Source organism: Coprococcus sp. BIOML-A2 (assembly GCF_009875795.1).
Taxonomy (GTDB): Bacteria; Bacillota; Clostridia; order Lachnospirales; family Lachnospiraceae; genus Coprococcus; species Coprococcus aceti.
Map to the genome: position 1 here is coordinate 230,686 of NZ_WWSI01000003.1, position 57,671 is coordinate 288,356.

General features: G+C 42.3%; 45 protein-coding genes (1 of these 45 running past the window's edge). 3 read left to right on the forward strand and 42 right to left on the reverse strand.

Annotation, left to right across the window (positions count from 1 at the left end):
• The 6 genes from GT575_RS08000 to GT575_RS08025 form a co-directional block, all read right to left on the reverse strand.
• Positions 1 to 82, reverse strand: the start of a protein-coding gene (locus GT575_RS08000; protein WP_161171836.1) for an EAL domain-containing protein. 3,455 nt of this gene lie to the left of the window's left edge; the window shows 82 of its 3,537 coding nt (coding positions 1-82); its start codon is at positions 80 to 82; its stop codon lies beyond the left edge, outside the window.
• 43 nt (positions 83 to 125) lie between these two features.
• The gene (locus GT575_RS08005; RefSeq protein ID WP_442872223.1) at positions 126 to 1,028 is read right to left on the reverse strand and encodes a dihydroorotate dehydrogenase; all 903 of its coding nucleotides are present in this window, start codon (positions 1,026 to 1,028) and stop codon (positions 126 to 128) included.
• Positions 1,029 to 1,039: 11 nt separating this feature from the next.
• Positions 1,040 to 1,804, reverse strand: coding sequence for a dihydroorotate dehydrogenase electron transfer subunit (locus GT575_RS08010; RefSeq protein ID WP_161171838.1), 765 nt, complete (start codon positions 1,802 to 1,804; stop codon positions 1,040 to 1,042).
• A gap of 74 nt (positions 1,805 to 1,878) precedes the next feature.
• Positions 1,879 to 2,805 (reverse strand): orotidine-5'-phosphate decarboxylase, encoded by a 927-nt coding sequence (gene pyrF / locus GT575_RS08015; protein WP_161171839.1) that lies wholly within the window; start codon positions 2,803 to 2,805, stop codon positions 1,879 to 1,881.
• A 30-nt stretch (positions 2,806 to 2,835) separates the two neighbouring features.
• Positions 2,836 to 3,699: a chorismate mutase gene (locus GT575_RS08020; RefSeq protein WP_161171840.1), complete on the reverse strand. Its 864-nt coding sequence runs from the start codon at positions 3,697 to 3,699 to the stop codon at positions 2,836 to 2,838.
• 100 nt (positions 3,700 to 3,799) lie between these two features.
• Complete coding sequence (locus tag GT575_RS08025) at positions 3,800 to 4,351, reverse strand: VanZ family protein (RefSeq protein ID WP_055273512.1); 552 nt, start codon at positions 4,349 to 4,351, stop codon at positions 3,800 to 3,802.
• A 161-nt stretch (positions 4,352 to 4,512) separates the two neighbouring features.
• On the opposite strand from GT575_RS08025, the gene GT575_RS08030 reads away from it, so the two are divergent.
• The gene (locus tag GT575_RS08030; protein ID WP_161171841.1) at positions 4,513 to 5,508 is read left to right on the forward strand and encodes a DUF6709 family protein; all 996 of its coding nucleotides are present in this window, start codon (positions 4,513 to 4,515) and stop codon (positions 5,506 to 5,508) included.
• Positions 5,509 to 5,635: 127 nt separating this feature from the next.
• Here GT575_RS08030 and GT575_RS08035 read toward each other — a convergent pair whose 3' ends face one another.
• Together GT575_RS08035 and GT575_RS08040 are read right to left on the reverse strand one after the other, a co-directional pair.
• Positions 5,636 to 6,226 carry an NADH peroxidase gene (locus tag GT575_RS08035; RefSeq protein WP_015534780.1) on the reverse strand — a complete coding sequence of 197 codons (591 nt, stop codon included), beginning with the start codon at positions 6,224 to 6,226 and terminating at the stop codon, positions 5,636 to 5,638.
• A gap of 342 nt (positions 6,227 to 6,568) precedes the next feature.
• Positions 6,569 to 8,398: a GGDEF domain-containing phosphodiesterase gene (locus GT575_RS08040; RefSeq protein ID WP_055224154.1), complete on the reverse strand. Its 1,830-nt coding sequence runs from the start codon at positions 8,396 to 8,398 to the stop codon at positions 6,569 to 6,571.
• 214 nt (positions 8,399 to 8,612) lie between these two features.
• Here GT575_RS08040 and GT575_RS08045 point away from each other — a divergent pair, with 214 nt between their 5' ends.
• Entirely contained in the window at positions 8,613 to 10,058 is a 1,446-nt protein-coding gene (locus GT575_RS08045; protein ID WP_055280024.1) for a sodium:proton antiporter, read from the forward strand.
• 18 nt (positions 10,059 to 10,076) lie between these two features.
• A complete protein-coding gene (locus GT575_RS08050) occupies positions 10,077 to 10,694 on the forward strand; it encodes a TerD family protein (protein WP_055280025.1) in 618 nt (205 codons plus the stop codon).
• A gap of 89 nt (positions 10,695 to 10,783) precedes the next feature.
• On the opposite strand, the gene GT575_RS08055 is transcribed toward GT575_RS08050, so the two are convergent.
• The 34 genes from GT575_RS08055 to GT575_RS08225 all read right to left on the reverse strand — a co-directional run bounded on the left by GT575_RS08055 (position 10,784) and on the right by GT575_RS08225 (position 57,612).
• Complete coding sequence (locus GT575_RS08055; protein WP_055280026.1) at positions 10,784 to 12,376, reverse strand: DUF4153 domain-containing protein; 1,593 nt, start codon at positions 12,374 to 12,376, stop codon at positions 10,784 to 10,786.
• Between the two features lie 230 nt (positions 12,377 to 12,606).
• The gene (locus GT575_RS08060) at positions 12,607 to 14,427 is read right to left on the reverse strand and encodes a hypothetical protein (protein WP_015534782.1); all 1,821 of its coding nucleotides are present in this window, start codon (positions 14,425 to 14,427) and stop codon (positions 12,607 to 12,609) included.
• Positions 14,428 to 14,455: 28 nt separating this feature from the next.
• A complete protein-coding gene (locus tag GT575_RS08065) occupies positions 14,456 to 15,388 on the reverse strand; it encodes a GTP-binding protein (RefSeq protein WP_015534783.1) in 933 nt (310 codons plus the stop codon).
• Positions 15,389 to 15,417: 29 nt separating this feature from the next.
• Positions 15,418 to 15,711 (reverse strand): acylphosphatase, encoded by a 294-nt coding sequence (locus tag GT575_RS08070; protein ID WP_015534784.1) that lies wholly within the window; start codon positions 15,709 to 15,711, stop codon positions 15,418 to 15,420.
• 51 nt (positions 15,712 to 15,762) lie between these two features.
• Positions 15,763 to 17,052, reverse strand: coding sequence for a dihydroorotase (locus GT575_RS08075; protein WP_055224160.1), 1,290 nt, complete (start codon positions 17,050 to 17,052; stop codon positions 15,763 to 15,765).
• 30 nt (positions 17,053 to 17,082) lie between these two features.
• Complete coding sequence (locus tag GT575_RS08080; protein ID WP_055280029.1) at positions 17,083 to 18,264, reverse strand: PrsW family intramembrane metalloprotease; 1,182 nt, start codon at positions 18,262 to 18,264, stop codon at positions 17,083 to 17,085.
• 208 nt (positions 18,265 to 18,472) lie between these two features.
• Complete coding sequence (locus tag GT575_RS08085) at positions 18,473 to 19,417, reverse strand: DUF4097 family beta strand repeat-containing protein (RefSeq protein WP_161171842.1); 945 nt, start codon at positions 19,415 to 19,417, stop codon at positions 18,473 to 18,475.
• 2 nt (positions 19,418 to 19,419) lie between these two features.
• Positions 19,420 to 20,013 carry a DUF1700 domain-containing protein gene (locus GT575_RS08090; RefSeq protein ID WP_015534789.1) on the reverse strand — a complete coding sequence of 198 codons (594 nt, stop codon included), beginning with the start codon at positions 20,011 to 20,013 and terminating at the stop codon, positions 19,420 to 19,422.
• Positions 19,991 to 20,326: a PadR family transcriptional regulator gene (locus tag GT575_RS08095; RefSeq protein ID WP_022216808.1), complete on the reverse strand. Its 336-nt coding sequence runs from the start codon at positions 20,324 to 20,326 to the stop codon at positions 19,991 to 19,993. The genes GT575_RS08090 and GT575_RS08095 overlap by 23 nt, the downstream gene beginning before the upstream one ends.
• A 234-nt stretch (positions 20,327 to 20,560) precedes the next feature.
• Entirely contained in the window at positions 20,561 to 21,433 is an 873-nt protein-coding gene (locus GT575_RS08100) for an aldose 1-epimerase family protein (protein WP_015534791.1), read from the reverse strand.
• 135 nt (positions 21,434 to 21,568) lie between these two features.
• Positions 21,569 to 21,793, reverse strand: a complete 225-nt coding sequence (locus GT575_RS08105) for a beta-galactosidase (RefSeq protein ID WP_070097446.1) — start codon at positions 21,791 to 21,793, stop codon at positions 21,569 to 21,571.
• Positions 21,794 to 21,799: 6 nt separating this feature from the next.
• Entirely contained in the window at positions 21,800 to 22,714 is a 915-nt protein-coding gene (gene nadA, locus GT575_RS08110; protein ID WP_015534792.1) for a quinolinate synthase NadA, read from the reverse strand.
• 25 nt (positions 22,715 to 22,739) lie between these two features.
• The gene (locus GT575_RS08115) at positions 22,740 to 23,264 is read right to left on the reverse strand and encodes a transcription repressor NadR (RefSeq protein WP_156327928.1); all 525 of its coding nucleotides are present in this window, start codon (positions 23,262 to 23,264) and stop codon (positions 22,740 to 22,742) included.
• A gap of 1 nt (position 23,265) precedes the next feature.
• Entirely contained in the window at positions 23,266 to 24,120 is an 855-nt protein-coding gene (gene nadC, locus GT575_RS08120; protein WP_161171843.1) for a carboxylating nicotinate-nucleotide diphosphorylase, read from the reverse strand.
• A 2-nt stretch (positions 24,121 to 24,122) separates the two neighbouring features.
• A complete protein-coding gene (locus GT575_RS08125; protein ID WP_161171844.1) occupies positions 24,123 to 25,403 on the reverse strand; it encodes an L-aspartate oxidase in 1,281 nt (426 codons plus the stop codon).
• Between the two features lie 150 nt (positions 25,404 to 25,553).
• On the reverse strand, positions 25,554 to 26,336 hold the full coding sequence (locus GT575_RS08130; RefSeq protein ID WP_161171845.1) for an AlkZ-related protein: 783 nt from the start codon (positions 26,334 to 26,336) through the stop codon (positions 25,554 to 25,556).
• Between the two features lie 8 nt (positions 26,337 to 26,344).
• Complete coding sequence (locus GT575_RS08135; RefSeq protein ID WP_015534796.1) at positions 26,345 to 26,755, reverse strand: peptide deformylase; 411 nt, start codon at positions 26,753 to 26,755, stop codon at positions 26,345 to 26,347.
• Between the two features lie 20 nt (positions 26,756 to 26,775).
• Entirely contained in the window at positions 26,776 to 27,969 is a 1,194-nt protein-coding gene (locus tag GT575_RS08140; protein WP_161171846.1) for a class I SAM-dependent methyltransferase, read from the reverse strand.
• Between the two features lie 66 nt (positions 27,970 to 28,035).
• Positions 28,036 to 28,485, reverse strand: coding sequence for a YaiI/YqxD family protein (locus tag GT575_RS08145; protein WP_055224173.1), 450 nt, complete (start codon positions 28,483 to 28,485; stop codon positions 28,036 to 28,038).
• A 26-nt stretch (positions 28,486 to 28,511) separates the two neighbouring features.
• On the reverse strand, positions 28,512 to 28,718 hold the full coding sequence (locus tag GT575_RS08150; RefSeq protein ID WP_004853874.1) for a YdbC family protein: 207 nt from the start codon (positions 28,716 to 28,718) through the stop codon (positions 28,512 to 28,514).
• Between the two features lie 333 nt (positions 28,719 to 29,051).
• Positions 29,052 to 29,351, reverse strand: a complete 300-nt coding sequence (cas2, locus tag GT575_RS15550; RefSeq protein ID WP_334296678.1) for a CRISPR-associated endonuclease Cas2 — start codon at positions 29,349 to 29,351, stop codon at positions 29,052 to 29,054.
• 8 nt (positions 29,352 to 29,359) lie between these two features.
• Positions 29,360 to 30,322 (reverse strand): type V CRISPR-associated endonuclease Cas1, encoded by a 963-nt coding sequence (cas1, locus tag GT575_RS08160; protein WP_161171847.1) that lies wholly within the window; start codon positions 30,320 to 30,322, stop codon positions 29,360 to 29,362.
• Between the two features lie 2 nt (positions 30,323 to 30,324).
• Positions 30,325 to 30,891: a type V CRISPR-associated protein Cas4 gene (gene cas4, locus GT575_RS08165; protein WP_161171848.1), complete on the reverse strand. Its 567-nt coding sequence runs from the start codon at positions 30,889 to 30,891 to the stop codon at positions 30,325 to 30,327.
• A 3-nt stretch (positions 30,892 to 30,894) separates the two neighbouring features.
• Positions 30,895 to 34,758, reverse strand: coding sequence for a type V CRISPR-associated protein Cas12a/Cpf1 (cas12a, locus tag GT575_RS08170; protein WP_161171849.1), 3,864 nt, complete (start codon positions 34,756 to 34,758; stop codon positions 30,895 to 30,897).
• Between the two features lie 413 nt (positions 34,759 to 35,171).
• Positions 35,172 to 35,462, reverse strand: coding sequence for a hypothetical protein (locus GT575_RS08175; protein WP_161171850.1), 291 nt, complete (start codon positions 35,460 to 35,462; stop codon positions 35,172 to 35,174).
• Between the two features lie 136 nt (positions 35,463 to 35,598).
• On the reverse strand, positions 35,599 to 36,330 hold the full coding sequence (locus GT575_RS08180) for a nuclease-related domain-containing protein (RefSeq protein ID WP_161171851.1): 732 nt from the start codon (positions 36,328 to 36,330) through the stop codon (positions 35,599 to 35,601).
• A gap of 5 nt (positions 36,331 to 36,335) precedes the next feature.
• Positions 36,336 to 38,636, reverse strand: a complete 2,301-nt coding sequence (locus GT575_RS08185) for a hypothetical protein (RefSeq protein ID WP_161171852.1) — start codon at positions 38,634 to 38,636, stop codon at positions 36,336 to 36,338.
• A 32-nt stretch (positions 38,637 to 38,668) separates the two neighbouring features.
• Complete coding sequence (locus GT575_RS08190; RefSeq protein WP_161171853.1) at positions 38,669 to 41,884, reverse strand: type I restriction endonuclease subunit R; 3,216 nt, start codon at positions 41,882 to 41,884, stop codon at positions 38,669 to 38,671.
• On the reverse strand, positions 41,866 to 42,867 hold the full coding sequence (locus GT575_RS08195; protein ID WP_161171854.1) for a DUF4238 domain-containing protein: 1,002 nt from the start codon (positions 42,865 to 42,867) through the stop codon (positions 41,866 to 41,868). The genes GT575_RS08190 and GT575_RS08195 overlap by 19 nt, the downstream gene beginning before the upstream one ends.
• A 3-nt stretch (positions 42,868 to 42,870) precedes the next feature.
• Positions 42,871 to 44,724 (reverse strand): restriction endonuclease subunit S, encoded by a 1,854-nt coding sequence (locus GT575_RS14920; protein WP_192935006.1) that lies wholly within the window; start codon positions 44,722 to 44,724, stop codon positions 42,871 to 42,873.
• Entirely contained in the window at positions 44,721 to 46,289 is a 1,569-nt protein-coding gene (locus GT575_RS08210) for a type I restriction-modification system subunit M (RefSeq protein WP_161171855.1), read from the reverse strand. Before GT575_RS08210 ends, GT575_RS14920 begins: the two co-directional genes overlap by 4 nt.
• A 30-nt stretch (positions 46,290 to 46,319) precedes the next feature.
• Positions 46,320 to 46,673, reverse strand: a complete 354-nt coding sequence (locus GT575_RS08215; RefSeq protein WP_055224198.1) for a hypothetical protein — start codon at positions 46,671 to 46,673, stop codon at positions 46,320 to 46,322.
• Positions 46,674 to 47,007: 334 nt separating this feature from the next.
• Entirely contained in the window at positions 47,008 to 49,152 is a 2,145-nt protein-coding gene (locus tag GT575_RS08220) for an ATP-dependent helicase (protein ID WP_161171856.1), read from the reverse strand.
• A 156-nt stretch (positions 49,153 to 49,308) separates the two neighbouring features.
• Positions 49,309 to 57,612, reverse strand: a complete 8,304-nt coding sequence (locus GT575_RS08225) for a leucine-rich repeat protein (protein ID WP_161171857.1) — start codon at positions 57,610 to 57,612, stop codon at positions 49,309 to 49,311.
• Positions 57,613 to 57,671 lie beyond the last annotated feature (59 nt).

Sequence of the window (57,671 nt, forward strand, 5' to 3'; positions counted from 1 at the left end):
GCTCTTCATTTCTGCCAAGTGCCTCATCCAGTTCCATGCGGAGTTTTTGTGCATATTTTTCAATATCTATGTTATCTTCCATAACCCAACACCCCTTAAAACTCTTACAGAAGACTTATATCGTTCTATTTTACACAGCCTATCAGCTCATGGATATCGCTGATGGAATTCTTCTTCATATACTCCTCAATACCCTTTATGATCTCCACTGTCGCATAAGGAGTGTGGAAGTTCGCCGTTCCAACTGCCACCGCACTTGCGCCGACCATGATCATCTCAAGGGCATCCTCCGTGGTAGCCACACCGCCCATTCCGATGATAGGAAGCTTTATTGCATTTGCCACCTGGTATACCATTCTGACTGCTATCGGATGGATAGCAGGGCCTGACACACCTGCAGTCTTATTCGCCACTGCAAATGTTCTTCTGTTAACATCTATCTTCATACCTGTCAGTGTATTGATGAGTGATACCGCATCAGCACCGCCAGCCTCTGCAGCTCTGGCCATCTCTGTTATGTCTGTGACATTCGGACTCAGCTTCATGATGATAGGCTGCTTTGCCGCTGCCTTGACTGCCTTTGTTATATCGTAGAGCGCATCCGGCTGCTGGCCAAATGCGATTCCGCCCTCTTTTACATTCGGACATGACACGTTGATCTCAAGCAGATCCACATCACAATCGCCAAGCTTCTCAACGCAGTCAACATAGTCCTCCTTGGACTTTCCACACACGTTTACGATGATCTTTGTATCATAATCCCTGAGGAATGGTATATCTCTCTTCTTGAACACATCGATTCCAGGATTCTGAAGTCCTATGGCGTTCATCATGCCGCCGTAAGTCTCAGCTATACGTGGAGTTGGATTGCCCGGCCATGGAATATTTGCCACCCCCTTGGTGGTCACTGCTCCGAGCTGTGACAGATCCACGAACTCACTGTACTCCATACCTGATCCAAATGTTCCTGACGCCACCGTTATAGGATTCTTGAGGGTAACTCCCGCTATATCAACTGACATATTGATCTTATCTGACATTACAGCTCCACCTCCTCAGCATAGAATACAGGGCCATCCTTGCATATTCTCCTATTGTGCACCTGTGAGTGCTCATCTATCTCCTTTGTCTTGCATACGCAGGCAAGACATGCGCCCACGCCGCACGCCATCTTCTCCTCCATGGATATCTGGCACTCGATGCCCTTCTCCATGGCGTATGCCTTGATTCCCCGAAGCATAGGAGTAGGGCCACACGCATATATGACAGCGCCGTCCACGCCGTATTCCTTTATGGCATCTATTACGTTGCCCTTCACACCGTGCTGTCCATCCTCAGATGACATATACACCTGTGCGTATGGCTCAAATTCCTCGTTCAGGAATATCTCATCCATGTAGCCGAGCACGACTGACTTCTCACAGTCCAGCTCCTTTGCAAGCTGTAACATAGGTGGGATTCCTATTCCACCGCCTATAAGTATTGCCTTCTTATCCGACTTCATGAATCCGTTGCCAAGAGGCCCCAATATATCGACCGTATCTCCAGCCGCAAGCTGTGAAAATTCCTTTGTTCCAAATCCAACCACTCTGTATACAAGGCGGAGTGTTCCCGCCTCCCTGTCTATTCCGCAGAGGCTGATAGGTCTCGGGAGCATCTTGCTGCCATCATGAGTGTACACAGACACAAACTGTCCTGCTATAGCCTGTGCAGCTATCTCAGGTGCCTCAAGCACCAGACTGTATACATCTGTGGCAAGAGTCTCCTGACTGACCACCTTTGCTGTCATCTTAAGTTTGCCCATAGTCTTCCTCCATCATCATTCTATTATCAGTGTACGGCGGACAAGCCCGGCTCGCCGCACACATTCCGGCTTAATTACGCATCAAGTGCGCCGTTGATATCCTCTATCATGTCAACTACTGCCTGTCTTGAGGCATCTGCATAGTTCTCAGCACCAAACTTTGCATACTTGTCCTGCTTGTAAGCAGCTATGATTCCTCTTGATGAGTTGACGATCGCACCGAGTCTGTCCTCATTGAAGTAGTGTACAAGGTCTGCAGCCTTACCCCCCTGTGCTCCGTAACCCGGAACAAGGATAAATGACTTTGGCATAACTTTTCTCAGCACCTTGCCCATCTCAGGGTATGTGGCACCGACAACAGCTCCAACCGCTGAATATCCTGATTCACCTACAACATCGCTGCCCCATTTGTCAACCATATCTCCGACTATCTCATAGAGTGGACGTCCATCCACAAGTCTGTCCTGGAACTCACCTGATGATGGATTGGATGTCTTGACGAGAACGAATATACCCTTGTTCTCCTCCTTGCACACATCCACAAATGGCTTGATTCCGTCTGTTCCAAGATACGGGTTTACTGTGATGAAATCCTCATCAAATCCAGCATATGTCTTGCTTCCCACCTGTACCTTTCCGATATGACCAACCGCATATGCTGTTGATGTTGAACCTATATCGCCTCTTTTTATATCTCCGATAACGACAAGTCCCTTCTCCTTGCAATAGTCAACTGTCTTCTTGAATGCCTTGAGTCCCTCGATTCCGAACTGCTCATACATGGCTATCTGTGGCTTAACTGCAGGTATAAGATCATATGTAGCGTCAACTATTCCCTTGTTGAACTGCCATATAGCCTCACCAGCGCCCTCAAGTGTCTCGCCATACTCTGCAAATGCAGCTTTCTGGATATGCTCCGGTACATAGTTGAGCATTGGATCAAGTCCAACTACTATAGGTGCATTTGTCTTCTTGATATTCTTTACTAACTTGTCTATCATGATATTTTCTCCTTAAAAATTATTTTTTCTCTAAACCTGTTCCTCGTCACAGGCATAGCTTCCGAGGATCGTAAACTCCTCCGTCTCGTTCATGAGCTGGAACACTAAAGCCTGTATATCCTTCTTCAGTAAATTGGCAGACAGCTCCACATAGAATCTGTAATTCCAATGCTCCTGCCTGTTTGGCGCCGAGTGTATCTCTGTGAGGTTCACCCCGTAATCAGAGATCATGGACAGTATGCTGCTGAGACTTCCGCTCTTATTCTTACATACGAACATCACCTTCAGCCTGTTGTGGTTCTCCTCCACTATGAGGTGGTCTGCAAATGTGACAACCTTCTTGTTGTGTCCATTCTCATTTACAATGTTACATCTGTATATATACAGCTTGTTGTTGGTGAGCACCTCGTGAAGCGCATCCGAAACTCCGTAGCTTATGTCCTCAAGTATTCCCATTCCGGCGTCTACCTTGCCAGTCTTTATGAGCTCATACACCTCATCGTATGAGTCCACCGCAATGACCTTGTCCCTCGAGCATCCCTGACAAATGTACAGCTCCGGCTTTATCATCGCCACCGCATCTATGTCAGGCTCCTTCACATCATACTCCACATCTAGGCAGTTCCTGAGCTCCAGAGTCCTTCCATACTGGTACTTTCTGCTTATCTCCATGATTCTCTTGATAAGCGCCGTGTACTCCATCTTGATGTTATCATCCACATCCCCTGTGAGATTGGATATGATGGCCTCCTCGCGGTCTGGCTTATATATGTCATCCTCGGTCTCTGCCTTGACCTGAGCAACATTGTCCGCAAGAACCATTCTCTCCTTGAAGAGCTGCTTGATCTCCTTGTCGACCCGGTCTATGTTCTTTCTAACATCTGCTAATGTCATTCTGCATCCTCCAGTCAGCATCGGTAATGTGATGCTCATAGTCTTTTTTAATATACCATCTGCCCCACTCTAATTCAAGGCTGCCAATACTAAATGCGCTCTAAAAAGGCCACAGGAAAAGGAACATAACCGCTGCCACCAGCACTATCCCTATCACAAAGCCCATTATTATCCTTCCCCTTGTGCTCTTTGATCCCCATATAATAAGAAGAGCTGCCAATGCGCCGCACATATCTATAAGCACATCCGTGCCCCTGCCTGCCCTGTCAGCGACAAAGAGCTGATGAATCTCATCGGAGCACGCATAGACAAATGTTATCACAACTGACCATATATACACGCCAGCCGAAGTCATCCTTCCGCCGGCCTTTCTGACCGCCAGGGCCAGCAGAGCCAGAAGGATTCCATATTCCGTCATGTGTGCACCCTTTCTGACCATGATCTCCACCACTCCCGTCATCCTGTCAACCACGGGCGCGGAATCATTTCTCACCTTCTGGAACAAACCCACTATAAAGTCTGTCATGGGGTTGCTCACCGCCGACGAGTCATCTCCTGTTCTGGACGACATGTAAAATATGAATATCATCCACAGCACTGCCGGAATTATATATATGTACTTTTTCTCATTCTTTTTTGTTTTCTTTGCCATAAAATCACCACCATGAATGAGTATACCATAAAAAATGTCTAATTTTTTTTGATTTTGCCTTTTTTACTTGAAATATTAGTTTTTTACCTGTACTGTAGAAAAGTGAGGTATGGAAGTGGTTATGTATAATTCATAACAAATAAAAAAAGTGAGGTAACATTATGGCAAGAACAAGAAAAAAGGGGAATCCCATCGTATCAGCAGTTGTTTTCGGTATATTCGGAATAGTTCTTTTATTCCTGGGTATACGAACATTTATCGGTTTACACGGAAAGCTTCTAAACGTTACTACATGTGACGAATCGGAAGTTAAACCGGGAGTGTATGTGGAGGGAACACTCACCTACGGATACGGAGCTTACATTGAGAAGACTACAACGTACAATCACACGGTCACCAAGACCGACGGATACTACTATCTCGTTGATATCTGCGACAAGAATGAAGACGGCTCAAAAAGAGACACAGCCAAGTGGATCGGAATATCGATCTCCAAGAGTGATGACGCCAAATTTGACGCGATCTCATCTGCTGACGATGCAGAACCAATCTACATAACAGGAGTCATCCGCAAGAACAGCGACAAGGTGCAGGGCTTCCTTGACGACTACATCACCAAGTATGTCGACGCATACGCACAATATTATGGATACACTCCTACAAGTGAGGACTATGCGACCGCAAAGGCAGAAGCTTTTCCTTACTATATAGAGATGGTTGACTCTTCAGATTACATATTCAAGCTTGTCCTCGGAGCTGTATTCCTACTGGCAGCAGTGATCATGATCCTGAAGGCAACAAGAAGCAAGAACACCATCAGCGCATCTGCACAGCCAGCAGGCACAGGTTACTATGACGGTACAGGCGATTTCAACGGCGTGTACACTCCGGGCAGCACAGGCAGCCCAAATAACGGCAACTATACACAGCAGTATGGCAGTACAGACAGTGGCAGCTATACACAGCAGTACGGCACTACAAACAGTGGCAGCTACGGCACTGCAGAACAGACACAGGCACCGCAGACGTCTTACAGTGATCCGTTCTACTCACAGCAGCCGGCAGCTTCAGAGCAGGATGCCCACGCATCTAATCCTTATACAACAACAAGCTCAACTACATCTTCCTCTTCCTTCAGTCTCAAGAAAGATGAGTAACAATTAAATAGCACACATAAATCTAAAAAAGGTATATACGGATCGCAGCCTGACTGCTTTCCGCATATACCTTTTTTAGATTTATGTGTAAGACTGACTATCCTTATGAATAATCTTTACCTTCTTCTTACTTACCGAAGTATCTGTCAAGAAGTCCCTTGAGAGCCTTGCCGTGTCTTGCCTCGTCTCTTGCCATCTCATGAACTGTATCATGGATCGCATCCAGATTGTTCTTCTTAGCGCACTTTGCAAGATCTACCTTTCCTGCTGTTGCACCGAACTCGCAGTCAACTCTCCATGCAAGATTCTTCTCTGTTGAAGCTGTCATGTTCTGCTCAAGGTCTGATCCAAGCATCTCTGCGAACTTAGCTGCATGCTCAGCCTCCTCGTACGCTGCCTTCTCCCAGTAGAGACCGATCTCAGGATAGCCCTCGCGATGTGCTACACGAGCCATGCAGAGATACATTCCAACCTCTGAGCACTCTCCCTCGAAGTTAGCCTTGAGCTGCTCGTAGATATACTTCTTGTCCTCATCGCTGATCTCTGGATTGTTCTTAACTGTCTCAGCATATACGCCAAACTCATGCTCTGCTGCAAGTGTGAGCTCTCCCTCTACCTTCTTGAACTTATCTGCTCCTGCGTGACAGATAGGACACTCTGCTGGTGCCTGCTCTCCCTCATAGATATAACCGCATACTGTACATACAAACTTTGCCATAACTTAATTCTCCTTTTCTCTTTTAAATAATCTAATCAATATCCATCATTGATTGTTAAAATATATTCTGTCTTCTTTGTTGATGTTTATTTATCAACTATGTCTTATTATACCTATTTTTTGATCAAAGTCAACCCCTATTGGGAATGATTCTTAATTATTTTTTTAGTAGGTTGTTGATTATATATACAAGACTTGTAAATTATATACATTACATTATTGGGATTACATCCTGTTAAGGTCCAATATAAATAGAAAAAGAGGATCGATACATTCATATATCAATCCTCTTATACTCTTCTGTATATTCTCTATATGTCGCTATATAGCATCACTATCCGGCTAGCTCTGTCCCAGCATTATCTTCTTGAGAAGATATTCATATCCCGTGATAGGTATAGGCTTGCTGTAGTAATAACCCTGAATGTAGTGGCATCCCCACTCTCTCAGGTATTCCTTCTGCTCAAATGTCTCAACACCCTCCGCAAGACTTCTGATTCCCAGATGCCTTGACATGGCAAGGATATCCTGTGTCATGAGCATGTCCTTGTTGTTCGGCTCGCCGGTGGCTATTCCGTCAATAAAGCTCTTGTCTATCTTGATTATATCCAGCGGCATATCCTTAAGAAGTGCCATACTGGAGTATCCTGTTCCAAAATCGTCCATGGATATCTTGAAGCCCTCAGCCTTCAGATCCTTGAGCACCTTTATCAGATACTGCACGTCAGCGAAATCTGCACTCTCAGTTATCTCAAAGTCTATAAGCGAGTGATCCACTCCGTATTCATCGACTATATCACACAGTATATATATAAGATCCGGTCTCGATATCTGGTGTCTCGAGAGGTTACAGGATATCGGGTAGAGCGGGTAGCCAAGCTCCTTCCACTCCTTGAACTTCTTGCACACCTGTCTCAGCACATATCTGTCTATGATGTCTATAGTTCCGTCAGTCTCAAACTGCGGCACGAAATACTTCGGCAAGAGAATATCTCCGCCCTTGTAGAACCATCTTATCAGAGCCTCAGCACCGGTCAGGGTGTCGTTCTGTGGATTGTACTTCGGCTGAAGATATACCATGAGATCCTCATTCTCTATGGCATCCGGAAGCTCCAGCTTGTACTGCTGTGCCATGATGTATTCCTTCTTCATCTCCGATGTGTATATCTTTATCTCATTTACATTGGTCTTGATACACTGGAGGTGTGCCATCTGCGCCATGTCCTCAATGCGCATTGACATGCTGAGTTTCTCGAATTCATCATAGAATACGATACCACAGCTATAGAATATCTTATACTTCCTGTTCGACGGAAGCTGTCCTATCTCCTCAAAGAATGTATATAGCCGGTTCATTATCTCATCCTCCGGCATATACTTTATAATCATGGCAAAATCGTCACTCTCACACTTTGCAGAGTACAATATCCAGTCCTGCTTGGTCATAGCGTCACATATATATCTGAACAGATCCTTCGCCACCTCACGACCCATAACGTTGTTGATGAGCCTGAAGCCCTTTATGTCGAATCTGGCAAATATAAACTGATCCAGTCCTATATATTCACACTGCTCAAGCTTCTCCTTGAGCCATGTCCAGTTGTAATGTCCGGTGGCAGGCTCCCTGTATGCTATCTCATAGAGATCTCTCTTACTCATGTTGTCAAGAGTCAGCATCTCCTCCGTCTTGGTCTTCTTGGACCATACCGGAATCTCCACGCACAGACTGTCTGCGCTCTCCATGTAACATATATATGGAAGCTTGTGGTTAGAAACAATGTGCAGCTTCTCCGTCTCTATATACAACTTGGCATATGAATACGCCATGGTCATGAGTCTCGGTATATCCTCTATCAGAGATATATCAAATCCCTTTATATCCACAACGTCGAATCCCGGAACCGTGATGCTCACACAGTTCTGAGGAACCACCTCCATATCACTGTATCCTATCTCCACTCCTCCACACAAACGCGAATATCCGGCGTCCATCATCTTCTCAGGCATATAAAACAAAGCCCTGTTTGCCAGCGGCCTGTATATGTTGCTAAAGCACTTGTACCAGTCATAGCCATTCTCCTGACAAAAATCGTCAAATCCCTCTGACTCTCTGGACCTCAGCACGTAAAGTTTTCTCTTTGGTTTGTATGCCTTTGACCATTGATGTTCCATAATATATCAATTACCTCTGTTCTGCCCTAAGGCCATAGTATTGCATTTTTCAACCTTTTTCATTCTATCACAGATCCATCATTTGGGCTATACTTATTATTTTTTTGTTCTGGAAAATAAATGGTTAAGTTTCGATTTTTTTCGTTGAATTTTTACCATATATTTGTTAGCATAGATAAGGTTTTTCAATTATAATTAATAGGAGGCAAAAACGATGAAAAACAGGTTATTTCTAGGTCTCGGCACAGTCATCTCAGTTCTTGGGCTGTCACAGGTAAGTGCCCTGGCGGCAGACAGCGAATCCGGTACTGAAACACTCGGTGCTACGCTTCCACTTACATGGTGTATACCATTTGTGTGTATGCTTCTGTGCATAGCTGTTATGCCCCTTATCGCCGGTGAGTGGTGGGAAAAGCACAAACAGTGGGCTGTTGCAGGCTGGTCTCTTTTATTTTTAATTCCATTTGCCATATTCCATGGCTTTGGTACGATGGGCGAACAATTGCTCGAGGTAATGATCGGTGACTATCTCACCTTCATTGTATTGCTTTTTGCCCTGTTCTGTGTGGCAGGCAATATATCTCTTGAAGGCGACCTGGTGGGAACACCGAAACTCAATGTTCTGCTTCTACTGATAGGTACTCTGCTGTCAAGCTGGATCGGTACTACCGGTGCAAGTATGCTGATGATCAGACCTATCATAAAGGCAAATAAATGGAGACGAAGAAAGGTTCAGATCATTGTATTCTTCATCTTCCTCGTTTCAAATATTGGTGGCTGTCTCACCCCTGTCGGTGATCCCCCACTTCTGATGGGATTCATGAATGGTGTTGACTTCTTCTGGAGTCTCAGACTTGCAAAGGTCATGGTTGTCAATCTCATCATCCTGCTGACTGTATTCTTCTTTCTCGACACAAGAGCATACAAGAAGGATATCGCAGACGGCAGACAGAAGCCGGTATTCGATGCAGATACGAAAAAGCCAGTCAAACTTAAAGGTGCTCACAACATTATATTCCTTATAATGATCGTAGGTGCAGTTATACTCAGCGGAGTTCTTCCTATGAAGTTCCCTGCATTTGCAAAGGGTATCAATTTCTGTGAGGGCGTAACACTCTCATGGGCTGCTATCATCGAGATTGTGATCATGCTAGCAGCGGCTTTCCTCTCATTCAAGACAACGAGCAAGAAAGTCCGTAAGGCCAACAACTTTACATGGGATGCTATACAGGAGGTTGCCATACTGTTCATAGGTATATTCATCACTATGATCCCTGCACTCCTGATCCTCAAGGCACGTGGTTCTGAGCTCGGACTTACACATCCGGCACAGTTCTTCTGGACGACAGGACTTTTATCAAGCTTCCTTGACAATACACCTACCTACCTTGTATTCTTCACCACCGCTGCTTCAAGTGGATTTACAGAGGGTATAAGCACTGCTATGGGTGTAGTTCCTCAGGTCATGCTGATGGCTATCTCCTGCGGTGCCGTATTCATGGGAGCCAACACTTATATAGGAAACGCACCTAACTTTATGGTACGTTCAATAGCCGAAGAAAATGGTATCAAGATGCCTTCATTTGTAGGCTACCTCGTATGGTCAGTTTCTATTCTTGTACCTACATTCTTCATAGACACATTATTATTCTTCTTGTAATCTAAGGGGGTTTTTAATATGAACGAATATGTTGTAAAAGGTGATAATAAACTTACGGTCGGCATTGGCTGGGATGCCAAGAAGGTCGACCTCAAGAAAAAGATTAAGATTGCCATAGACAATATCATGAGCGCTACATCCGAGGACACATATGACCTCAACCTTGCAGCGATCGTTGAGCACAATGACGGCTCTGATCCCGAACTGGTATTCTGGGGTCACAAGTACAGCAGAAGCGATTCTGTAGTCCTGAAGGGCGATGACAGAACAGGACAGAAGGAAGGTATCGACGAGGAGATGCGCATCTACCTCGACAGAGGTGCGAACGTTGGAAGGATCATCCTCTTCCTCTACATCTACAACGGCAACCTTCACAAGCAATGCCTGGCAGAGGTGGACAACGTATTTGCACTGATCAAATGTAAGCATACCGAAAAGGTATATGTACGTGAGGACGCAATATTCAAGGCATGTGAGGATGCCAAGCACAACAACTGCTATGTATTCGGTGAAGTTCTCCACAACGGAGACGAGTGGGTTGTAAGAGAGAGATCCCAGTTCCTCCCATACGACAAGTCCGAGGATATATTTGAGTATTACACATCAAGACATTATGTTCCTGAAGATGACGACTAATATTTAACATGGCGAAAAGCCCCAGTCTCCGGTTTATTTGCACCGGAGACTGGGGCTTTCTTTATTATGATCTATAATTCTATATTACACTACTTTATATAATCCTCTATAGTCTTTGAAGCTCTGTATCTGGAGAAGTTAAAGCTTCTGATATAGCCCTTGTCATCATTCTCCTCAAGCATCTTCTCAAGCCTCTCTCCCACCGTGTCGTCTCTCCAGTAGTAGGTGTCCTCGCTATATTTCGACATCACTTCCTCCATGACCATTTCGGGCGTAATGTCTTTTGTCCTGAAATAATCGATCAGATATGGAACTCCGTCATTACCTATATCCATCACATACTCAAGATCTATCTTCTTTCCACTGTGCGCCTGACTGATATTGTACCTCGTTATCACTGCGCCAGGTCTGATAAATGCATACAGCGTGAACATCACCAAAACCGTCATAAATATGTATCTAAACAGCGGCATATTTCTCCAGAACAGGCTTATGATAACACCGAGCATCACTATAGACGTGACTATCAGCGCCCATATGGTATTTATTCTGAGGTATGTAAGATCATATTCCGCAATGTACATGGACAGCCTCACAGCTGATGAGGCAATCATTATATATGTACATATGCACATCATGAGCAGTGACACGTTGAGCACCAGACTCTTTCTGAATATAGCACTAAATATCAGCACCATACACACATTTACAACCGCTACAAAGAGCAGCTGGAAGAAGCCCTGTCTTGCATACTCTGCGTATGTCATATCGTCCGGAAGTCCTGCACTGTTCATGAACAGATACACTATCTGAACAACGGCAAATATCAGATAAAAAGCTGTGAGCACTATCGTTATAGTTATACCTGTCACTGCATTGTACTGCCCCTCCTTCGGAGCATTTGCACCGAGATCTCTGCGGCCCGCCTTGACAATAAATCCATATACAAACAGGAATATCACAGCGGCAAACAGAACTATCTTCACTATATCCCACGAGAAGAACAGTTTGCCAAATATGTCCTTTATGACCTTTGCAAACACAGGATCTGCCGAAGACAGCAGATTGAGCACGATCACCAGTATCGGAAGTGCTATCACACATCCAAGAAGTATGTACATCAGCTTGGAATTTCTCTTTTTGCCGGTTATCTCACGCTCCGCCTTTCTATCGGCAAATGGCATGTTTACATACCCTATCGATCCAAAGAACATCTCGAAAAATGAGAATATTCCCTTGAATATCCCATGCTTTTCAGTGTCATTGAAGTATGTCATAACCGCATACATCTCTGTAACGATTATTCCCACATTACATCCAAATATGATATATCCCTCGTCTGTGAGACTCAGGGCAACCGACATCATGAACACAAGAATATAATATGGGATCAGTATACTCTGTTTCGACAACGCAGCTCCAGTGGTCATGGCCTCACGGTCTGCACCAATGTTCTTCTCATATCGTACCATGCATGTACTGATAAACACTATTGATACTATCGAAAGCACAGCCGACAATATACTCGACCAGTTGCTGTACAGACATGCCGCACATATGATCGCATATACCAGTACCGGAATACCAAACATCCTGAATCTGTTCGGAGACACCGCAGGATTTCTCCTCTGCGGCGGTCTGGCATTCATATTCATATAACCCTGAGGTGGCGGCGGGGGCATCCCCGGGCCTCCATTCATGTTCATATACCCTTGCGGTGGTGGCGGGGGCATCCCCGGGCCTCCATTCATGTTCATATACCCTTGCGGTGGCGGCGGGGGCATTCCCGGGCCTCCATTCATGTTCATATACCCTTGCGGCGGGGGCATCCCCGGGCCTCCATTCATTCCATTGTTAATATTCTGTTCGTTCATCCCAAACCCTCCATTTTTTCACCTTGAACCACTTTGAGCTACTCTACAAGTGCCATCTCATCAAGCCCCACGATCCTGTCCATACACACCGGTGCTGTCAGCCTGTAGGCAAAACTTGCAGACTCGAACAGGCAGTATAATTTGCCATTATACGAATATATCTGCTCCAGCTTCTGCGGGAGCTTAACCACCTGTCTCGGTGTCTCTGTTCCGTAATTCACACTGGACAGCTTGCCTGTATCTGTATCGTATACCTCTATCCTGGATTCATCTATACCATAGGATATAGAGAATATTATCTCATTTTTGTACACCTGAAGCCCCTGCACCCTTCCTGGTATATAGAAAGCCTCGTCCTCCTCCGAGGATATGGCGGTGCCGCCATTTACGATCTCGTAGCTGGCTGCCATGCTGTAGCTGTTCTTATCCTTTCGCCAGTAGCCCGCATATATATGTCCGTCATATATCGTGATAAATGACGTTGCAGGGAACATGACGCTACATGTGTTTCTGTATTTTATCGGCTTTCCCTGAGCCACATCGTATTTCTCTATGGAGTCCAGCGTAAGACATGATATGGATGCCTTCCTGCTCCTGTCCTCATCCTCATCGATCATGTACGAGGAAACCCACAGCACATTATTCTTCGTATCATACGCAAGTCCTCCGGCATGTGTCGTGTCCTTGAGAACCAGTGTTTTAATATATTGCCCGGTCTGTGTATCAAGAACAAATATCACAGATTTGTGTTTCTTCGTCTTGCAGTAAGCACTGACAAATGTATACTCCTTCGTAACTGCCAGCCCCTGTGGCGTCATGGACGTGCAGTTCTCTATCTTCCTCGACTCACTGCCTATCGTATCAGCATACGCAAGTCCCGGAATGATCATCATGCCATAATCGGTATCCCTGTTCTGGGCATACATACCCATATGATAGAATTCCGGTTCAGTCGACATCTCCCATATCTGCGAAAAATTCGACTTGTTGTCAACCGCATAGGTGCTGGTTCCGGAATCATTTCCCGATATCTCGAAGTTTCTGCAGTACACTCCGCCATACAGCCATATCACGCAGATTCCCCCGACATAGCACCATGCAAATATCTTCACAAGTATCCTTCTCGACTGGACCGTCGACAAAAGTGCCGCCATGACCATCTGACTGATAATCGTTATAAGCATCATGGCATTTGTCAGCATATCTCCATGGCTGACTATCTGAAGCGGTACGCCTATCATCATAATCCAGTAGGCCTTCTGTTTCACCTTAATTCTTATTACACCATTCCAGCCTTCCCGCTTCATGCCCCACACCTGCAGTGACTGCCATACAACCACAAGGCCATATACGATGCACGCCACAAGCAGAAGCTGCCTGAGCACAGCAACAGCCGTTATCTCAAGGGCCTCACCATTTCTGTAAAATGCCATATAGTACACACCCTGTGCGAGCTGCCATATCCTCCACGCCATCATGGCGAACATCGCAAGCGCTGCAACAAATGCAAATGTGTTGGTAGCAGTTCTTCGTCTGACACCCTCACGATGTTCCTTCATCTGTTTGCGCAGACGTTTCTTTGCCCTTCCCAGCTCCTTTATGTGCTTTTTACACTTTCTGATCCTTCTGCGTTTATAGAACAGCACCTTGTACGGTGCGCGTCTGTTCTTCAGCTCTTCATATTCTTCCCTAAGTCTGTCATACCGTTCCGACTCCTCATGAAGATCCGTTCTGGTCGCCCTGAGTGCAGAACGACACATAACGTATCCCTCAAGATCTATCTGTGCCTGTTCTTTCAGCTTTTCAGCCTGAAGTTGAAGCTTCTCTTCTCTGTTCAATTTCTTAGCCCTGTCTGTCATGAAAATCCGCTCCTGTCCATCAGCCTCTTTACTCAAAGTACCGTTTTATTTTGTCCTCCACCAAATTCGAACCGATCACAATTATGATCTCCTGCCCGTTCTCTATAGGTCTCACCTCGGTCTTTTTTACCGTGGCGTTGAGCTCTATCCATCCGGTGTCATTTACAGGGAGAAAACCCTTGATTCTAAAGACATCTCCGCATTCCTTATCCGCAAATATATCCCTGACTATCGTCTCAAGCCGCTCCTGAGGCATGACCTTATTCATGATATATACCGAGTTAAACACATCACTTTGTTTGAACCATAATTTTACATAGTCGTTTAATTTGTATCCGGTTGACATAAAACCTTCAAAGTCATCATCCGTGAAATCATCCCAGTTCTTCTCCAGAACATCATCGCCGAACTGACGCTTACACTGGAATTCGGTGAGCACTTCATTGATATATTCTATTGTGCTCCTCTTCTCATCCTCCGATGCATCCTGAACCTTGCTCATCACCAGAGTTCCACAGTTCGCAACCTCAGACGCAAGCACATATCTGGACTGTCTGCTCATGTCCCGGTCAAGTCCGGCATCGACTATGGAAATGATGCTTCCCACCTCATACCATCTGTCAAGTGGCTCCTCGTGGAGGACGTCAAAGAATTCATCCACATCAAATATTCCGGACGGCTCAACAATGACTCTGTCATAGCCGCTCATCCCCATAGCTATGAGCTTTGTCTTGAACCTTCTCTTGTGACAGTCCTCGCCGCAGCCACCTGCCACCATCTCAGCATGACAGTTCTCGCCCATCACATCCTGAAGAAGCATCATGTCCACGTTGACTGCACCATAATCATTTTCAAGGATTCCGACATTATATCCTTTGCCAACAAGGTAGCTCACATACTTCTTAATAAATGTCGTCTTGCCTGAGCCCAGAAAGCCCGTTATCAAATCTATCTTTACCATATGTCCACTCTCCTTATTATCTACGCGCGTTACCAGCTTGATCTCACATGAAATCCGCTGTCATTCTCCAGAGGTATCTCCCTGACATCCATATCCTCTATAAATATATATCTGTCATTTCTGAGAACTGCTATCACCTTGTCTATAGCCTCAGGCAGCCCCTGAGCCTCCATCTCAACAGAATCATCATATCTGTTGCACACCCAGCCGGTGACTCCGTACATGGATGCAGCATAGCTCGCCCTGTATCTGAAGCCAACTCCCTGCACTCTTCCTCTGAATGTATAATGTCGTCTTATCTTGTCCATATCTATATGTCCCATCTCTGTTATGATCTTCTCATATCTTACATTTTATATCCTGCTGCCCGCATCTTACACATCATGTTCAGCATCGTACTTTTCTGCGTCATACACGATATTTCCGCCACAGATTGTATAGTGAACCTTTCCCGGGAGAGTCCATCCGGCAAATGGACTGTTGGATGCCTTTGACGCAAAACTGTTCACTGTCCACTGTTCATTCTCGCCAAATATGACTATATCCGCAGGAGCTCCCTCTGCTATCTTGCCCGGTTCCATGCGGTAAAATTCTGCAGGATTCCTGCTCATTAGTTCCATGAGCTTCATGAGTGAGATATATCCAGGCTGTACAAGGGAATATATTCCAAGGGCAAGAGATGTCTCAAGCCCTGTTATTCCACTTGGCGCCTTGTCAAGCGGTCTCGCCTTCTCCTCACTGCTGTGCGGGGCGTGATCCGTCACTATCATATCTATTGTGCCATCCTGTATTCCCTCTATGATCTGTCTTCTGTCTTTCTCGGTTCTGAGTGGAGGATTCATACGCGCCATGGTTCCGTACTTCAGCACAGCATCCTCTATAAGGGTGAAATGATGTGGAGTTGCCTCCGCATGTACGTCCGCTCCAAGCTTCTTTGCAGTTCTCACTATATCCACGGAATTGCCTGAGCTTATATGCTGTATGCACACTGATGCACCTGTGTGAAGTGCAAGGACGCAGTCCCTTGCAACCATAATATCCTCCGCTGTGCGGGATGCACCGCCGTATCCAAGCTTTTCTGATACTTTTCCCTGATTCACTCCCGGCTGTACAATGAACAGCGGATCCTCTTCATGAAGACTCACCGGAAGATCAAGATCCCTTGCCTTCTCCATAGCCTCAAGAAGAAGCTTCTCATCCATGATTGGGATTCCGTCATCGGTAAATCCTGCTGCACCTGCAGCCGCAAGACTGTCCATGTCCACGAGTTCCTTGCCAGCAAGACCCTTTGTGACTGTGGCTGTCTGAACTACATGTATTCCGGTCTTTGCACCTTTATCCTGTATATACTTGAGAGTCTCAAGGTTATCCACCGCCGGCTTTGTATTCGCCATACATACCACCATCGTGAAGCCTCCTCTTGCAGCGGCGGCGGCACCTGTCTCGATGTCTTCCTTGTACGTAAATCCCGGATCGCGGAAGTGTACATGTGTGTCTACCAGTCCCGGTGCAACTACAAGTCCATCTGCATCGATGACCTCCGCACCCTCTGCCTCCAGATCGTATCCTGTCTTAACTATATGATTGCCGTCGATGAGCACATCCATGACCTCGTCTGTATGGGTGACCGGATCAATGACTCTTCCATTCTTTATCAATAACATTTGCCTGTTCTCCTCTATATAAATATTTTATTACTGTCTGTATGTGTTCTGCGGATCATACTGTGACGACTGACCGTAATGTGGCGGCTGACCGTAGCCGCTATACTGATTATTCTGCTGTGACTGCCGGCCATACTGGGTCTGCTGGCTGTAGCCATTCTGCTGATCGTACCGCTGTGGCTGACCATAGCCACTTGACGGCTGATTGTACTGTCCTGGCTGTTGAGTATAGCTGCCCGGCTGGTTGTACTGCCCCGGCCGCTGACCGTAACCATTCTGCTGACCATACCGAGGCTGCTGGCCATAGCCACTCTGCTGACCATACCGAGGCTGCCGGCCATAGCCACTCTGCTGATTATTGTACTGATCCGTCTGGCCGTATGCATTTGGCTGGAAGGTGTTCTGCCGCTTGCCATATACATTTGGCTGATTGTACTGCATGTTCTGTCCGTACATATTTGGCTGATTATATCCACACATAGGTATATATCTGAAGTTATACGGATTCACCCATATAGGATTTACCGCTATGATATGATCGTTCTTTGCCGCATGGGATATGAGCAGGAACATCAGAACCACCGACAGGATCAGAACCAGTATGCACAGGATCACGCTGGTGTCATCAATCGACAGCACAAAATCATACAGTCCGTGTATTCCCATGGCGCTAAAATACGCTATCAGCATATTGCCTGCGGCACCCTCGCCCTTGTTCGCATTCTCTCTCGCCTTTGAGTAGAAATATCCCATGATAACGCCGCATGAGCAGTGAAGTGGGATTGCTGTCACAGCCCTCAGGATTCCGAGTCCTATTCCACCCTGGAATACATACAGGATATTCTCCAGTGTTGCAAATCCGAGCGACGAGCACACGCCATATATAACGCCGTCATAGCTGTGGTCAAAGTTCTTATTTTTCCATGTAAGTATTAACATTCCAAGAAATTTGCCCAGTTCCTCGATCATCGCCACTATAAAGAAGCAGTTGACCAGCTCATAAACCGCCGTTCCGGATTCCAATCCCATGTAGTATAACAATACGCCCCCAACCAGCTCCACGACTACTGCCGGTATCGTGCTGACAGCTCCCAGAACCGCAAGCCATACTAGCAGGCTCATTGGATCCCTGCTATTCTTATTTCTTCTGACTACAAATAACAGCAGTAACACCGAAGGTAATACTGCAAGTCTCAATGCAAATGCACTCATCCTTTACTCTCCCTGATATTTTCTTCCGTATAAATATATATACATATTAAAGATACCATTTTTAGCGTGAATCCACAATAAGCAGAGGCCTTTACCGACATTTTATTTCATTAATTAACTTTAATTTAGCCTAAATACAACTCAAGGCAGGTCATTCCATTTCAGAAGACCTGCCTTGAACCAATTTTCAAATGTATTCAGTTACGACTTACTGTGTGACATCAATATCTCCGCTACTAGTCTCGATATTGCACTTTTCATCTGCTCCCTCAACCGAGTCCGGTACATTTACATCACCGCTGGATGTCTTTGTATTGTATTCATACTTCATTTCTGAGCCAATACCGATCGATACATCACCACTGGTTGTCACGACATTGATCTCAGAAGCATCACAGTCTCTAATCATTACGTCACCACTTGACGCACGACCGTTTATACGTTTTGCCTTTATACTGCCAGATGTGATATTGCCACTGGAGGTCTTCAGATCAATATTATCCATCACCACATCACTTAGACTTACATCACCACTGTTTGCTGATATTCTTGTATCCTTTGACGATACACTGTCAAACTTAATGTCACCACTGCTGGTCGCCACTGTCAGAGCATCTGCATTTACCCCCTTTACGATCACATCGCCGCTGGCGGCCTCTATATCGATATTGCCTATTGCCAGATAATATTCCATATCCACGTCACCGCTGCTGGTCACGATCTTCAAATCATCGTACTCCGTGCCGGCCAGATACACCGTCACGGACGGCCATGCTCCAGAGTACATACCAATGGAAATGTTAAATGCCTCGTTTCTACTGTCATCTGCGGTTATCCTGAGCACGCCATCTGATATATCTACATGATGTGTCAGATTCTCGCAGTCATAATACTCCACATAACTTGTATCTCCACTCGCCTTCTTCACGGCAACATCCACATCTGATGCGCTTTTTACATCAATTGCAGTGAATTTATCTTTTATATCAACAGTCTTCTTTACGTAATTAACCGGCTCCGATGTCATGTGTGCCAGATTCACAGTCACATTTGGCCATCTGAATCCATTTACAGCAAGTGCTGAGATCACAGTGATAATGCCTGCCACGATCATGACCGATGCAACAATAACTGCTTTCTTTGTTCTACTCATGACTATTTCTCCTTTACAAACATTCTCTTTATTCCATTCACACTGGCCTTGCAGACCTTAAATATACCAACCGTAACAGGCTTAACCGATACAACAAACAATATCGCTATACCAACTCCTATGAGTGCTGCTCCGAGCATGAGAACTGCTGTGTAAGGGCTGTGGGCCACGAACAGAGGTATGGTACATATCAATCCGCCTATTCCCGCCACCACAAAGCTGAGCACCACCGCATAGAATGATATAAGAAGTGCAAATGCAACTATCCAAAGTGTGAGCAACAATACCGCCGCTGTAATGAGAAGTGGTATCCACACCGGAGAACCAAGTACTATGAGTACGACCTCCCATGCCTTGAGCTCGTGCTTTGGCTTGATCTTCTCCTTCACAAGCTTTGTAAGCGGCATATCTTCAAGTATCTGCTCCACTGCTGCATCAGGTGATCCCATATCTGCCACAGCCTCCTCCTCGGAAAGGCCGTCCTCCACGCGGTCATCTATCATCTCGCTATAGTAATCCATAAACCTGTTCACATCATCAGCCGGCATCGCACTGATCCTGCTTCTTATCGACTCAAGATATTCCTGTTTGTTCATCTCTGACTTCCTCCTTCACAATAAATCTGTATATGGATTCCAGTTCCTTCCACTCTTCCTTGAACTCTTCTATCCTAGCTCTTCCGGCATCCGTAATATGATAATACTTTCTGAGTCTTCCGTTGTGCTCCACGGAATGAACCGTGAGCAGCGCTCCCGCCTCAAGTCTTCTGAGGATAGGATAGAGTGTGGACTCTGATATCGTCACATACGGCTTCATATCTTTGATGATCTGATATCCATAGGAATCCTCGTCCTTGATGGCCGCAAGCACACACACATCGAGCATCCCTCTCTTCAATTGTATATCCATCGCTATACCTCCTTACGCAGTATACTATACGTCACATAGTATTATATGTCAAGTAGTATTTTCAGCACTCTACAAAAAGGAACAACAATGGAGTCAGGCACCTTTTACATAGGTTTTACATTAATGTATATGAAACATAACAAGCAGGGCGGGACATCTCACCAATGGGATGTCCCGCCCTGCTTACAAATTATATTCTGCTATATCTTAATCTGACACATGATATGTTTTCCATTATAGTATGTCGATGACATACTCCTTGCTGAACGAATGGCCAGCCTCAAGACTGTTTGAATACTCACGGTCCGCCAGATCTCCGTCATATCCCTCGCGGTCACACCTGCCAAACCAAGGCTCTATGCAGACAAATGGCGCATGTTTCTTTGCAGGAGACCATATGCCTATCTGCGGCACATCAAATCTCAACTGCAAAACCGGCGCATCAGATGAGTTCCTTAATGTAATCGTATTTATACCCTTACCATCCATGATCAGGGCATCCTCATCAAACATCTCATCACGCAGCTTTAAGACTCCATCTGTCAGTCTGTGCGTAACTGTTCTATCTCCAAGAACTCCATTTGCTGTCAAAAGACCACATTCAATCTCGTTCTTACCTGTGTGCATATCCAGAGAATAACCGCCGATGCCTCCCTCACATGCAAATGCAGGATGGGCACCGATAGAAAAATGAATCGTGTCAGTTCCCTCATTCACAACGGTCCACATAACATGTACAGATGAACCTTCAAGTCTGTATCCTATACAAAGACTGAAATCAAACGGATAGCTCTTCTGCCATGTATCATTCTTCTCAAGCACAAACAGCAGTGTATCACCAGTCTGGCCACCCACTACAAACTCGCTGTCCCTTGCAAATCCGTGCTGAGGTATATTCTCATAAACCACCCCGTTATGTCTGTAACGCTGTCCTTCAAGCTTTCCCACAAATGGAAACAGCACAGGAGAAACTCTTCCCCAATACTCAGCATCACCGCACCACATGTATTCTCTGTCTGTCTCGATACTCTTCAGGCTCACAAGCTCAGCGCCGTGAGTATTCACCTTTATAGCGATCTTATCATTTTTTAATTCAACAATACCCATCATGTCCTCCTATACTCCAGCCAGTCTGGCTGATCATAATTTGCAAATAATATTATACACTTTTATAACATTATAACACAGGTACAAAAAAATACGGTCGCTTAATGAACTAATAAGCAACCGTATTTTATATAATTAAGCAATAGTCGCTGTCGGGGTTCCAAGTATCACATGAAGCCCCTTCTCCTTTGCCTTGCTGATGACATGATCGAAGAACGAAAAGTCATACTGCCCCTCCGTCTTCTCCATGATATGCCATGCAAACTCCGCTATACGGATGACATTGCATCCAAGCTCTACGATATTGTCCATATCCTCATCGATCATGGATATGTCCCACTGCTCTGGATAATAATCCACACCTCGTTATCCAAGCGCGATCATTCTGTTGATGCAGCGGGAAGCTCCCTCCATCACCTCATCAGAAAGGACTATCTCTTCGCCACCTGTGCCCTTTAATACATTCAATATGTCAACCAGGGTAGTAAGCTTCATATTATGGCACATCAGCTTTGAAGAAATTGGATAGAACATTTTGTCAGGGCACTCATACTGAAGATGCTCCACAATACTGTGCTCTGTACCGATGATAAATTCTTTTTTCTCTGACTTTCTGGCATATGCCATAATTCCTGTGGTTGAACCTACATAATCAGCCTCTGCAACTACATCCGGCCTGCACTCAGGATGGACAAGAAGTTCCGCATGTGGATGTAACTCTTTTGCCTTCAAAGCATCATCTAGGGTAACCGCAAGATGTCTAGGACATCCGCCGTTAAAAAATGCAAATTCCTTTTCCGGCATCTGCTTTTGAACATAGTTTCCAAGATTCGGATCTGGAATAAAAAGAATCTTGTCATTATCAAGCTTGCTGCAGATCTGCACTGCTGATGAGGATGTCACACATACATCACAGGCAGTTTTCAATTCAGATGTCGTATTTATATAGGCGACAACCGCATATCCCGGATACTTCTTCTTCATCTCATCCAGCGTTTCAAGGTTCATCTGCTCAGCCATCGGACATCCGGCTTCAGGATTAGGCAGGTACACATTCTTATCAGGGGACAATATCTTACATGTCTCCGCCATAAAACGCACACCACACATTATTATATTTTTGCGGGAATCCTTGCTCGCCTCTACGCTAAGTCCATATGAATCTCCCATATAATCTGCAACTTCAAGAATCTCATGTCCCTGATAAGCATGTGCCAGTATGCAGAAATCTTTCTCTTTCTTCAGTCTGATTATCTCTTCCTGTATCTCTTTTATCGTCATTTTATTCTCTCCAAATCATTTTGTATTATTTCTCCCACTCCTGCCACGGAACAAGGAAGCCTGTCTCATCGAGCTTCTGCTCTATGTTGTCCAGGATCTCTTCACTTGGAGCCTCTATCAGATGGTAATGATATCCGTTCGTAGCATTTCCAAGCAGGGACGACTGGCTGTTTTCCAATTTTTTCATAAATTTTGCCACGTCGTATCTGGAAGCAATATTCATCTTTGCAGTAACACGATTGTACACCGTATGACTTATACTTACATTCTTTACAACACCGCCATAATCAACTATGATCGTGAGTTCTTCCTCAGTCCTGTCATAACCGTGTTTTACTTTAAACTCTCTCTGACATTTTGATTCATTCTTGTATATATAACCCCTGTTAGTTGCAATTATGCCATCATCAGCCGCCCTGATCACTGCAATATCCTGCACTATTATCTGTCTGCTGACTTCAAATTCTGACGCAAGCTTATTTGCCGGAACAGGGACATCTGAATTCTTCACAATGTCAAGTATCCTTTCCCTTCTCTCTTTTGCCTTCACTTTATCCCTCCGCATGAAGATTTTTCATCGATATATCCATTATAGGTGAGCTATGTGTAAGCGCACCGCTTGATATATAATCCACTCCCAATGATATCAGGCTCTCTATGTTCTCTTTTGTAACATTGCCTGAACATTCTGTCTCCGCACGTCCATCGATCAAATCAATCGCAGCCCTCATCTGATCCGTTGTCATATTGTCAAGCATAATGATATCGGCTCCCGCTTCAACAGCCTCTTTTACCTGATCCTGTGTCTCAACTTCAACCTCTATCTTGCGAACAAATGGTGCATACTCCTTTGCCATTCTCACTGCATTGGTTATACTTCCCGCAGCGCCTATATGATTATCCTTAAGTAATACTCCATCCGACAAATTGTATCTGTGATTGCTGCCTCCGCCGACTCTGACTGCATACTTCTCAAATATACGGCAATTAGGCGTGGTCTTTCTGGTATCCAGCAGAGTAGTCTTGCTTCCTTTAAGAAGTTCTGCAACCTCATGGGTATATGTAGCTATACCACTCATACGCTGCAGGTAATTAAGCGCAACCCTCTCTCCAGAGAGAAGAACCCTGATATCACCAGTCACAATTCCCATAAGCTGGCCAGCCTTCACCTCATCGCCATCTTTGCAGAAGAACTCAACCTCAGTGCTGTCATCTAAGAGTGTAAATACTCTTGCATATACATCAAGTCCTGCAATGATTCCATCCTGCTTGCATATCAGGTCTACTTTTCCTTTCTGTGCCTTTGGCATCACCGCATTTGTGGATACATCCTCACTTGTGATATCCTCCTGTAAAGCCATCATTATAAGCTTGTCCGCATTCAATTTCATTGTTATCTGATTCATTCTCAGCCTCTTCTTTCCGTTTCTGTCAAAACTATATTCTTATATTCTCTAAACAAACCATCTATATCTTCATATTCAGACAGATCTATATTCTCTTCTCCGCAGCCTCTGTGCTCTCTGCTGAACATGATATCATCTGCCGCTCTCTGTGCAAATACAAGCGACTCAAGTAACGAATTGCTTGCCAGTCTGTTTCTGCCATGCACTCCATTACATCCAGCTTCTCCTACCGCATACAATCCTTCCATGGATGTCCTTCCGGCGAGATCTGCCTTCACTCCGCCCATGTGGTAATGCTGAGCCGGCACAACCGGTATCGGTTCAACAAGCACATCATATCCTTCATCCTTGCACTGCTTGTATATATGTGGAAAATGCTGCAAGATCACATCTCTTCCAAGCGGTCTCAGATCTTCCCACACATGCTCCGTTCCATCTATCTCCATCTGTTTCCATATTGCATGGCTGACTACATCACGAGGCTGCAGTTCATCTGTAAACCTTTCGCCCGCCTTGTTTAGAAGCCATGCGCCTTCGCCTCTCACAGATTCAGATATCAGAAACCTTCTTCCTTTATTCCGGCTAAACAGTGTCGTCGGGTGAATCTGTACATAATTCAGATTCTCTACCTCTACACCATGTTTTAAGGCAATTGCTATGGCATCACCTGTTATATGGGCAAAATTCGTTGAGTTCTTATATATACCTCCGATTCCACCACACGCCAATACAACATTGTTGGATCTAAGTATGCTTATATTCTTGGCCTCATCAGCTATAACCACTCCACCACAGGCATTGTCATTGCAGATGATGTCGAGCATAGTCGTATACTCATATATCTCGATATTAGATTTCTTCTTTGCACATTCCAGCAAAGTGGATGTAATCTCTTTGCCGGTAATATCCTCGTGGAACAATATTCTGGGCTGGCTATGAGCTCCCTCCTTGGTGAAGGCAAGCTTTCCGCTCTCATCTCTCTCAAATCTGACTCCAAGCCTTATCAATTCTCTGATAACAAGATTCGATGATCTGATCATAAGATCGACTGTCTTTTTATTGTTCTCATAATGGCCGGCTCTCATGGTGTCTTCAAAATAATCTTCGTAATCTTCCTCACCCCGCAGCATACATATGCCGCCCTGGGCCAAAAAAGAGTCGGACTCATCAGCCCGCCTTTTTGTGATAATACAGACCTTTTTTGTCTCTGGAAAATTCAACGCACAGAACAAACCTGCAGCGCCAGTTCCCACAATAATAACATCATATACAGTGTTCATCATTTCTCCTCTTCAAGTAGGCATCATATTATTCTTTATAACCTGACTTGCATATAAACATAACATATGTAAACACATATGTAAAGATATATGTAATGTTATGTGTAAACTTTTGATGTAAAGTTTTGAATTGGAGTTTTCTGTACACCGTCTCTACTTTAAGACTTTCTTTATCTGTTTCTCTGTAGCTATCGGGTAAATATCATCCATATGCTTCACTATCCTCTTCCACGATTCCTCAGGACTCTCACCATATGCGGACGTCACATGATCATATCCCCACAGCTTCTCCGGCATGGAATACACAGCCACATTCCAGCCGTATTCCGCCCCCCTTTTGTTCACCCGCTTTCTAAAATCGCATGCACACAGATAAGTCTGCATCTGAAGCTGTGTCATCGTACCCTCAAAGCCCTTCTCACCGTCCTTGCCAAATCCGGCAAGTTTCTTGATATCAAATGAGAACAGCGCTGTATCATACATACTCTCCAGTTTTTCTGCTGCAAATTCCGCATCGCTCTCCTCATCTATCCTGTCATCCATGAACAGATCCATGATCTTCTTCTGTCTGAATGATGCAAGCTCATCATCCCATCTGGCATCGAAATCATATCCAGCTCTTCTATAATTTGCAAAATACGGGAACCATTTCTTTGAGATAAATCCCGCCTTATTGTGGAAAAATTTGCCGTATGCGATATCGCCTCTTCTGGCTATGATCTCGCGCCACACCCAAGGATCCCTCTGCGCATCCTCACTCCACCAGTATTTCTCCGTGGTTCGCTCTTCCACCGAAAATCCAGGTATCTCATTCCGGAAAAGAGGCAGAAATCCCACTTTCTCTATATATCCGATAAGTTCATCCACCGTGTGCAGGCACTCCGGATCATCCTCCGAAACTCCATACATGATCCATGTTCCGTCTTTTGATTCCATAAACTCTCCTAAATTATTCGCCCCTCAAGGTGATCCATCTCATGGAGCACTATCTGGGCTATATATCCGTTGAACTTCATACGCTTTTTTGCAAATGATGCATCCTGAAACTCTACTTCTATGTCTCTATACCTTGTCACCTTTCTCGTGCCGTCCAGAGACAGACATCCCTCCTCTGTCTCGTAAGCCCCCGACTTTGACAGGAGTACCGGATTCAGCATGACAACATTGGCAAATCCCATACTGACGATGATTATCCTCTTCTTATATCCGATCATGTTGCCCGCCATGCCGACGCACCTCGCCTGATTTGCCGCTAATGTGTCCTGCATATCTGCTATGATCCCCGCATCCATAGTCGTCATCGGAGATGACTTCTGGCTGAGAAACATCTGATCTCTTACTATCTGTTTTACCATGGTCTATTACCTTTCCTTATCTACTCACCATTCTTCACGTACAGGAATAATTTCGACTTGAGCAGCTTCTTCGGCGTCGCCGAGATCTCGCATATCTCCTCGTATATGCGGTTGCACACGATAAAATACGCAGCCAGGGCAGTCAGCACATTCTTCTGATTTGCGCTCTGGAAATTGTACTTTCCCGTCTTCTCATTCTTCTCGCTTCTGGCATGTTTTACCAGGTTATAGTCATTCCACCAATCCGCGATCCTGCCATCCACAAATGCGCTGAACGGCTTCAACTCGATATCTTCAAATGTGTCTATCGTCCTCACTGCGTCAAGCCTGATAGCCGGGAATTTCCTAAGCACAGGAGTAAGCCTGTCATGTATATTGTACTTCTTCCTGTAATCGTCCTCCTCTACCATCTTGCAATATATCTCAATCAGAGAATCAATATTGCTGCAGATGTTCAAGAACATATTTATGTATCTGCTTGAAAATGTCGGGAAGTTGCTCTTGTGAATGTCCACATACTCCGAACTGATCCTGACATCCTTCTCAATGATCTGGTATTGCTTCCAGAAAATGTTCAGAAATTCCTTCTCGGTTATGACAACTCTGGTCTTCTTCACCAGAACATTTACCCACAAATGTCCCTGACCTATCCTGTCAAGCCTGACATCCTGACTCGTCCATACATCCTCAAGCGATGCGCCTGAAACCAACGCCACCATATCGCAAACCCGGGCCTCAGTATAATTGGCAAATGTCCTTCCATCATCCCGCGTCCGTTCACTCTTGCCGTACTTCCACGAAGCATACAATACCCCGCCGACCCTGAGCGCCTTCATAGCCTTCTCAAGGATCTTGTGCATATCGCTCTTGGCAACATGGAGCAGCGAAGCACATGCCCACACAGCATCAAATTCATTTTCGTAATTCATGTCCTCAATGCGCTTATGTACAGCCTCTTTTCCCGTCAGCTCCTGAGTTTTCCTGCACATAGCCTCAGACGCATCCAGAGATACGACATCATATCCCTTGTCCAGAAAATATTTGCTGTCACGGCCACTGCCGCAGCCAAGATCAAGAATCCTGCTGCCCGGCTTGAGATGTTCCTCAAAGCGCTTGTAAATGTCCGACATGTCTGCATTTCTGGTTACCTCTGAATATCTGTCAGCATGTGTGTTGTAGTATTCTATTGTTCTATTTGTGTTTTTATCATCCATTAAAATCTGACCTCTTCCGGTTCGTTGGTGGTGAGGTTTCGAATCCCCCTCCACCTTCATATGTATCTACAGATTATTTGCCTTTCGCAGCAGCTTCTCAAATGACTCCGCAAATCTCTGGTCATCCTCTTCTGTCCTCTTCCTCGGCCCTTTGATATGATTCCTGCTCGATGCCCTTCTCGCCTTTTTATTCAAATGTCTCTCCATAAGCATCTGATCGATATTCTCATTTGTATACCACTTTCCCGATTGGTGTATCGCAAATGAACCTTTTCCCAGTGCCATCGCAGCCACGCCATAATCCTGAGTAACAACTATATCACCTCTATGACAAATGCTTATCAGCTTGTAATCCACAGCATCCGCTCCGGCACCGACCACGATAACCTCGCTGTAATCAGATGTGAGGACATGGTTCGTATCGCATAAAAGCGTTACCGGGATGTTGTATTTTGTTGCTATGTCTTCAACTATATCAACCACCGGACACGCGTCAGCATCAACAAATATCTTCATTGACCTAGTCCTTTCTCGTGCTGTCTCTACAGCAACGACTTTAATTTAGACGCCTCCTCTTCTGTAAGTGTCACACCCTTACCCATCTTCTCATGCTCCGGTGCCCACTCTCTGATATCATACTTTGGTGTGCCACCGTTCCACGATATCTTATTAAGTTCCTTAGTCCATCCCTTTGCACTTTCCGAGATTACTCCTATGTGCTCCACTATTTCGTATTTAAAATCTGCCATTTTCTATGTATCTCCTTTATCATTTAAAGATAAAGCCCGTCACAACTCTTTGTTTGATGTGATGGGCCGTTGTTAATCATTATATCTGTTTTTATGAGGCTTTTCAATGATGCTATCTACAACAGTAGAAATTATTTAAGGTTACTCAACTTTCGTTACATAGTGATGGAAACCTGATCTACAACAGTAGAAATTATTTAAGGTTACTCAACTCCAAATTGGTGTTTGTGCACAATTTTTTTGTTTTATAACCACTATATACAGTCTTTGTTTGTTATGTTCATATCTGTTGAGTAACCCCTTAATTTTTTCTCAGAAAGACTGAGGTTTGCATTACTGAATAACTATAAAATTCTTCTCGTCATTCTTGGCATAACCAAATCTTAACACCTCACAACTCGATGACATCTTAAATATAATGACACTGTCCTCTTGTGTGAAGTTTTTTTCAAATCTATTAGTTATATCAGTAACTATGTTATCTATTATACGCTGACTGTTATCAATTTCAAATACTGAATATTGTAATCTATGTCCAAACCTAGATAAATATTTGGAAAATTTTGTTCTCAATTTATCATCTGATATATCATAACTCACAACGATCATATATACGTCTCCCCTGTTGAACATTATCACTTCTAATGTAATTCAAAAGTCGGTAATTGTTCCACACTTTTCCTTTTCATAAAAAATCTATAGTACCTTTGTATATATAAGAAGATATCATCCTTATAATCAAGTATTGCCGCCATGATAAACTGTATATACGACGCATTGTTTTTCATTTTCAAACACCATCTGGTACCATACAATTCAAAATCATCCATTTTACATTGACCTAGATTTATCGCCTTTCTTATTGCATAATCCACGATTGGTCTCATTGGTTCCATTAAATCACATACCAGTGATTTTCTCATATAAAAACACCTGTGAAAAACTCCATAATATGTGTCAAATCCATATACCTGAAGCATCGCATCTACGACATTAAAAAGCATAGTATATCCAATATCTAGTGTAACATTTAAGTAATCACTCTTTATACGAGGTTTTCTGCCATTCCAGGATACATTATCAAACATTCTTGGGAAATATACTTTTGCAGCATTTCCCTCTATTCCCATAACACACAAATAATCCATATCACTATCCAAGGAATTGGCAAGATTATCCAATATTGATATTCCTTCATTTAGATAATCATTCCTATTTCTTATCTTCTTTAAGGCCACAGATTGATTTGCTATCTTGTTCTTTTCAATCATCGTACCTATTTTCTTGCCGTTATACTTATATTGATTTGTTCTTAACAGCGTATTACCCTCCATTCTGGCTCCCATAACTTCATAAACCTTAAAGCTTGTAGTCATTAGGCATATTGAAAACCCGAATTTCTTACTTCGCTGTATAAGCCCACTAGTTATAGATACATTTCCAACTATGCAAAGCATGAATAGTCTGTAACAAGTGGACTGATATTTTATCTTGCCATTTTTATCTTTTACTACAATGTTATCATTGGAAAATGTAAGTTTATCCCCATCCTTGGGAATCAAAAAAATAATTTGTTTCTTACTAAAGTCATTTGCATTCAGCACTTTCAGTCACCTCTACTCGCCGACCTATCGCATGCATCTTCATATATACAATTTGCACATTTCTGAGAATTTTCTTGGACAAACTTATCCATATCAAAAGCTCTCATATCCGAAATCAACTGTTCAAACCTATTCTTCATATCTTTATCATTTTCAGGTAAATCAATATTATAATTTTTGTTATCATCTATGCTGTGGATTCGTAATGAATCCACAGCATATCCCATATCTATCATTGAATAATACTGTCCGTACAACTGAAATACATATCCATCATAGATTCTGCTAACATGCTTCTTTCTCTCCACGAGCATCTTTTTTCTCGAATCATACATATCTATTTTTCCAACCAAACGATATTTATCCGAGTACACATCCAAACCTGTGACAATATCTTTTCGTGTTGAGTATTTCCCCGTATCAACAGATTCATGAGCTTTAGTTCCATTTAGCTGTGACTTTGTTTGAAACGTAAGTACATCAGCTCCTCCATAAAGTCCATGAAAATATATTGACACAGGACAAAATATAAAATCATTAAGATTCGATATCAATATTATATCATCCATTCACTAGAACCTTCTGTTCTGTATAAAATCAAACCAATTGTAATTAGTGATTGCCAACAGTTTCCTATCGAACTTCTCGCCTTCCTTCCAGTATTTCTTTACTGTCAACACATCATATAAGCCCTTTAGAGCAATGCAATACGCTCCATTTGCATCAGCATCCTTAGGAAGCTCTGTTCCATCTGCACGAATATAACTATCAGTAGTGAAGAATACTCCTTCTTCGTCCATAACCGGAGATATGATTTTATCATACTCTTTTTCTGTCCCATCATACTTTTCAGACTTACTATTACGAAGCTGAACTGTAAATCTAATAATATCAAACAATTCACCTACAAACTTTTTCTGTATAGGAGATTCCAACTCATTGATATCCCCAATCAAGTTATGACCATCTGCATATTCTATATTCGTATCTTCAAACAATTTCCTTATTCTTGCTTCGATATCTATAATCTCATCTTTCCAGCCATAAGATCCACGTTCCTTTTTAATACGATCACCCTGAATAAATATAGTCCAGCTAGTTTTTGCAAGAGTTGTATGGTGAGTCCTAAAATTGCCATAATCAAATACAATCTCAAACTTATTCCTTGATGCATCATACCTTATACAATCAAGCTTATTGATAAAGTCAAGTCTGGCTTCAGCATTGGAATAGGCCTTGAAGTCAAACACATCCACAAATCCCGTCACAGGGTCTATCTTTGACGTATACGCTGCCGGAACATAGAAGATAATGCCACACTGGCTGCCCAGCTCGCTCAAATTATCAGGTACATATGTGAGCTGATAACCCTTGAGCAATCCTCCAGGTTCATCTACTGCACGACTCTTATCTACCAAATATGCCAGCTTATTTATCAACATGGTCTCAAACTTCTGGTAAACCTGACGTTCAACTTTGAAACGGCCTCTCTTAAATCCGTAATTCAGATCCTCCATGACTATGATCGCATTATACTTCAATACGAGCTTCGATATCTCATGGATAACCTGTGACAGATAACCCTCTTTTATCTCCTTTATCTTTCCTATTTCCTTCCAACTCTTTCTAGCTTCATTTCTGTACTTTTCCTTATTCACAAGTTTACCCTTGTAATCATGTCGTCTAATTACATTTTTAGATGATTCGTAATTTTCAACTATATTAAATGATTTCTGCTCAACAACTCTGCCCCTACTATCAATCACCGATACATATAGAAGATTTCTCTCTCCCCTATCTATTCCGATCACATGGAGATCATCATTTTCTGCTATGAATTTTAAGACTTTTTCATTCACGTTATTCCTGTTATCAGCCTTGAAATTGATAGTAATAGGCAAGTGAATAAAGAACTTATCTTCTGTATATCTACGATTCTTAACTATATCCATGGTGGCTGCGTAGTGTGATACTTTATCCTTATACTTGGAGGCTTCCTCCGAGAGCTGTCCTACTCCACCCTCTAACCAATACTTTACCAGTTCCATGTAACATTGATCAGGCACCGACTCAATGACCTCTATTTCACCTTGACCATTCTCAGTTTTTTCTGTTGTTTTGTATGTTTTATTGACTAGTACCGAGCCCTTCTTATGACCTCTTTTATGCTGAATACTTGACTTTCGGAAGAACAATTCGGCCTCACCATTGAGCTTTATGACAACGTCACTAAGATTCTCCTCACTGAATATATTCTTCAGAAACATTGTATGAAGATTCTGCATTCCCTTACTATTCGGAGCAAAGTCTTTATTATAAATCTGAAATAAATATATCTGACCATCTCGGTCCATCTGGTTAATATCATCTTCGCTAATATAGGACCATTCTATCTTATATCCCTGTCTCTCTACATCCTTGTAAAACGCTGATATATCATTGTATGTTTCTGTAGCGGCAAATTTAAAATTAAAGATCTGGTAGTTTGGATAGGAATCAATGCATTCTTTATAGTAGTCTATCAACTTATGACAAAACTCCAAATCAAAATTCGGCGATGATTTTAGATGTTTATTCTGGTTATATCCATACATTATTTCATCTGGTATTCCATGCGATTTTTTCCAAGCGTTTGAGCTAATAAATACATGTGGCAATGTCTTACTTGCTCCTGGGAGCAGATAATAATTCATCTTCTTATAGTCTGTATCACTTCTACGCCTGTCCTCTCCTGCCATAATATCTTTTGAAGGTTTATTGCCAACATTTAAAATTGCCAGGTAGATCTTTTCATCACGCAAGAGAACAACGACATTGTTGTCAAACTCCTTCGACTTTGACCATCCATTTGCAAGAGTTGGGGAGCCGAAATTTAGCTTTATCTTATCCTGACTATATGGTTTCTGCGTAACGTAATTCCTCACTTTATTATAAAGAGGTACTATATCAGACAAATCGTAATATATCTCATCAAGCTCCGAATAGAACTCCATATCTCTATCAACAAACTCGTCAATCATAAAATCCTTGGCCCAATGATAGATACTCATGTAAGTATCAAGATACTCCTTAATCTCATTTATCATCTGCTCATTCTGAATCATCTTGACTGAATCATCCATGTCAAAGGTTTTATAATTAAAATCAACTAATATCTCTGTTATTCCTGCAACATACTCTGTTGCCTCATGTTCCAGACACATTCCATCCATTTTATAATACATATCCACAAGTTTCTTCAAATCAAGCAGACTACAACTCTTTATTTTTTTAATTTCTGTTTGTATCTTTGCATCTTTTTTGTCATCTTTACCGCGAACAGCGCCAGAAAAATAATTATACATGCTTGAAGCAATCACATCCCACTTATGATCTATGTATTTAGATACGCTTTCAAAAGCTTTAGAGGATACATATATTCTTTCCATATCATATCCCGTAACCTCCTGACTTAAAGTTCTAAGTCGATTAAAAATATCTTTTTCTTCGAGAATAGTACTAAAAGAATTGATCGCATCTATAACCTCCCCATCAGTCTGAAACCCAACGGGAATCTCGAACCCCGATTCCGACCGGCATAAAATCTGTTTGTGTAATCTCTCCATTTTGAACTTTGATCTGGATATCTTTTTGTTCTGGCAGAATTGATTCATATGTTGATTGATGACGCCACATATATTGTTATACCGATCAATATCCTTCTGACATATAAACTCACCGTAACAAGCTCCTGTGAATACATCCTCCAGTGACATATTCTGCAAGTAAGCACTAGCATCTTCCGCAATTTCCGCTACCTCATCACCAGCAATCTCTGCGATTCGATTAAAAGCAGTAATATTCTCCATATGAATTCGTGCATTCTCGTTGACGATTCTATACGGAATTGCTGACGCAATATTCGTATCGCTAAAGATATTTTTTCTGCTGGCCCAGAAATCAATAAAATAACCCGCAAATCCATAAAATACTTTTACAGCCTCTATTCTGGAAGCTGCATCGTCATATTTATCAACGATATACTCTGGCAAGATCTTACTTATCATATCTGCTTTTAGCATATCCTTGTATATAGGATCCGAAGAGAAGATCTTCCCTATTTCTTTACGGATAGACTCCTGTATTTTATCCAATTCCTTGGAAGTTTTATCATTCTTATCCAGCTTTACCTTCTTCATTATATCGAACAGCTGCTCCCAATTTATCCCCTGTAAAGCATCTAGCTTTCTGTCAATGAAGTCACGGTAAAAATCATCCATCATTTCCTTTACGGTATACTGGTTTTCGGCCTTAACCGCATCTTCTGCGATGATTCCATACTCTATTATATGTTTCCTGGTGTACTCACTTCCCACTCTAAGTTCATTTCGTAAAGTTTTACTCACTGAGTTGCCTCCAATGAATGGTGCTAGCGAATTATTTGTATTGTTATTCATCGTTTCTACCTCGCTTTCTCTTAATTTTATTTTTTTGATGTTTATATCGTAACACAGCTTGTGTATAATGTCAATTTAAGTATAAATGTAATTTTTTATTTTTTCAAATAAAAGAAAAACGCGATATATCGCGTCATCTTTTTACATTTATACTATCTACAAAAGTAGAAATTATAATGAGTTTTACCATTCGTGTATCGTACCAAAACTCACAATACATTCTACTTTCATAATTACATATATGTCAATCAATACTTTGCACTATATGTAAATTTTTGACCACCCATTCCAGCACCCCCAAAAAAATCAACAACATTTACTCATGTTGCACCTCCTGTTTTTTTAACAGATCATCCAAGCGCAGTAACATTTTCAACAGATTCCCATTTTCGACCTCCACTGCAATATTTCCATCACAAAAAATACTCCACCTTCTGATGGTGGTGTATTCCACTCGATTTTTCGTATTTACACAACATTTCTATAAACTTCCACAGCATTTTCTCATCTGTTGATGCCAATAGTAAGTCATCTGTATTATCAAACATAAGGTGATATATTTCCTGTCCCACCGCAAGCATTGAATCATCTAATACAGCAAAGTAAACCTCCATATCCACTAAGAAATCAAGAGAATCAGCAACTGCTCTTAGTGCCACCTGCCCATAACCCTTCATTTGTAGCATTGACCACGCAATCAACATCTAACTTCGTTACTCCTGTTTTTACAATATGTATGTGTTCCATATAGGCTGACTTTCCTTACATACTTAAAGTTTCTATCGCGAAAGGTCCACGTGATTAGCTGAATTGATCATTTCCGGTGCCACATTCTCGGTGTTATTTATCTATTGGTCTTGTGAATTTGCACTTCGGATATGCGCTACATCCCCAGAACGCACCATATTTACCATTTCGTTTCACAAGATCACTGCCACAGAACGGACACTTTGTCTTGATATTTTCAATATGCTGTTTCTTTTCAGCGGTGCTCTTATTGGTCAGATTTGTCAGCTTGTCTTTCATCGCCACTATCTCATCATGAGTATACTTAACTGACATACCGTTAAGCTGAGATCGTAATCTATTAAGCATATGTGGTCTACGCACTATTATAACATCCGATGTATCTGGCGGTACTTTCTTCAATGTACACCTCTCAGAAAATACTATGTACGACATAAATTCTGACACTGGCTTTCCCAGATATTCTGCCAACGCCTTTATATGTGTCCTGTTCTGCTTTATTGGATTATAAAACTTATGTTTCTCCCCATTCGGAAAGCTCTGTGTCCAGTTCAACTGATTGCAATCGCCAAATATCCACCCGCTGTAATTCTTACTCTCGATTACAAATATGCCCTTCTCATGTATCATCAACATATCTATTTCCGTAGTCTTGCTGCCTGTCGGAACATAAACATTCTTGAGGACAACAAGATCACCAGCTATGTTGTCATGTGTAAGTGCATATTCTGTTAAATACTCACCGTACTGCCCTACATTTCTGTAATGTAGGAGTGAGGTTATTATGCCTGGCTGCTCGCCTTTTAGTATTTCTAATAATCCCATTTTACCTACAACTCCCTAATTGCATCAGCAGTTAATTCTGCTCTAGAAATACACTTTATCGTTTGCTTATAAATATAACTACTAATAAGAGGCTCACTCACAATAAATATACCTTTAACTTTCCACTCTCTATCATCTAATTTATATACCGCCTTAATATCCGATAAATGATTTTCTATCCACTCAACTCTACGCCGATGTTTTGTAGCAAAACACAATTTATTTTCATTATCCACAAACATTTTCATATATTCTTGTTGTATTTCATATGGATTCCTAGAGAAATGAAAATCTTTTACTTCAGCAGCAATTATCGTATGTTTTTTATCATCAATAATCAAAATATCTATGTCTCCTAAATCATTTCCATTAGGTTGCGATATTTTCTTTCCATTAATCTTTTTAATATTGGCATATAATTCAAACTCATTAAAATCGTTAATAATATTGAAAATCATTTTATTAAATGCTTCTCCTCTATCATAACTTATCTTACCTATTAAAGCCCTTAACTCATCACTTTCCGCCTTAAACTTGCCCGTAATAATCAAATTACTCACATATTCCATCATAAGATAAAGTTGCCTATTTCCCCATATCAACATATTATCTTTTTTCATTACAGGTCTTCTATTAAAAGAATATCTTCTATTAAATCTCCAAGGATACGTTTCCCATGGCTTGTATTTTGATGGTAATTTTAAATAATTATCGCGTGAACTATATGTAATATCCTCTAACACCTTACCTATCAAAACACAGCTTAAGTCTTTGTCTTTAAGCATTAGTTCATGTTTTAGTTTTGTTTCATCAATGCAAATTACATCATTGTTGTTAAACTCAATCATTGCTGTAACAACTTGAACAAACTCAGAATATTTATACCCAAACTCGCACATAAATGCGCTTTCTAAATTAGCATAATAATCTTTTAATTCCAATTTATAATTATGTCTCAATAAGCCTGAAGAATTAAATTTCAACTGTCGACGCCTATAAATATCTCCATATGTATACATCTCTATAAACTCATCCTTTTTTAATCCTATTCTTCGTGACTTTAAAAATTCAATTGGTGTATTAAATATTTTGTAAGTAAATAAATCCCCTTTGTATGCCCATTCTATTATCATGGAACAAATAGCAAGCAACTCTTCATATTGTCCAACCCCTAAGTGCTTATTTCCTTTCGGGGGACATGCTGTAATATATTCCGCAAGAAACTTTAGTGCTACTGACGTTTTATTTAGCTCATTATATTTCTCAATATATCTATCTTCTCTTTCCGGATAACATTCTATTTCCGAGTAAAATCCCCTCTCAGCAACAGATAATTCATATATTGTATACACTGTAGTAATCATCTCTTTATAATAATCATTAATTACACAGTTTATACCTAACTCTTTTTCATCTACTTTTCTATGTCCAAGAGATTTTAGTGTTTCCTCAGTCTCTAACCATATATATTCATTGTATCTTTTCAACATTTTTTCTTTTATTCCAAATGCTACAGACCATTCTACAATTTTATAAAATGAAAACATCGGTAACAATGAAACATTAAGAATAATCAGTTGCCCACTCCGTTCATCAAGCAAAAACGGCTTTGTATAAAATTCTCTATTATCCAAATCCCCTATATCGTGCCCACCAAATTCTATAACAATTTCAGAAATATCAAAAATTCCATCAATAAAATTAATCACTTTGTCTACCGGCAATTTTATAAGTTCTGCATAATCTGATACTATATCTGATGCTGGCAAAATAATGCGCTTCCCCTCATCATATTTAATATCTGCAAGACTAATAAACAGTTTATTTGCTATTTCTTCTGATATCCCCAAAACAAACGATAATAACATGTAACTTTTTATCAAGAATTCATTCGGATAATCATTTTTATATTGAAATAATATTCTAATCAAAACTTGTAAATTATAAGCAGGTGTATTATCAATTCCATTGAACACTCTGTAGTTATTTCCTCCAAACATTATATTTTGTATAAACGTGTTCTCACAAGGATCAATACTAGCACTCAAAAATGTATCGTTTAATTCATTTATTATATTTCTAAATTTACCTGAACTCATTTTAGCAGTTGATGTATATATTATCTTTTCACGTTCAATAATATATTGCTGTAATGCATCTAGCAAAACTGATTTATTCTGATTTTCTGGTATTAAATTCAACCCTGCTACTCTAGAAATAAAATCATAAACATCATAATTTGAAACAATATCTACCAATTTACTTATAGTATCTTTAGTTAGGTCATTCTCATAGTTTATATCCATTAAATCCCATCTCCTCATATAAATAAAACATATCATTTACTCACATCGTATTTATTGTTTTTCTCCTCCGCAACCATACCAATCTCGCCGCGTCTCTCACCATACACAACCTTCTGCGTACCACCTATACTCATAGCTCCACCGACACCATAATACTTCTCAAAGAACTGTTTCAATTTTTCTATGACCGCCTGTTTCTTCTTGTCACGTCCACTTCCACCAAATCTTGAAACTGGTGGCATAAGCTTGTCTATGTCAGTTCCGGCTGTTCTGATTTCTCCATCGCGGAATGCATTTTCTATATAACGTCTCGTGTTCTCTGGATTCAAGCGCTCCTCGGATATGAGCTGAGCAAGATCATTTTCACGCTGCTCTACAACAAACTCCCGCCATTCAGCCATTACATCCTCTACATCATTGATTCCTGCAATGAAACTTTCTATCAATGCTTTCTTGCTGCGGAGTTCTGGACTCGCCTCTACTGCTCGCTTAATAGTTATGAGGACTTCCTTATCCTCACAATGTGTATCATGATATTTTTTGACAAGCATGAGTATATAATCTATGTTGATTTCTATTTGCTTTATAAGCTCAACCTCAAATACAATGTCGTCCGTTATATCTGTACTTTCATTATTCTCTCTCTTGCGTCTCCATTCATCGCGCAAATCCTGATAACGTCCAAGATAATCCTGCAAATCACGTTCAGAAATAAGTTCATTTCCTTTGTATTCATCAAATGACAACAGAAGATTTCTCATTCTCAGGAATGCACCAAATAACGCAATAAAGGCTTTCTGATTCTGCTCACCTATTATTTGTGGATCCATAAGTGGGAATTTCTCCTTAAGCTCCTCTACCATATCTACATATCCTGGCATATGCTCGCCATCAACCGACTCATAGCCGTAATAATAATCTTTGAAACTCTGGAGAAGAACTATCCCACCTGCATTTTTATCACCAAACAGTGATATTGCGCTGTCCACTCTCTTCTGAAGATTTCTAAAGCAAACGATATTTCCAAATGTCTTTATAGAATTTAATATACGATTTGTTCTGCTGAATGCCTGGATCAAACCATGCATCTTCAGATTTTTATCAACCCATAAGGTATTCAGTGTTGTTGCGTCAAATCCCGTCAGGAACATATTTACAACAATCAACAAATCTATCTCCTTATTCTTCATTCTAAGCGATACATCCTTATAATAATTCTGGAATCTATCACCGTCGGTTGAATAATTTGTATGGAACATCTTATTATAGTCATCTATTGCCCCATCCAAGAAGTCCCTTGCGGTCTGATCAAGTGCCGTAGTATCCTCTGGATTCTCCTCGTCAAGCAGGCCATCCACTTCCTCTTCATTTGCCGCGTAGCTGAAGATTGTAGCAATACGCAAATGCTTTGTCGGATCAAGTTCCATCTGGCGTTTGAACTCCTGATAATACAGTTTTGCCATGGGAACAGAGGCTACTGCAAATATGGAATTAAATCCACTAAGTCTCTGTGACCTTTTTATTTCTTCAACTGCGCCTCGCTCAGCAGACGCAACCTCCTGTATATTCGTCAGAGTATTGTATATGTATGTCTTATCTCCCCTATAGGTCTTCTGATCAAAATGATCTAATATATACTTCGTCACCAACTCTATTCTCTTCGGCGCCATCATGGCTTTTTCACGGTTGATATCCCATACCATCTCATCTGTGATTTCTTCATCCACATCCATTGTCTTTATATAATCAACTCTGAACGGCAACACATTATTGTCATTGATAGCATCAACTATAGTGTAGGCATGCAACTGATCTCCAAATGTCTGAGCAGTTGTAAAAAACTCTGGATTCTTTGCTTTTCCTGAATTAACAGAAAATATCGGCGTACCTGTAAATCCAAATAGATGATATTTTCTGAAATTTTTAACTATTGCTGTATGCATATCGCCGAACTGGCTTCTATGACATTCATCAAATATGATAACCACATGCTTCTCATAAACTTCATGTCCGGGATTTTTCTTGATAAATGTCGCCAGTTTCTGAATAGTCGTGATTATTATGTGCGCATTATTATCCTCAAGCTGTCTTTTCAGGATACGTGTAGAACTGTTACTATTTGCAGCTCCCTTCTCGAATCTGTCGTACTCCTTCATAGTCTGGTAATCCAGATCCTTACGGTCAACGACAAATAAAACCTTATCTATATACGAAAGCTGTGACGCCAATCTTGCAGTCTTAAAGGATGTAAGTGTTTTTCCCGATCCCGTGGTATGCCAAATATATCCTCCGCCAGCTACACTTCCATACTTTTTATAATTATTGGCTATCTCTATTCGGTTCAATATTCTCTCTGTCGCCGTTATCTGATACGGACGCATTACCATGAGTATATTTTCAGATGTGAATATGCAATACTTTGTGAGTATGTTAAGCAACGTATGCTTTGCAAAGAAAGTCTTTGTAAAATCAACCAGATCCGGGATCACTTTGTTATTTGCATCTGCCCAAAAGCAGGTAAATTCAAAGCTATTACTTGTTTTTCCACGTTTCGTATTGCCAGCTTTAGCATCCCTTATAGCATTATCTCGCGTGCTATTCGAATAATATTTGGTATTTGTTCCGTTTGAAATTACAAAGATCTGGACATACTCAAAAAGCCCACTGCCTGCCCAGAAAGAATCTCTCTTATATCGATTGATCTGATTGAATGCCTCTCTTATCTGAACGCCCCTTCGTTTAAGCTCAACATGAACAAGTGGCAGTCCATTGACAAGAACTGTCACATCATATCTGTTATCATGTTTTGCCCCATCCTGAAGCCCCATCACATACTGATTTATAACCTGTAACCTATTATTGTGGATATTGGTCTTGTCTATAAGCGAAATATTCTTGGTTGAGCCGTCATCCCGCTTAAGAACCTTTCTGTAATCCTCCTGAATATTACGTGTCTTATCCTGCAAACTAAAGTTTGGATTTGTAATATCATTATTGAAGAAATATGTCCACTCTTTATCTGTGAACTCATAATTGTTGAGTTCCTGCAGCCTCTCACGAAGATTACTTATCATATCCCGCTCGGTATGTAATGGCAGATATTCATACCCCTGCTCGCAGAGCATCCTTATAAACTCCTGCTCCAACTCTGCCTCGCTCTGATAACTATCAGAACGTCTTTTTACCGGTTCATATTCTGTAACAACTGTATTCTCCGATGTCTCCGCTACTATGTTAAAATATGACACTCCGTATCCCCCTTTGCCTCATCTTTAAGTACTTCATCTATGATTTTTAGTTCATCTTTATCAAACTTGTGATTTGAAAATATCTTTTTATCTGTAGTACAACACATTGCCGTAAATATATGTTTTCTCCATTCGTCTGTTATCTCAAATAAACAATTCTTCGGATACTTGTCCTTATTTTCTCCACCAAACATAATCAAACATAAGCTGGCTGTAATTGGAAATATGATCTCATCGTTTTGAACAACCTCGCCTTTCATCAGACATTCTTTATTTGAATTCCTTATGTATACTGGATTATCTGATGTTATCAATCTTGACTTATTATCAACACCTATCATAAATGACATGCCAACCATAGGTCTAATAATTGAACCAAGTATTTCAAATTGGTTATCGCTTATTCCAACAAATTTTTTATTGTTATCTACATACTTCTCATCATTCCTACAATAAGTATCTATAAAGGATAAACACTGAATGCGAACAATATTCTTTAACTGCTCCTCACTTTTATCATTCTTCCATACCTCTTTAGCCACTTTTAATGCCAAATTCAAAATAGTCGGAGTTCTGAGTAGTTGTATTGTCATATATCCCATTAAATGTAGCTTCTCGTCATATGTTAGAAAACTCTTAATTTTGTAGTTATCTTTGACAAATGCTTTCTTTTCAATATTTGTCCTAAGTTCTGCATACCTTCTTTCTAATCTACTAAAACGATTCTCCAACCGATTATCATAGACTATTTCGCCACTCTTACCCATAACCTCATACAAGTTCCTTTCAAAACAAACCGAATATATTGGTACCGCTATATTGCTTTGTGTTCTTTCTTGTAAGTCATAATAAAACACACAATATTTAATTTTTGAGCTTTTACTATTTTCACTACATTTGTTTAAGTATTGTGGTGCAAAGCCTCTCAAATACACCTGTGGAACATAATGCTGCTTCCTTGTCCTATTAGAACCATTGGGCATATATCACAACTCCTTAAATGATAAAAGCTTGTCTCTGTAATATTCATATTGTTTCTGACGTTTCTCTATTTCTGCTGGGATTCCTGACTGCAAGTCATTACAAATGTTTTCAAACTTATCAAGTATTTCTATAATCCTCTTTTGCTCTTCTATAGAAGGTACACATATTTTCGCCTTACTAATATTATCATTGTACAATCTAGCTATTGTTCCTCCTGTTGAAACAGTCCAAGGCTGTAATTGATAACAATACAGTAGGTACTTGTTTAAAACTATACTCTCGTCATTGTCAATCCAAACTATATTAGAATCTTGATAATAAGCATCTTCTCCATCATATACAATAGTTCTTCCAATTGTCCCTGATGCAGATATTAATATGTCCCCTTTCTTTGGATAAGAATATAGTCTTCTATACTCTTCATATTTACTTCTGGATATAAACGAATCAGCTTTTTTCCCAAATGTACCTATTTTATAAAATGGAACCTCACCACTAGGACTGGTTTCCGCCTTCAAAATTCGCTTACACATTGAAACCTTTCCAATAGTGCCTAATTCCACCTGGACATAACCAAATACATACTGTAAAAGCTTAATTATGCTCTGTCTGTCTGTCTGTCTGTCTGTCTGTCTGTCTGTCTGTCTGTCTGTCTGTCTGTCTGTCTGTCTGTCTGTTAGGATTGTCTTTCCGGTCTCTACAAATGTCAACAGTACATCTCTATAATATTCATATTGCTTCTTCCGAGCCTCAATTTCAGCCGGCAATCCAATATTCAAATCAGAACAAATCGTTTCAAAATTATCTAATACATCAACAATTTTTTTCTGAATAGGCAATGCTGGAACGGGTATCTCTACTTGTTTTACCATCGGAGCTGTAAGCTGTGTAATTCCTGTTTTGGGTACATTATATTGTTTTCCCTGAAGGCAATAATATAAATATTTTGTATCAAGTTCATCCTTATCATTTGGTATCAATGACAACAAACGAATAATAGGAAAATACGGATAATCTCTATATTCTGCATATCCAATAGTACCTCTTGCAGCAACAGTAACTGCTGGTTCTTTTATTTTAGCTTTGTTTGTATAACCATATAATGCATTTTCCCCAACTCCGTTACTAATAATTGGAATAGTATACTCGTCTGTCTTTTCCTTTGACATTACATCTTTAGGTGCATCCCCCCCTGCGAATACTTTACATAATTGTTCAATCTTTTTTATGGATATGTTGGAGTCTCTAGTAAGTAGGATATTTCGATAATATTCATACTGTTTTTTTCTGGCTATAAACTCAGCTGTAAGCTTAACTACTAATTCGTCTGTAAGTATTGTGTAAGAGTTCAAAATACGGACTATTTCACGTTGTACCTCCATTGGGGGCAACGGAATAGTAATTTTTCCAATATCATCTTTATTTATTTTTATTGGAACAGCATTAATCAAAGTTCTTTTTCGCAATTCTTTTCTGCCATGCAAACTTTCCAAAGCATATTTTAAAAATTTACTATCAATATAATCGATACTAGGACGAATCAATGCAAGCGAAACATAATAAGCAAGCGGTTCATCACGATCAATGACTGTGCATACTCCAATTGAACCTATTCTAGTCATTAATACATCACCTATTCTTGGCTTTACTTTATATTTTTCAAAATCGTCTTTAGATATATATTTCTTAGTATCATATGGAGACTTAATATTTTCCACACTAATAAACTTTACTCCATGTTCAGTATACTTTGGCGTTGTATGTGTTCCATCATATATAGCACAAATCTTATTAAGTTTCACATATGGCACTCCATCAGGGCATAACTCAGCAATTAATTCATCTAACTTACTCATACGCCCTCCTCAATTTCTGCAATAATCTTATCAATTTCATCACGAAGCACCTGTTCACGAGCAACGATCTCTTTAATCTCCGCATTGAGCTTTACAATATCAATCTTCTCCCTCGTATCCTCAGCCTCAACATATGTTGACACAGACAAATTATAGTCATTTGTAGATACCTCTTCATATGTAGCCAGATGTGCAAAATGCTGAATATCTTCACGTTTTGTAAATGTTTCTACAATTTTATCTATATTCTCCGGTGTCAGTTTATTGTTGTTTGTAACCTTGACACACTCCTTGGTTGCATCTATAAACAAAGTCTTATTGTCTGTCTTATTCTTCTTCATAACCATAATGCACGTTGCTATTGAAGTTCCAAAGAACAGATTGCTTGGCAACTGTATGATGCAATCCACATAGTTATTATCTACAAGATATTTTCTGATCTTCTGCTCTGCGCCGCCACGATACATAATGCCAGGAAAGCATACTATCGCTGCAGTTCCATTTGACGCAAGCCATGCCAAACTATGCATTATAAATGCCATATCTGCCTTGCTCTTAGGCGCCAATACGCCCGCTGGAGAAAATCTTGGATCATTTATAAGAAGTGGATTCTCGTCTCCAGCCCATTTTATTGAATACGGTGGATTAGACACTATAAGTTCAAATGGCTCATCATCCCAATGTTGCGGACTGGTAAGTGTATCCTCGCAGGCTATATCAAACTTATCAAATCCAACATCATGAAGGAACATATTTATACGGCACAGGTTATATGTAGTTATATTTATTTCCTGTCCGTAGAATCCATTTCTGATTGCATCCCTGCCAAGAACTTTTTCCGCCTTAAGCAGCAATGAACCAGATCCGCAAGCAGGATCATATACCTTATTTATTTCGGTCTTGCCTACTGTTCCAAGCCTTGTAAGAAGTTCAGACACATCCGCAGGCGTGAAGAACTCACCGCCAGATTTACCTGCATTCGACGCATACATAGTCATGAGATACTCATACGCATCGCCAAATGCATCTATAGAATGATCTTTCACATCGCCAAGATTCATATCTCCCACTCCATCGAGGAGCTTTACAAGTTTCTCATTTCTCTTGGCAACAGTAGAACCAAGCTTATTACTATTAACATCGAAATCATCAAAGAGTCCTGCAAAATCATTCTCTGCCTCACTGCCCTTTGCTGAATCCTCTATATGCCTGAATACGTTTTCAAGTGTCTCATTCAGATTTTCGTCTTCCGCTGCCCTTGCTCTGACATTGCAGAACAGCTCACTTGGAAGTATGAAGAATCCCTTTTCTTCTACCAAACCTTCTCTAGCCTCTTCTGCATCTTCATCAGGCATCACAGCAAAATCAAAGTCTGCATTACCAGCCTTTGCCTCGCCCTCATTTATGTAATTACAAAGGTTTTCAGAAATATATCTATAGAACATCGTTCCTAATACATAATTCTTGAAATCCCATCCGTCCACAGCTCCACGTAATTCATCTGCTATCGCCCAGATGGCGCGATGAAGTTCATCTCGTTCCTGTTCTTTTTTGGTGTCTATCATCTAATCTCTCCTGCGTTTTATCTTTTTATATTAAATATCACATGTTATACGCGTTACTACCTTTTTTGAAATAGTAAGAACTGCCATATATGCCACTAATATAATTCCAATTAGAATTTTATTAAATTCGGCTTTCGACATCAATACCAATAACCCATTATGTACTAAATAAAACAAGAGAAATAACATACTACCTACTGCTGGTGAACTTCTTCTTTTATAAAATATCCCTACAACCATATATGTAATTAGCACAAGCGCTGCCCCTATTATCATGTTGAAAAAAACTGGACCAAATGGTACTTCTATGGCTGCATTTTCAAATGGGTTTGATACAAAAAACTGTCTAATTATCACACTCACTGTATGAACCAAATAATACATTTTTACCTCCTTTATGATTTATATAAAATACAAGCTTTTATTACAGTTTATATTTTAGTTTTACAAATGTTATAGTTTTTATGTCCTTTCGTTTTGCATACACCTTTTTATATTTTACAATATATCTTTCTATATGTAAAACTGCTCTTCCTCTTTTTTCCGACTACTTATGCCATTGTTTCCACATAATTAACAATCTTAACCATCCTTTTACCATACCGCCTTCTAAAAAACCTTTTATACAATTCTACTCCATTTGCTGTACTATTTTTTTCTCACCAGGCAAAGCAAAAAGGACAGCCACCATTCTGGTGATCTGCCCTTGTCTTTTTCATTATCCTATTTTATCCAGCCCCACCCCAATCTTCAAGTTCCTCTCCGTCTCCACCCTATCAAACTTAACCACATAGCACCCTATATCTCCCCTGATACCGGTTATAGTGCCCTCGCCGAACACCTTATGTCTCACCCGGTCGCCGGGCTTTAGCTCGGTGTCCAGCGGCATATATCGGCTTTCATTTGCGGCTATGTAGCTCTTCGTGTCGTCCACTAGGCGCTGCGGGAGCTCGTTCACGTAGTCGATTGCTTCCCGGTCTATGTTGAAGATGAACCGGGACGGGTATCTGAAAGAATCATCGTAGTTCAGCCCCTCGGCATCGCTGATGTACAGACCGCACTCCGCTCTGGTACATGCCACGTATGCCATGCGTCGCTCCTCCTCGAGCATCGCCTCAGTGTCCACGTGCTTGCTTGGGAATATGCCTTCATTTACACCGCACACGAACACATATGGGAACTCCAGGCCCTTTGCGGTGTGTATGGTCATCATCGTCACAGAATCCTTATCCTTCTCCCTGTCATTGTTCGTGTAGAGAGCTATGCTCTGCAGATATTCCTCCAGCGTATTCTCCTCACCGGAGGTCTTCTCATATTCGTCTATCGACTGCTTCAGCTCTGCCAGGTTGTCCAGCCTTTCCTGTTCGCCCGCCTGTCTGAGCATCGCCTCGTAGCCCGTGGCGGCCATGAGCTCCGTCACAAGATCAGACAGACTTTTCTCCTTGTATGTCTTCCTGAAATTTTCTATGATACCGACAAAGGCTGAAGCACCTGTCGACTTAACAGTCTTCTCCTCCAGAAGATCCTGAAGACCGCTGTACAGTGAGCATCTGTGAGTCTCACAGTACGACTTCAGCATCGACATTCTCTTTTTGCCAAAGTTCCGCTTTGGTTCATTTATCACCCTGCGGAATGACAGATCATCCGCGTATGCCACCATCCTGAGATATGCCAGCACATCCTTTATCTCCTTGCGTTTGTAGAACTCCGTTCCGCTGTAGAGGATATATGGAATTTTTGTCTTGATAAATGCTTCCTCTATGCTTCTCGATACGAAATGTGATCTGTACAAAACGGCTATGTCACTGTACTTTGTGCCCGCCTCAACCAGTCTTTTTATCTCATTTGTCACCCACTGGGCTTCATCCCCGGTGGTCCTGGAATGTACGTACAGAGGGCGCGCCTCTGACGGCTTCACAGCCACAAGCCTGTGGGGCAGTCTGTTCTTGTTCTTCTCGATCAGAGAGTTGGACACCGCCAGTATGTCAGGAGTTGAACGATAATTCGTGTCGAGGAATATGGTCTGCGTGTTCTCATGGTTCTTGTCGAATTCCAATATGTACTCTATCCTTGCCCCGCGCCATGTATATATGGTCTGATCCGGATCACCCACGATGAACAGATTCCTGTGATAACCGCTGAGTATCTCCGCCAGCGCATACTGGTTGCCGCTGACATCCTGAAACTCGTCCACCATGACATACATCATGCGTTCCTGCCATTTGCGGCATTTCTCCGCATCGGTTCTGAGGATGTGGAGCGCAATGGTTATGAGATCATCATAGTCAAGTCCATACACCTTCTTCTGTTCGTACAGGTATCCCAGAAATACTTTTTCTGGTATGTCTGAGGCGTTCTCATAATCTGCCAACAGTCTGTCATTGCTTATGTCCGCCATATATGCAATGTGCTGCATCTCGTTCTTCATCGCCGATATGTGATCCCTCGCCATGTCAAATGTATATGTTCTCGACTGTATATGGGCATTCTCGTACACAGTTTTGAGTATCTCCTCCGTGTCCTCGCTGTCCATCACCACGAAGTTCTGAGGATAATTGATGGCATGGATATCCTCCCTCAGAAGCTTCACACAGAAGCCGTGAAATGTGCAGATGTATCCCGTATCACTGTCCCCGATCATCTGTCTGATACGCTTGCTCATCTCCCTCGCCGCTTTATTTGTAAATGTGACACACAGTATATTCGATGTGGATATTCCAAGCTCGTCCACCAGATACGCATACCTGTATGTGAGCGCCTTTGTCTTGCCGGTTCCCGCTCCCGCAATTATGCGCACATACCCTTCTGTGGTGGTCACTGCCTCCTTTTGCTGTTCATTCAGTTCATCTATAAAATTATCCATACAGTCCTCCATATATTCACAAACATATGTTCAGTATAGCAGATTATATCTTTCCTGTCACTACACTCATGGTTTTACACCAGAACGATCTTCACATAAAAAACAGGACAGCCACATCATCTGTGACTGTCCCGCCAACACATCAACGCATTTCATTTATTTTGACTTTTTGTATACCGCTTTCTTAGGAGTGTTCATTCCCTTCGCCTTGAGCTTCTTTGCATATGCGTCATATTTCTTCTTAGGAAGATATATCTTCACATTGCTCTTGACACCCTGGAAAGCATTCTTACCGATAGTCGTTATCCTTGTAGACTTTATGGTAACTTTTCCAAGCTTTCCACACTTGCTGAATGCTGCACCGCCTATGGTCTTAACGTTTCCTCCGATCACAACCGTGGTGAGATATTTGCGTCCTGTAAATGCTTTCGCTCCTACAGCCGTAACATTGAAGTTCACTCCACCGATCTTGACACTGGATGCAACCGTGAGTGACTTGAACTTCTTGTCGCTCTTCTTGCTTGTACTTCCAACAAGTGTCACTGTTCCCTTGCCATTTGAAGCGGCATTTGTCACCTTATATTTCAGATAGCCAGGCACGCCCTTCTGCGCAACTTTATATATCTTGCCCTTGCCAGCCTTGATAGCAAATGTCTTGCTGACGGAGCCTCTGTAATTACCCTTACCAGTGATCTTTACTGTCGCTGTACCGATATTCTTGTTGTTCTTGTACTGTACGGTGTAATCCACACCATTCTTCAGTGTTGTTTTGCCTCTCCTCAGCGCAAGCGATTTAACAGTGATAGGTGATCCTGTGTATGTATATCCATTCTTTTCTATACCGCTTACGACCACATTGTTCTTGGAATTTCCTATGTCTATTCCAAGGGCAGCTACTGACTCATAACGCTTGTACCCACACTTGGTACAGGTAAATGTCTTCTTACCTGCCGCTGTGTCTGTAGGCTTGGTCGTTATCGCTCCCTTGTCCCATGTGTGATTTGTCAGGCCTGACTTCTCTCCACATGAGCACTGATACCAGTGAGATCTGCTGTCGCTCTTGTACTTATTGCCGTAATCGTGTACATGCTGCTCCGGCTCTTTCTCGATGGTGATCTTTACATTGAATACAACTCCATTGTAAGCCCTGTTCCATCCTGTAACTGATGTCCAGTCATAATTTACTGTGTCTGCAGGCTTGAAGCAAAGCTTGTATGTATTGCCATCCTCAACCTTTGTCGTTCTGTCTGTATACCATGTGTATACTCCATCCTCGCGCTCTGGAAGCTCTATGTCTGCAAGAGTCATATTCTCCTTAGCACTCAGTGAATCTATCGCCTGAGTAAATACTGCATTTGCAGGAAGAATCTGAACAGTTATCTCCACATGCTCTGCTCTCTCGTATACATCCTCATCTTCAGGTACAAATGTTGCAAGGAAAGTCTTTGTTCCAACCTCTCCCACAGATTCATCTGCATTCTCCCAGATGAACATTCCACCTGCTGTCTCAGGCAGGAGTATCTTGCCAACAGTGTCTCCGTATGTAGCTGTGACATTCTCCGGAACTGTAAATACAGGATCCTGCTTTCTCACATACACTGAAAGCTTCACTGCAATTCTCATACTTCCGTCTTCCAGTTCCTCATATGTTCCCTCTGCTGCATCGATCTTGCTCCAGTCATAGTTTGCTGTGTCGTCTGGAACAAAGTATGCATCGTAGGTCTCGCTTGTTCCGGCCTTGCCTACCTGCTGTGTTCCATCTGCCCACATGTACTTTCCTGCTGTCGATGTTGGAAGCTCCACATCCGCAAGGGTCTTGCCGGCATATGCGTCGCCCGCCTTTCCGGCAGTAAATGAAGGTATTCCCTTCTCCACGCTGGATATGATCAGTGTGAACTCAGCCACTGTCTGATTCTGTCCTCTCACCGTGAACTTGACCGTCTGTGCCTCAGCACTTGCAGTCTTCGGCGTTCCATATACCTTTCCATCGTATATCACAAGTCCTGCCGGAAGTGTCTGTCCCTTTGCAAGGGAGTATGACACATATCCGTTGTCCACCGCTTCATCATTCTGGATCTCTATGGCTGTCAGATCATATAATGGCTCATCCTTTGTGGTAGTCTTTCCAACCTGCGCCTTAACTGTATCCTCTGTCTTTGCAAGAGTTATATTTACGGCCTCCTGCTTTGCCATATTTACCGTAACTGTTGCCGGCTCATATGTCATGACGCCGCTCCAGAGACGGTTGTTACTTGTAGTCATGGCTGTGTCATCCGGTCCAAATACAACTGAATCCACCGTCATTCCATCTATCGGCTCACCGTTTATTGTGATGTAGAACGACTTGCCACCCTGTATATAGAGTGCATCGTCACCGTCAACACCTGACTTCTTCTGACATCTTGTTGCCGATGAACTCTTCTCTATCTTTGCATCGCCATCCTTGAAGCAATATGCAGGATAATCCACATCAAGCTTGTAGAAAATGACGCTGTAATTTTTCAGTGCGTACACCATATCCGGGATTACTGTGGTAAGTATGCTTCCGCTTCCAAGACTTGACGTATATGCAAGCTGCTTCATATTACCATAGTTTACGATCATTGCACTGTTTGTGAGGTTGCCAAATGTAAACTGTGCATCAGCTCTGTTGATGAGCTTTGCATTTGTATTCAAGGTGATCCTCTCACTATTTGCTGCTGTGATATCCCCGTAGTTATCTACTGTTGCTGAAGCCTGAACATTTCCTTTCAGATTCCATGCACCTCTGTTGACCAGTGATCCTGTCATGGTCAGAGCACCGTCCACATTCCATGTGCCAAGGTTCTCAACATCACCGGTGACTGTCGCTGTCGACGTATTTGTAAGAGCTGCGCCCTCGGCGATGGTCAGCTTCGAATCCTTGAGTATCTCAAGCTGTTTTACCTCCACATCTCTGTCAAGTGTGTAGTCTCCGCCTATAGTTAATTTGCCGGCGAGAGACATATACAGTGAACCCAGACTCTCAACCTGGTAATTGTCAGCGGTGCCCTTTACAGTAGCTGTGGACTTTGCATTCTCGTCTACATACTCTACCTTGCCAACCTTACCGCCTGCCGCAAGTACAAAGTCACCTGTGACAGCGCCCTCTGTTCCTGCCTTGACGTATATATTTCCAATGCTGTGACCATAGTTAAATACCAATGCCTTGCTATGCTCATTGTTGACGTCATTTTTTCTGAGTTCTCCTGACTTTATCTCGGCATACAGATCTCCCTTCACATTTGACTGCTGGACAAAGTTGTTGCACTTCTCAGCGCACCATCTTCCATCAACCACACAGTTCACATTTCCGGATACGACTGTTCCCGACACTCCATTGAAGTATGAGCGCTTGTTCATATAATCCGCACCGTATATAAATGTATTGTAATGATCAGTTATACCAACTCTAACATCCACATCACCTGATACTGATCCACCTGATGTAACATACATATTCTCAGACTTGGTTGATTCCGGTGTGTACATCTGTGCAGACTTTGCAAATGTGAAGTCTACCTTCTCCGCATTTGTATTGTACGCACCGTATACCACGCTTCCTGCTCTTCCGTCCTCTGCCGTGAAGGTCACTGTCTTGACATCAGCGTTTCCTGCCGCAGCTACAGTGCCTGACACATAACCGCTCATGATCGTCATGGTTACATTTCCATCTATCGTCACTCGGTCTGCCTTGCTGTCAGTTGAACCCGCAGCACATATATTGCCGACATTTCCGCTTCTGAGTGTCACCGATATGTCACCAGTGTATTTATTTGCTGTGTCCGTATAGCCTGATATGCTGTAGCCTGACAGATCATATGTAACCTCTCCGTCTATTCTGAGTGGTCTGTTGTCGTCTGCCACTCCGTTGTGATCAGCATCCAGATATACTGAGCTCTTGCTGCTGTCCGATGGATCAACTATTATCACTGCCGAATTTCCACCGAGATCAATGGACTTATCCTCTGTGTTCACAGATACACCAAGCTTGTTGATATCAGGTATCTCCGTGCCTGCCGGCAGTACCTTGAATACCACTGGGAAATCAACCGATGTTCCATTTCGTCCTGTTATGACAAATGTTACTGTGCTTTCACCTGCATTCTTGGCTGTTCCTATTATCTTACCCGACTCAAGCACAAGTCCTGATGGAAGTGTCGAACCGCTCTTCAGTCTGTACTGCATGTCAGTTCCATAATCCTTTGTGGTATCTCCTGTAACCTTGAGGATCGTGAGATCGTACGCTGGTGAAGCCGCTGTGTACTTGGTCTCCGCCGCCAGAGTCGGATCTGCGTATTCCTTACTGATGTCTATCTGGTCTGCCACATAATCCACTACAATAGACATAGATGAATCCGGGCCTGTCACCTTTGCACTTCCGTTGCTTCCCTGTACCGGCTCGCCGCCATTTGCCGACACATAGGCTGTGTAACCCGGCACATCGGTATAGCTAACTGTGATCGCCTGTTTGCAGGCAACATATTTGACATTCTCATATTCAACTACATATGACTGTGCAGCCAATTTTGCTGATGTGTTGTCCATGTTTGTTGAGCCGCCTGCATAGCTGTAATACACTCCTGTCCAGCCGCTGGCATCTATATCATCTGCAAATTTTCCTGCTGCCACCCACACACCTGTGTTGCTGAACTGGTCTGAAGGACACTTGAGCGTACCCTTTTGATATACTCTTGCCCAGCCTGATGTCATGTTGACCTTGCCCACATCAAACAGCGCATCCTCGCCTATTGTGAGTGTCGTGTCATACTGTGTCATATTGAGAGCCGCAAGCTTCGTATCTCCATTCACAACTGCCTTGGCATACTTTGAATAACCAAGCCGGTCAGCGGTCAGCGTATCGTTAAATACTGCGGATGATCTCTCATTCAGTGACACATAATCCGTTACCTCAACCGGAGCATTTACATCAACTGCCGCACTGTCATAGATTATCAGAGCCGTTGCCGTGAGTTTCTTATTCACAACATAGGTTCCTCTGATAGTTACGATATCCTTGCTGTTTCTCATGAATGCACCGGTATATTTTGATGTTGTATCCGCTGCAAATCCGCCCTTATCTACAGTGTTCTCTGCGATCTCATATGCGATGGTTCCATCCACGGTTGAATTCGACAGAACATACATAGTTGCTGCCTTACCACCACGGATATTTATACTCACCGCATCGCCGCCTTCATATGAAAGCTCTGAATCCTTTGCACCGTATATTGCTTTTACATTTCCCCCCGTCATGGTGATCCTGATGCTTCGTCTTATGGCGTTGTCCTCGACACCTGTTATCGTGTACTCCGACAGATCTCCGGTGTACAGAGGTGTCTTGCCATCTGCCTGTCCATCCTGATTGTCGTCCACGTATATCTCTGTCTCTGTGTCGTCCTTTGCCTGGATGACCACTGATGTTCCGTTGAGACATATAGTCTTCTCATCCTCGTCAACTACGATTCGGCCATCCTGGTTGTCCTGCTTCTTCTCCTCATTTGAGACGATCACATTCAGTGAGAGCTGTGCCTTTGAACCATTTCTTCCTGTCACATGTACTATGACATTCTTTCCATCTTCATAAAGCTTGCTTGCCGTTCCGACAACCTTGCCATCGATCAATGAGAGTCCCTCAGGAAGGCCATTTGTCTCGTCTATCTCGTATGTGACCTCGCCCTCTCTTGCGTCGTTTGATATGACAAGATCTGCCATGTCATAGAGAGGTGAAGCTGCTGTGTATTCTTTTCCAAGCAGTGCCGATGGATCAACAGTTGTCTTGGATACCACGATCTGCTTTCCTGTCGTTGCGATCGTCACTGTACAAGGCTCGTTCGGCATGCTGAACGTGTACACGCCATTTGCTTCAACCGCTGAATTTTCCGCTGTGTCGCTCTGACCTCTGAAGGTCACCTTGTCAAGTATATATCCCTTGTTCACTGTCGGTGTTATCTTGACATCTGCGCCGCCCTTGACATATGTACCATCAGGATCAATATACTGTGACGTCTTGCCTGTCATGGTGTACGTTGCGGCCTTCTCGTTGGACACAACATCTAATGAATAATTTACATTTGCAACATTCCCTACAGCCGAGTCCTCTATTACGCCCCCCTTTGAGAATATATTTGGCAGATACCCATCAGTCGCCTTAAATGTTCCCTTGAGGATTCCACTGTGGAGTATATTTGAACCGCCTGCTGCATATATACCCTCTTTTGCAGTTAACGTTACCCCCTTGTTGATAACGATCACGGCATTGCCCTGGCTTCCGTTCTCTGTGAAGTTACCAAAGTAAATATTGTCAGCAGTTACATCCTTGTCTATCACAAGATTCTGTCCGCCATAATATATATTCTGTCCATAGGTTATGACAGATGAGCCGGTGGTATTCATGCTTGGAGCCATATAATACTTCTCCGGCATACTGCACTTGTCATCAAATGTAACTTTTGCATCCTTGTTATTACCTATATACATCTGGAAGCTTATTCCGTCTGCATTTGTAAAATCTGTGTTGTTGATCTTTATATCAACAGGAACTGTATTCTCGGTTGAACCGGAATAGCTCTCATTTGACAGATAGAAAATATTATTTCCCGCCAGTCCATTTATACTGCTGTCTGACAACGTTATGTCAACCTTTGTTCCGATATTTCCGCAACTGTAATCACCTCCGGCGAGTCCACATTTTGCAAAATGTATCTTTGCTATATCCGCCTTGAGTTCCCCTGCCAGTGCAAAGTTGCCCATCATGGTAAACATGTCGCTGCCCGCGTATTCATACGAGTTCACAAGCGGATCACCATTTTCGTCTACTATGGATTCATCATTCATGCCATCCACATTGACCGTCATATTTCCCAGACAGCTACCGCCATATACAAACCGTGCTGAACTGCTGATAACGTTGCTGACGCTTATGTTAAGATCCTTACTGATGCTTCCGCCCTGCTCTACATTCAGAGATCTCGTAATGCTGCAGCCCGAAACTATGGCATCTACAGAACCATTTACCGTCACATTTGACAGCTCCAGAGCATTTACATAGGCTGCATTACAGTTGTAAAGTTCTGCCTTTATATCACCTTTTACACCTGTGCTCAGATACATGCCATTTAATGTATCTGTTGTTGCCACAGCCTTCATTACAACGCTGGCAGAAGTGATACCGGAACAATTTGAAATTCCATATACCCTGCCGCTGGCACCAGTGATATTCTCCATGTTCACAGTATACGTATATGTTCCTTCTTCCTCCGGCTGAGTCTGACTGAACGAAACCGAATTCATGCCACATGTTGTGTAACCGGCAGCGCAGTTCTTTATATCTATATCAGCCCTTCCGCCCAGCATACCGCCATACATTCCATATATGGTGTTGAACTTTGCTCCTGAGCCATCAACGCTGACATTTACATTTCCCTTTATATTTGTATTATTGGTGCCATACACAGACATCTCTGATCCAGACTGGCTTTTCAGCTTAAGGTCCAGATTTCCAAGGATAGCCGCACTTGACGCACCATATACACTGGCACTGCTTCCATCCTTTACGGCTGATATTCCGTCAAATGTAAGGCTCACGTCACCATCAACCTTTGCGCTCTGGGAAACTCCGCACAGATTGTCTACCTTGGAGTCAGTCACCTTGGCCGTCAGTGTCTTGCTGAGCACAGCTCCGTTCTGCACAATATACACGGAACTGATGCCGGCACCGTTCATATTGAACACTGCATCGCCATTTATCGTATAAGCCTTTCCTGTGTAATATCCATCTGTAGCCAGTGTGACAAATGTGTTGCCATCACAGTTGTAATTGATATTCTCCGTGATGTCTCCATCCATGGTCGAAGATCTTAGACCATAGAGCGACTTTATTGTCACGGACTCTTCCGTGTCTATCAGTACGCCACCTGTACAATATGTCCTGAAAAGTCCATACAGACTTTCAACTGCCGCGTCGCCCTTCACACTGATAGTTACCGCAGTCATGTTCTCCGGAGTCTCAACAGTGCTCTCAAATGCTCCATATACAGCAGGCAGTTCAGCACCGTCTATGGTTATGGAGATCGGCGAACTGCCCTTACCATGATAGATTCCATATATATTGCCATATTGTATGTCCGTGCTTCCATCCAATGTGAAAGCTTCCTCGCCCTCATCAAGGATTCCATCCCTGTCTTTGTCATTGTAAATATTGAATAACTGCTCGCTGTCAGTGGAATTCGGCGACTGCTTTATGATTACCGAATTGCCGTTGAGCGTGACACCTGATGGTGTAGAGCCTGACGACTCATATACATACTCCAGTCCCTTTCCCGTATCCACAGCTTCAGACTGTGTGTCATCCGCCGCAAATGCCGTTATTCCCGATGCCATGCCAATAGCAGCAAGCACCGACAAGGCCGTTATACCTCCTCGTAGCCTTCTCTTCCTCATCAATTACCCTCCCTTAATTAATTGTTATGCAGACTTTCCTGTTATAATTGTGCACAATA

What these genes read in the sequence shown, in the direction of transcription:
- GT575_RS08010 (WP_161171838.1), bottom strand. Translation starts at nt 1,804, where the DNA reads ATGGGCAAACTTAAGATGACAGCAAAGGTGGTCAGTCAGGAGACTCTT.
- pyrF (WP_161171839.1), bottom strand. Translation starts at nt 2,805, where the DNA reads ATGATAGACAAGTTAGTAAAGAATATCAAGAAGACAAATGCACCTATA.
- GT575_RS08020 (WP_161171840.1), bottom strand. Translation starts at nt 3,699, where the DNA reads ATGACATTAGCAGATGTTAGAAAGAACATAGACCGGGTCGACAAGGAG.
- GT575_RS08025 (WP_055273512.1), bottom strand. Translation starts at nt 4,351, where the DNA reads ATGGCAAAGAAAACAAAAAAGAATGAGAAAAAGTACATATATATAATT.
- GT575_RS08030 (WP_161171841.1), top strand. Translation starts at nt 4,513, where the DNA reads ATGGCAAGAACAAGAAAAAAGGGGAATCCCATCGTATCAGCAGTTGTT.
- GT575_RS08035 (WP_015534780.1), bottom strand. Translation starts at nt 6,226, where the DNA reads ATGGCAAAGTTTGTATGTACAGTATGCGGTTATATCTATGAGGGAGAG.
- GT575_RS08040 (WP_055224154.1), bottom strand. Translation starts at nt 8,398, where the DNA reads ATGGAACATCAATGGTCAAAGGCATACAAACCAAAGAGAAAACTTTAC.
- GT575_RS08045 (WP_055280024.1), top strand. Translation starts at nt 8,613, where the DNA reads ATGAAAAACAGGTTATTTCTAGGTCTCGGCACAGTCATCTCAGTTCTT.
- GT575_RS08050 (WP_055280025.1), top strand. Translation starts at nt 10,077, where the DNA reads ATGAACGAATATGTTGTAAAAGGTGATAATAAACTTACGGTCGGCATT.
- GT575_RS08055 (WP_055280026.1), bottom strand. Translation starts at nt 12,376, where the DNA reads ATGCCCCCGCCGCCACCTCAGGGTTATATGAATATGAATGCCAGACCG.
- GT575_RS08060 (WP_015534782.1), bottom strand. Translation starts at nt 14,427, where the DNA reads ATGACAGACAGGGCTAAGAAATTGAACAGAGAAGAGAAGCTTCAACTT.
- GT575_RS08065 (WP_015534783.1), bottom strand. Translation starts at nt 15,388, where the DNA reads ATGGTAAAGATAGATTTGATAACGGGCTTTCTGGGCTCAGGCAAGACG.
- GT575_RS08070 (WP_015534784.1), bottom strand. Translation starts at nt 15,711, where the DNA reads ATGGGACATATAGATATGGACAAGATAAGACGACATTATACATTCAGA.
- GT575_RS08075 (WP_055224160.1), bottom strand. Translation starts at nt 17,052, where the DNA reads ATGTTATTGATAAAGAATGGAAGAGTCATTGATCCGGTCACCCATACA.
- GT575_RS08080 (WP_055280029.1), bottom strand. Translation starts at nt 18,264, where the DNA reads ATGAGTGCATTTGCATTGAGACTTGCAGTATTACCTTCGGTGTTACTG.
- GT575_RS08085 (WP_161171842.1), bottom strand. Translation starts at nt 19,417, where the DNA reads ATGAGTAGAACAAAGAAAGCAGTTATTGTTGCATCGGTCATGATCGTG.
- GT575_RS08090 (WP_015534789.1), bottom strand. Translation starts at nt 20,013, where the DNA reads ATGAACAAACAGGAATATCTTGAGTCGATAAGAAGCAGGATCAGTGCG.
- GT575_RS08095 (WP_022216808.1), bottom strand. Translation starts at nt 20,326, where the DNA reads ATGGATATACAATTGAAGAGAGGGATGCTCGATGTGTGTGTGCTTGCG.
- GT575_RS08100 (WP_015534791.1), bottom strand. Translation starts at nt 21,433, where the DNA reads ATGGGTATTGTTGAATTAAAAAATGATAAGATCGCTATAAAGGTGAAT.
- nadA (WP_015534792.1), bottom strand. Translation starts at nt 22,714, where the DNA reads ATGACGATAAAAGAGATACAGGAAGAGATAATCAGACTGAAGAAAGAG.
- nadC (WP_161171843.1), bottom strand. Translation starts at nt 24,120, where the DNA reads ATGAATCAGATAACAATGAAATTGAATGCGGACAAGCTTATAATGATG.
- GT575_RS08125 (WP_161171844.1), bottom strand. Translation starts at nt 25,403, where the DNA reads ATGATGAACACTGTATATGATGTTATTATTGTGGGAACTGGCGCTGCA.
- GT575_RS08130 (WP_161171845.1), bottom strand. Translation starts at nt 26,336, where the DNA reads ATGGAATCAAAAGACGGAACATGGATCATGTATGGAGTTTCGGAGGAT.
- GT575_RS08135 (WP_015534796.1), bottom strand. Translation starts at nt 26,755, where the DNA reads ATGGTAAAACAGATAGTAAGAGATCAGATGTTTCTCAGCCAGAAGTCA.
- GT575_RS08140 (WP_161171846.1), bottom strand. Translation starts at nt 27,969, where the DNA reads ATGGATGATAAAAACACAAATAGAACAATAGAATACTACAACACACAT.
- GT575_RS08145 (WP_055224173.1), bottom strand. Translation starts at nt 28,485, where the DNA reads ATGAAGATATTTGTTGATGCTGACGCGTGTCCGGTGGTTGATATAGTT.
- GT575_RS08150 (WP_004853874.1), bottom strand. Translation starts at nt 28,718, where the DNA reads ATGGCAGATTTTAAATACGAAATAGTGGAGCACATAGGAGTAATCTCG.
- cas2 (WP_334296678.1), bottom strand. Translation starts at nt 29,351, where the DNA reads ATGTTCAACAGGGGAGACGTATATATGATCGTTGTGAGTTATGATATA.
- cas4 (WP_161171848.1), bottom strand. Translation starts at nt 30,891, where the DNA reads ATGGATGATATAATATTGATATCGAATCTTAATGATTTTATATTTTGT.
- cas12a (WP_161171849.1), bottom strand. Translation starts at nt 34,758, where the DNA reads ATGAATAACAATACAAATAATTCGCTAGCACCATTCATTGGAGGCAAC.
- GT575_RS08175 (WP_161171850.1), bottom strand. Translation starts at nt 35,462, where the DNA reads ATGTTGATTGCGTGGTCAATGCTACAAATGAAGGGTTATGGGCAGGTG.
- GT575_RS08180 (WP_161171851.1), bottom strand. Translation starts at nt 36,330, where the DNA reads ATGGGATTATTAGAAATACTAAAAGGCGAGCAGCCAGGCATAATAACC.
- GT575_RS08185 (WP_161171852.1), bottom strand. Translation starts at nt 38,636, where the DNA reads ATGGATATAAACTATGAGAATGACCTAACTAAAGATACTATAAGTAAA.
- GT575_RS08195 (WP_161171854.1), bottom strand. Translation starts at nt 42,867, where the DNA reads ATGCCCAATGGTTCTAATAGGACAAGGAAGCAGCATTATGTTCCACAG.
- GT575_RS14920 (WP_192935006.1), bottom strand. Translation starts at nt 44,724, where the DNA reads ATGAGTAAGTTAGATGAATTAATTGCTGAGTTATGCCCTGATGGAGTG.
- GT575_RS08210 (WP_161171855.1), bottom strand. Translation starts at nt 46,289, where the DNA reads ATGATAGACACCAAAAAAGAACAGGAACGAGATGAACTTCATCGCGCC.
- GT575_RS08215 (WP_055224198.1), bottom strand. Translation starts at nt 46,673, where the DNA reads ATGTATTATTTGGTTCATACAGTGAGTGTGATAATTAGACAGTTTTTT.
- GT575_RS08220 (WP_161171856.1), bottom strand. Translation starts at nt 49,152, where the DNA reads ATGGATAATTTTATAGATGAACTGAATGAACAGCAAAAGGAGGCAGTG.
- GT575_RS08225 (WP_161171857.1), bottom strand. Translation starts at nt 57,612, where the DNA reads ATGAGGAAGAGAAGGCTACGAGGAGGTATAACGGCCTTGTCGGTGCTT.